Annotated in this window: 56 protein-coding genes, 3 tRNA genes and 1 other RNA gene (2 of these 60 running past the window's edge); 33 read left to right on the top strand and 27 right to left on the bottom strand. The window is 60.4% G+C overall.

Annotated features, from left to right (window positions below):
* The 4 genes from tgt to GbCGDNIH8_RS01465 all read right to left on the bottom strand — a co-directional run.
* Positions 1-443, bottom strand: partial view of a tRNA guanosine(34) transglycosylase Tgt gene (tgt, locus tag GbCGDNIH8_RS01480; protein WP_072571839.1) — the 5' portion only. Its footprint begins 685 nt before the window's first position; only the first 443 of its 1,128 coding nucleotides appear in the window; the start codon lies at positions 441-443; its stop codon lies beyond the left edge, outside the window.
* 66 nt (positions 444-509) lie between these two features.
* A complete protein-coding gene (gene queA / locus GbCGDNIH8_RS01475) occupies positions 510-1,565 on the bottom strand; it encodes a tRNA preQ1(34) S-adenosylmethionine ribosyltransferase-isomerase QueA (RefSeq protein ID WP_072571838.1) in 1,056 nt (351 codons plus the stop codon).
* A gap of 63 nt (positions 1,566-1,628) precedes the next feature.
* On the bottom strand, positions 1,629-2,030 hold the full coding sequence (locus tag GbCGDNIH8_RS01470; protein ID WP_072571837.1) for a VOC family protein: 402 nt from the start codon (positions 2,028-2,030) through the stop codon (positions 1,629-1,631).
* Positions 2,031-2,095: 65 nt separating this feature from the next.
* Positions 2,096-4,204 carry an NAD(+) synthase gene (locus GbCGDNIH8_RS01465; RefSeq protein WP_408874901.1) on the bottom strand — a complete coding sequence of 703 codons (2,109 nt, stop codon included), beginning with the start codon at positions 4,202-4,204 and terminating at the stop codon, positions 2,096-2,098.
* 154 nt (positions 4,205-4,358) lie between these two features.
* Between GbCGDNIH8_RS01465 and GbCGDNIH8_RS01460 the strand changes: the two genes are divergently transcribed.
* A complete protein-coding gene (locus GbCGDNIH8_RS01460; protein ID WP_072571835.1) occupies positions 4,359-4,601 on the top strand; it encodes a hypothetical protein in 243 nt (80 codons plus the stop codon).
* 54 nt (positions 4,602-4,655) lie between these two features.
* On the opposite strand, the gene GbCGDNIH8_RS13080 is transcribed toward GbCGDNIH8_RS01460, so the two are convergent.
* Complete coding sequence (locus tag GbCGDNIH8_RS13080; RefSeq protein ID WP_072571834.1) at positions 4,656-4,967, bottom strand: hypothetical protein; 312 nt, start codon at positions 4,965-4,967, stop codon at positions 4,656-4,658.
* Between the two features lie 194 nt (positions 4,968-5,161).
* Here GbCGDNIH8_RS13080 and GbCGDNIH8_RS01450 point away from each other — a divergent pair, with 194 nt between their 5' ends.
* Complete coding sequence (locus GbCGDNIH8_RS01450; protein WP_072571833.1) at positions 5,162-5,710, top strand: biliverdin-producing heme oxygenase; 549 nt, start codon at positions 5,162-5,164, stop codon at positions 5,708-5,710.
* Positions 5,711-5,780: 70 nt separating this feature from the next.
* Here the strand turns inward: GbCGDNIH8_RS01450 and GbCGDNIH8_RS01445 are convergent, their stop codons facing one another.
* The 3 genes from GbCGDNIH8_RS01445 to GbCGDNIH8_RS01435 form a co-directional block, all read right to left on the bottom strand.
* Entirely contained in the window at positions 5,781-6,779 is a 999-nt protein-coding gene (locus GbCGDNIH8_RS01445) for a c-type cytochrome (protein WP_095206398.1), read from the bottom strand.
* Positions 6,780-6,941: 162 nt separating this feature from the next.
* A tRNA-Lys gene (locus GbCGDNIH8_RS01440) sits at positions 6,942-7,017 on the bottom strand.
* A 153-nt stretch (positions 7,018-7,170) separates the two neighbouring features.
* The gene (locus tag GbCGDNIH8_RS01435; protein WP_253736071.1) at positions 7,171-9,891 is read right to left on the bottom strand and encodes an Rne/Rng family ribonuclease; all 2,721 of its coding nucleotides are present in this window, start codon (positions 9,889-9,891) and stop codon (positions 7,171-7,173) included.
* Between the two features lie 260 nt (positions 9,892-10,151).
* Between GbCGDNIH8_RS01435 and GbCGDNIH8_RS01430 the strand changes: the two genes are divergently transcribed.
* From GbCGDNIH8_RS01430 to GbCGDNIH8_RS01410, 5 genes are all read left to right on the top strand, one after another.
* Positions 10,152-10,379 (top strand): hypothetical protein, encoded by a 228-nt coding sequence (locus GbCGDNIH8_RS01430; RefSeq protein ID WP_072571830.1) that lies wholly within the window; start codon positions 10,152-10,154, stop codon positions 10,377-10,379.
* Between the two features lie 38 nt (positions 10,380-10,417).
* A complete protein-coding gene (locus GbCGDNIH8_RS01425) occupies positions 10,418-11,341 on the top strand; it encodes an N-acetylmuramoyl-L-alanine amidase family protein (RefSeq protein ID WP_072571829.1) in 924 nt (307 codons plus the stop codon).
* A 169-nt stretch (positions 11,342-11,510) separates the two neighbouring features.
* Positions 11,511-14,282, top strand: coding sequence for a penicillin-binding protein 1A (locus GbCGDNIH8_RS01420; RefSeq protein WP_081369026.1), 2,772 nt, complete (start codon positions 11,511-11,513; stop codon positions 14,280-14,282).
* Positions 14,283-14,326: 44 nt separating this feature from the next.
* Positions 14,327-15,458, top strand: a protein-coding gene (prfB, locus tag GbCGDNIH8_RS01415) for a peptide chain release factor 2 (protein WP_157692511.1) whose coding sequence is annotated in 2 segments (ribosomal slippage) — positions 14,327-14,395 and positions 14,397-15,458 — 1,131 coding nt in all. Because the reading frame shifts where the segments join, the coding sequence is not laid out codon by codon here.
* A gap of 66 nt (positions 15,459-15,524) precedes the next feature.
* Positions 15,525-17,018: an MFS transporter gene (locus GbCGDNIH8_RS01410; RefSeq protein ID WP_072571827.1), complete on the top strand. Its 1,494-nt coding sequence runs from the start codon at positions 15,525-15,527 to the stop codon at positions 17,016-17,018.
* 41 nt (positions 17,019-17,059) lie between these two features.
* Here GbCGDNIH8_RS01410 and GbCGDNIH8_RS01405 read toward each other — a convergent pair.
* Positions 17,060-17,135 (bottom strand) — tRNA-Ala (locus tag GbCGDNIH8_RS01405).
* 208 nt (positions 17,136-17,343) lie between these two features.
* Here GbCGDNIH8_RS01405 and GbCGDNIH8_RS01400 point away from each other — a divergent pair.
* From GbCGDNIH8_RS01400 to GbCGDNIH8_RS01390, 3 genes are read left to right on the top strand one after another with little or no spacing between them, the layout of a single operon-like run.
* Positions 17,344-17,664 (top strand): YggT family protein, encoded by a 321-nt coding sequence (locus GbCGDNIH8_RS01400; RefSeq protein ID WP_072571826.1) that lies wholly within the window; start codon positions 17,344-17,346, stop codon positions 17,662-17,664.
* Between the two features lie 22 nt (positions 17,665-17,686).
* Positions 17,687-18,010 carry a DUF167 family protein gene (locus GbCGDNIH8_RS01395; RefSeq protein WP_072571825.1) on the top strand — a complete coding sequence of 108 codons (324 nt, stop codon included), beginning with the start codon at positions 17,687-17,689 and terminating at the stop codon, positions 18,008-18,010.
* Positions 18,007-19,164, top strand: coding sequence for an MFS transporter (locus tag GbCGDNIH8_RS01390; RefSeq protein ID WP_072571824.1), 1,158 nt, complete (start codon positions 18,007-18,009; stop codon positions 19,162-19,164). The genes GbCGDNIH8_RS01395 and GbCGDNIH8_RS01390 overlap by 4 nt, the downstream gene beginning before the upstream one ends.
* 33 nt (positions 19,165-19,197) lie before the next feature.
* Here the strand turns inward: GbCGDNIH8_RS01390 and GbCGDNIH8_RS01385 are convergent, their stop codons facing one another.
* Genes GbCGDNIH8_RS01385 through GbCGDNIH8_RS01370 form a run of 4 tightly spaced genes read right to left on the bottom strand, consistent with a single transcriptional unit; the run spans position 19,198 to position 20,533 of the window.
* Positions 19,198-19,377 (bottom strand): DUF1674 domain-containing protein, encoded by a 180-nt coding sequence (locus GbCGDNIH8_RS01385; RefSeq protein WP_072571823.1) that lies wholly within the window; start codon positions 19,375-19,377, stop codon positions 19,198-19,200.
* Positions 19,378-19,420: 43 nt separating this feature from the next.
* A complete protein-coding gene (locus GbCGDNIH8_RS01380; RefSeq protein WP_072571822.1) occupies positions 19,421-19,777 on the bottom strand; it encodes a Rieske (2Fe-2S) protein in 357 nt (118 codons plus the stop codon).
* A gap of 4 nt (positions 19,778-19,781) precedes the next feature.
* On the bottom strand, positions 19,782-20,243 hold the full coding sequence (locus GbCGDNIH8_RS01375) for an EVE domain-containing protein (protein WP_072571821.1): 462 nt from the start codon (positions 20,241-20,243) through the stop codon (positions 19,782-19,784).
* The gene (locus tag GbCGDNIH8_RS01370; RefSeq protein WP_072571820.1) at positions 20,240-20,533 is read right to left on the bottom strand and encodes a YciI family protein; all 294 of its coding nucleotides are present in this window, start codon (positions 20,531-20,533) and stop codon (positions 20,240-20,242) included. Before GbCGDNIH8_RS01370 ends, GbCGDNIH8_RS01375 begins: the two co-directional genes overlap by 4 nt.
* Positions 20,534-20,716: 183 nt before the next feature.
* Between GbCGDNIH8_RS01370 and GbCGDNIH8_RS01365 the strand changes: the two genes are divergently transcribed.
* The 8 genes from GbCGDNIH8_RS01365 (at position 20,717) to acs (ending at position 28,093) form a co-directional block, all read left to right on the top strand.
* Complete coding sequence (locus GbCGDNIH8_RS01365; protein WP_072573506.1) at positions 20,717-21,496, top strand: heme ABC transporter permease; 780 nt, start codon at positions 20,717-20,719, stop codon at positions 21,494-21,496.
* Positions 21,493-21,654, top strand: coding sequence for a hypothetical protein (locus GbCGDNIH8_RS12775; RefSeq protein ID WP_157692510.1), 162 nt, complete (start codon positions 21,493-21,495; stop codon positions 21,652-21,654). The genes GbCGDNIH8_RS01365 and GbCGDNIH8_RS12775 overlap by 4 nt, the downstream gene beginning before the upstream one ends.
* 81 nt (positions 21,655-21,735) lie before the next feature.
* On the top strand, positions 21,736-22,263 hold the full coding sequence (gene ccmE / locus GbCGDNIH8_RS01360; protein ID WP_072573505.1) for a cytochrome c maturation protein CcmE: 528 nt from the start codon (positions 21,736-21,738) through the stop codon (positions 22,261-22,263).
* 3 nt (positions 22,264-22,266) lie between these two features.
* The gene (locus GbCGDNIH8_RS01355; protein ID WP_072571819.1) at positions 22,267-24,219 is read left to right on the top strand and encodes a heme lyase CcmF/NrfE family subunit; all 1,953 of its coding nucleotides are present in this window, start codon (positions 22,267-22,269) and stop codon (positions 24,217-24,219) included.
* Positions 24,220-24,242: 23 nt separating this feature from the next.
* A complete protein-coding gene (locus GbCGDNIH8_RS01350; RefSeq protein ID WP_072571818.1) occupies positions 24,243-24,827 on the top strand; it encodes a DsbE family thiol:disulfide interchange protein in 585 nt (194 codons plus the stop codon).
* Positions 24,824-25,297 carry a cytochrome c-type biogenesis protein gene (locus GbCGDNIH8_RS01345; protein WP_408874680.1) on the top strand — a complete coding sequence of 158 codons (474 nt, stop codon included), beginning with the start codon at positions 24,824-24,826 and terminating at the stop codon, positions 25,295-25,297. Before GbCGDNIH8_RS01350 ends, GbCGDNIH8_RS01345 begins: the two co-directional genes overlap by 4 nt.
* Complete coding sequence (gene ccmI, locus GbCGDNIH8_RS01340; RefSeq protein ID WP_072571816.1) at positions 25,294-26,010, top strand: c-type cytochrome biogenesis protein CcmI; 717 nt, start codon at positions 25,294-25,296, stop codon at positions 26,008-26,010. Before GbCGDNIH8_RS01345 ends, ccmI begins: the two co-directional genes overlap by 4 nt.
* A gap of 148 nt (positions 26,011-26,158) precedes the next feature.
* Positions 26,159-28,093 carry an acetate--CoA ligase gene (gene acs / locus GbCGDNIH8_RS01335; RefSeq protein WP_072571815.1) on the top strand — a complete coding sequence of 645 codons (1,935 nt, stop codon included), beginning with the start codon at positions 26,159-26,161 and terminating at the stop codon, positions 28,091-28,093.
* A gap of 55 nt (positions 28,094-28,148) precedes the next feature.
* Here acs and GbCGDNIH8_RS01330 read toward each other — a convergent pair whose 3' ends face one another.
* From GbCGDNIH8_RS01330 to GbCGDNIH8_RS01320, 3 genes are all read right to left on the bottom strand, one after another.
* Positions 28,149-28,826 carry a MarC family protein gene (locus GbCGDNIH8_RS01330; protein ID WP_072571814.1) on the bottom strand — a complete coding sequence of 226 codons (678 nt, stop codon included), beginning with the start codon at positions 28,824-28,826 and terminating at the stop codon, positions 28,149-28,151.
* 36 nt (positions 28,827-28,862) lie between these two features.
* Complete coding sequence (locus GbCGDNIH8_RS01325; RefSeq protein WP_072573504.1) at positions 28,863-30,092, bottom strand: argininosuccinate synthase; 1,230 nt, start codon at positions 30,090-30,092, stop codon at positions 28,863-28,865.
* 96 nt (positions 30,093-30,188) lie between these two features.
* Entirely contained in the window at positions 30,189-30,473 is a 285-nt protein-coding gene (locus GbCGDNIH8_RS01320) for a hypothetical protein (protein WP_157692509.1), read from the bottom strand.
* Between the two features lie 172 nt (positions 30,474-30,645).
* On the opposite strand from GbCGDNIH8_RS01320, the gene ffs reads away from it, so the two are divergent.
* The 5 genes from ffs to GbCGDNIH8_RS01295 all read left to right on the top strand — a co-directional run bounded on the left by ffs (position 30,646) and on the right by GbCGDNIH8_RS01295 (position 34,265).
* An RNA gene (gene ffs / locus GbCGDNIH8_RS01315) (signal recognition particle sRNA small type) lies at positions 30,646-30,743 on the top strand.
* Between the two features lie 51 nt (positions 30,744-30,794).
* Positions 30,795-32,855, top strand: a complete 2,061-nt coding sequence (locus GbCGDNIH8_RS01310) for a DNA polymerase III subunit gamma/tau (RefSeq protein ID WP_072571812.1) — start codon at positions 30,795-30,797, stop codon at positions 32,853-32,855.
* Positions 32,856-32,875: 20 nt separating this feature from the next.
* Positions 32,876-33,199, top strand: a complete 324-nt coding sequence (locus GbCGDNIH8_RS01305) for a YbaB/EbfC family nucleoid-associated protein (RefSeq protein WP_072562584.1) — start codon at positions 32,876-32,878, stop codon at positions 33,197-33,199.
* 71 nt (positions 33,200-33,270) lie between these two features.
* Positions 33,271-33,879, top strand: coding sequence for a recombination mediator RecR (gene recR, locus GbCGDNIH8_RS01300; protein WP_072571811.1), 609 nt, complete (start codon positions 33,271-33,273; stop codon positions 33,877-33,879).
* 41 nt (positions 33,880-33,920) lie between these two features.
* On the top strand, positions 33,921-34,265 hold the full coding sequence (locus GbCGDNIH8_RS01295) for a hypothetical protein (RefSeq protein WP_072571810.1): 345 nt from the start codon (positions 33,921-33,923) through the stop codon (positions 34,263-34,265).
* 6 nt (positions 34,266-34,271) lie between these two features.
* Here the strand turns inward: GbCGDNIH8_RS01295 and GbCGDNIH8_RS01290 are convergent, their stop codons facing one another.
* Positions 34,272-35,270, bottom strand: a complete 999-nt coding sequence (locus GbCGDNIH8_RS01290) for a sulfonate ABC transporter substrate-binding protein (RefSeq protein ID WP_072571809.1) — start codon at positions 35,268-35,270, stop codon at positions 34,272-34,274.
* A 135-nt stretch (positions 35,271-35,405) separates the two neighbouring features.
* On the opposite strand from GbCGDNIH8_RS01290, the gene ssuD reads away from it, so the two are divergent.
* On the top strand, positions 35,406-36,590 hold the full coding sequence (gene ssuD, locus GbCGDNIH8_RS01285) for an FMNH2-dependent alkanesulfonate monooxygenase (protein WP_072571808.1): 1,185 nt from the start codon (positions 35,406-35,408) through the stop codon (positions 36,588-36,590).
* 196 nt (positions 36,591-36,786) lie between these two features.
* On the opposite strand, the gene GbCGDNIH8_RS13025 is transcribed toward ssuD, so the two are convergent.
* Positions 36,787-36,933 (bottom strand): hypothetical protein, encoded by a 147-nt coding sequence (locus tag GbCGDNIH8_RS13025; protein WP_172822875.1) that lies wholly within the window; start codon positions 36,931-36,933, stop codon positions 36,787-36,789.
* Positions 36,934-36,986: 53 nt separating this feature from the next.
* Between GbCGDNIH8_RS13025 and GbCGDNIH8_RS01280 the strand changes: the two genes are divergently transcribed.
* Positions 36,987-39,143, top strand: a complete 2,157-nt coding sequence (locus GbCGDNIH8_RS01280) for a PAS domain-containing sensor histidine kinase (protein WP_172822874.1) — start codon at positions 36,987-36,989, stop codon at positions 39,141-39,143.
* Positions 39,144-39,147: 4 nt separating this feature from the next.
* Here the strand turns inward: GbCGDNIH8_RS01280 and GbCGDNIH8_RS01275 are convergent, their stop codons facing one another.
* From GbCGDNIH8_RS01275 to GbCGDNIH8_RS01260, 4 genes are all read right to left on the bottom strand, one after another.
* Complete coding sequence (locus tag GbCGDNIH8_RS01275) at positions 39,148-40,029, bottom strand: aldo/keto reductase (RefSeq protein WP_072571806.1); 882 nt, start codon at positions 40,027-40,029, stop codon at positions 39,148-39,150.
* 86 nt (positions 40,030-40,115) lie between these two features.
* Positions 40,116-40,505: a gamma-butyrobetaine hydroxylase family protein gene (locus GbCGDNIH8_RS01270; protein WP_081368774.1), complete on the bottom strand. Its 390-nt coding sequence runs from the start codon at positions 40,503-40,505 to the stop codon at positions 40,116-40,118.
* On the bottom strand, positions 40,502-40,741 hold the full coding sequence (locus GbCGDNIH8_RS01265) for a Trm112 family protein (protein ID WP_072571805.1): 240 nt from the start codon (positions 40,739-40,741) through the stop codon (positions 40,502-40,504). Before GbCGDNIH8_RS01265 ends, GbCGDNIH8_RS01270 begins: the two co-directional genes overlap by 4 nt.
* Positions 40,742-40,772: 31 nt before the next feature.
* Positions 40,773-41,804, bottom strand: coding sequence for a tetratricopeptide repeat protein (locus GbCGDNIH8_RS01260; protein ID WP_172822873.1), 1,032 nt, complete (start codon positions 41,802-41,804; stop codon positions 40,773-40,775).
* Between the two features lie 178 nt (positions 41,805-41,982).
* On the opposite strand from GbCGDNIH8_RS01260, the gene GbCGDNIH8_RS01255 reads away from it, so the two are divergent.
* Positions 41,983-42,057: transfer RNA gene (locus GbCGDNIH8_RS01255), tRNA-Gly, on the top strand.
* 96 nt (positions 42,058-42,153) lie between these two features.
* Here the strand turns inward: GbCGDNIH8_RS01255 and lptG are convergent.
* Entirely contained in the window at positions 42,154-43,221 is a 1,068-nt protein-coding gene (lptG, locus tag GbCGDNIH8_RS01250; protein WP_072571804.1) for an LPS export ABC transporter permease LptG, read from the bottom strand.
* Positions 43,218-44,405, bottom strand: a complete 1,188-nt coding sequence (gene lptF, locus GbCGDNIH8_RS01245) for an LPS export ABC transporter permease LptF (protein WP_253736070.1) — start codon at positions 44,403-44,405, stop codon at positions 43,218-43,220. The genes lptG and lptF overlap by 4 nt, the downstream gene beginning before the upstream one ends.
* A 71-nt stretch (positions 44,406-44,476) precedes the next feature.
* Here lptF and GbCGDNIH8_RS01240 point away from each other — a divergent pair, with 71 nt between their 5' ends.
* Positions 44,477-45,811 (top strand): glycosyltransferase family 4 protein, encoded by a 1,335-nt coding sequence (locus tag GbCGDNIH8_RS01240; RefSeq protein WP_253736069.1) that lies wholly within the window; start codon positions 44,477-44,479, stop codon positions 45,809-45,811.
* The gene (locus GbCGDNIH8_RS01235; RefSeq protein WP_072571803.1) at positions 45,804-47,243 is read left to right on the top strand and encodes an oligosaccharide flippase family protein; all 1,440 of its coding nucleotides are present in this window, start codon (positions 45,804-45,806) and stop codon (positions 47,241-47,243) included. Before GbCGDNIH8_RS01240 ends, GbCGDNIH8_RS01235 begins: the two co-directional genes overlap by 8 nt.
* 2 nt (positions 47,244-47,245) lie before the next feature.
* On the opposite strand, the gene GbCGDNIH8_RS01230 is transcribed toward GbCGDNIH8_RS01235, so the two are convergent.
* The 3 genes from GbCGDNIH8_RS01230 to GbCGDNIH8_RS01220 are packed head-to-tail and all read right to left on the bottom strand — an operon-like array spanning position 47,246 to position 50,217.
* Positions 47,246-48,241 carry a radical SAM protein gene (locus GbCGDNIH8_RS01230; RefSeq protein WP_072571802.1) on the bottom strand — a complete coding sequence of 332 codons (996 nt, stop codon included), beginning with the start codon at positions 48,239-48,241 and terminating at the stop codon, positions 47,246-47,248.
* 16 nt (positions 48,242-48,257) lie between these two features.
* Positions 48,258-49,109: a hypothetical protein gene (locus tag GbCGDNIH8_RS01225; protein ID WP_157692508.1), complete on the bottom strand. Its 852-nt coding sequence runs from the start codon at positions 49,107-49,109 to the stop codon at positions 48,258-48,260.
* Positions 49,081-50,217 (bottom strand): glycosyltransferase, encoded by a 1,137-nt coding sequence (locus GbCGDNIH8_RS01220; protein ID WP_072571800.1) that lies wholly within the window; start codon positions 50,215-50,217, stop codon positions 49,081-49,083. The genes GbCGDNIH8_RS01225 and GbCGDNIH8_RS01220 overlap by 29 nt, the downstream gene beginning before the upstream one ends.
* 312 nt (positions 50,218-50,529) lie before the next feature.
* On the opposite strand from GbCGDNIH8_RS01220, the gene GbCGDNIH8_RS01215 reads away from it, so the two are divergent.
* The 5 genes from GbCGDNIH8_RS01215 to spt form a co-directional block, all read left to right on the top strand.
* Complete coding sequence (locus tag GbCGDNIH8_RS01215; RefSeq protein WP_172822872.1) at positions 50,530-50,889, top strand: DUF2141 domain-containing protein; 360 nt, start codon at positions 50,530-50,532, stop codon at positions 50,887-50,889.
* A 146-nt stretch (positions 50,890-51,035) separates the two neighbouring features.
* Positions 51,036-52,784 (top strand): fatty acyl-AMP ligase, encoded by a 1,749-nt coding sequence (locus GbCGDNIH8_RS01210; RefSeq protein ID WP_072571798.1) that lies wholly within the window; start codon positions 51,036-51,038, stop codon positions 52,782-52,784.
* Between the two features lie 12 nt (positions 52,785-52,796).
* The gene (locus tag GbCGDNIH8_RS01205) at positions 52,797-53,765 is read left to right on the top strand and encodes an NAD-dependent epimerase/dehydratase family protein (protein WP_072573499.1); all 969 of its coding nucleotides are present in this window, start codon (positions 52,797-52,799) and stop codon (positions 53,763-53,765) included.
* A gap of 54 nt (positions 53,766-53,819) precedes the next feature.
* Entirely contained in the window at positions 53,820-54,071 is a 252-nt protein-coding gene (locus GbCGDNIH8_RS01200; protein WP_072571797.1) for an acyl carrier protein, read from the top strand.
* Between the two features lie 43 nt (positions 54,072-54,114).
* Positions 54,115-55,039, top strand: partial view of a serine palmitoyltransferase gene (spt, locus tag GbCGDNIH8_RS01195; RefSeq protein WP_072571796.1) — the 5' portion only. The gene runs 275 nt beyond the window's last position; the window shows 925 of its 1,200 coding nt (coding positions 1-925); it begins with the start codon at positions 54,115-54,117; its stop codon lies beyond the right edge, outside the window.

The following is a 55,039-nucleotide window of genomic DNA, read 5'->3' as shown; positions in this document are numbered from 1 at the left end:
GTGCATTCATCGAATGCCATGGTGATCGTCGCATCCAGCTTGTGCTGGATTTCGATCGCGCTTTCCGGCGTCAGACGATGGCGGGAGCCATCAATATGGGACTGGAACGTCACGCCATCCTTGTCCAGCTTGCGCAGGGAGGACAGGGACATGACCTGAAACCCGCCACTATCGGTCAGAATGGGACCGGGCCAGTCCATGAAACGGTGCAGGCCGCCCAGCGCCGCCACCCGGTCCGCTCCTGGGCGCAGCATCAGATGGTAGGTATTGCCAAGCACGATCCCGGCGCCGGTGGCGCGGACGGAATCCATCATCATGGCCTTGACGGTGGCCGCCGTGCCGACCGGCATGAAAGTCGGGGTCGGCACGTCACCATGCGCGGTATGCAGCGTGGCGGCTCGCGCCCGGCCATCCTCGGCCTGAAGAGACAGGGTAAGGGACATGAGCAACGCTGTGCCGCCTTAATGCCTGTCGCGCAAGTCCCGCCGATGTGGATCAGCCGCGCTTGTTCAGCCCCGCTCGATCAGACAGGCATCACCGTAGGAGTAGAAACGGTAAGCCTCAGCGATGGCATGTGCATAGGCCGCCCGCATCCGCGCTGTTCCGGCAAAGGCACAGACCAGCATGAACAGGGTCGAACGCGGCAGATGAAAATTCGTCAGCAACGCATGGGCGGTGCGGAACCGGTGACCTGGCTTGATGAAAATATCAGTCTCGGCATCAAAGGGACGTACGCCACCCGTCGCATCGGCCGCACTTTCCAGCAGGCGCAGGCTGGTTGTACCAACCGCGACAATCCGTTTGGCCGCATTGATCCGTGAGGCAGCCTCCGGCGTGATGACACCACGCTCTGCATGCAGACGATGGGCCTCGATCGTATCATCACGCATCGGCAGAAAAGTACCGGCGCCGACATGCAGGGTGATCGTGACACGCTCGATCCCCTTTGCCTCCAGCCTGTCCAGCAAGGCCGGGGTAAAATGCAGCCCCGCCGTCGGCGCAGCCACCGCACCACGATGACGGGCAAAGACAGTCTGATAGTCTCTCGCATCCTGATCGGTTGGGCCTTGCGGACGATCGATATAAGGCGGCAAGGCCAGCGCCCCGTACTGCGCCAGCGCCGCATCGAAATCCTCCGCGACAAAACGCAGGATGGCGCCCCCATCTTCGTCACGCGCCACCACCTCGGCCGCCAGCATGCCGGTGGGCTGCGTATCCTCCTCGGTAAAGCGCAGCCTGTCGCCGGCCCGCAGGCGACGCGCATTGCGGGCCAGCACATGCCAGCTTCCATCCGGCAGAGGCCGATTAAGCGTCAGGCCGATCCGCGCCTGTCCGCGCCATGCCGTGAGTTGCGCCGGGATCACCCGCGTATCATTGGCCACCAGCACATCGCCCGGGCTCAGCAGATCGGGCAGATCGCGGATATGATGATCATGGAATCCCTCCTCCCCTGCCGGGACATGCAGCAGACGGGCGGATTCGCGCGGACGCGCCGGTTCATGCGCGATTCGCTCCGGCGGCAGATCGAAAGTGAAATCGGCAATATCGAGAGGGGCTGTACTCATGGCCCTCTATCTGCCGGGCCTGCCTCCGCGCTTCAAGCTCTGCCTACGCACAGGCAGGGCAGATTATTCAGCGAGGTAGGAGGCGATCTCCACCAGATTACCATCAGGGTCCCGGCAGTAGATGGAATGAATCTGACCCAACGCACCATGTTTGCGCACCGGCCCTTCCTCGACCGTGACGCCGCAATCGTGCAGATGCTCGATCACCTGATCCGGCCCGACCGCCGTGATGAAGCACAGATCATCACTGCCGATCTGCGGATGAGCAGCAGTAGACCAGCTGCGGGTTTCGTTATCGAACGGGCGCAGATTGATTTTCTGGCCGCCAAAACGCAGCGCGGTACGACGCTCCGCCCCGAATTCTTCCCGTTCCATCCCCAGCACACGCTGGTACCAGGATGCGGATATTTCCACATCACGGACATTCATAACGAGGTGATCAAGGCGGTCGATGGTGAATCGCATCGTGACAGATGACGTGAAAACGGGCCGCTAATCAAGCTGAAGCTGTGCCGACAGAGCGCAGTTGGTCAGGAAAAATCATCCGGCACATGAGCAGCCAGCTCTTGCAGCCATATCTCTGCGCTGCCATCGGACGGCGCCCGCCAGTCACCGCGCGGGGACAATGCTCCCCCGGCAGAGACTTTCGGACCATTCGGCAGCGCGGATCGTTTGAACTGGCTGAAGCCGAAGAAACGCTTCAGGAACACCTGCATCCAGTGCCTGATATCGGCCAGACCGTAGGCGTGCCGCTGATCTGCCGGGTAGTTGGGTGGCCATACGCCCTGCTGGGCATCGTGCCAGGCGTGCCAGGCCAGAAAAGCAATCTTCGATGGACGGAACCCGTAGCGCAGGACATGGAACAGGGTAAAATCATGCAACGCATAGGGGCCGATGGTGCCTTCCGTGCTCTGCGGCTTCTCCCCTTCCGCAACCGGGATCAGCTCCGGCGAGATTTCGGTGTTCAGGATCGCCTCGAAAATCACACGTGCCTCATCGGAGAAATCGCCGCTGGCTCCGGCCCAGCGGATCAGATGCTGGATCAGGGTCTTGGGCACTCCGGCATTGACGTTGTAGTGCGACATCTGGTCACCGACGCCATAGGTGCACCAGCCCAGCGCCAGCTCCGACAGGTCACCGGTGCCGAGCACAATCCCGTTATGCTGATTGGCGAGCCGGAACAGGTAATCGGTGCGCAGCCCGGCCTGCACATTCTCGAAAGTAATGTCATAGACCTGTTCCCCTCCGGAAAAGGGGTGCTCCAGATCGGCCAGCATCTGCCGCGCGGCCGGCCGTATATCCAGCTCATGCGCGGACACGCCGAGCACCCGCATCAGCGCCAGCGCGTTGTTGCGTGTTTCATCCCCGGTCGCAAAACCGGGCATGGTGTAGGCCAGAATGTCGGAACGGGGCCGTGCCAGCACATCCATCGCCCGCGCTGCCACGATCAGGGCATGGGTTGAATCCAGCCCTCCCGACACCCCGATGACCAGCTTGCCGATTTTGGCGGCAGACAGGCGCTGCGCCAGACCACGCACCTGAATATTGTAGGCCTCATAGCAATCCTGAGCCAGACGGGCGGGATCGGCAGGCACGAAGGGAAAACGCTCTACCCGGCGACGCAGCCCCAGATCACGGGATGGCGGGTCCAGCCGGAAACCGATCCGGCGGATGTCTGCGCTCGCCATTTCCCGCCGGTTTTCCTCGAACCCATGCACCCGCATCCGCTCCTGCATCAGCAGGCCCGGATCAATATCGGCCACTGCCATCGTGGCTTCCTGCGCGAAACGGGGCGTTTCAGCCAGCAGGGTTCCGTTTTCATAAATCGTGGCCTGCCCGTCCCAGGCGAGATCGGTCGTGCTCTCCCCCCAACCCGCCGCCGCATAGATCGTGGCTGCGACACAGCGCATGGAGGCAGAGCGGCTCAGCAATGCACGGCTGTCAGCACGCCCGATGGTGATCGGACTGCCGGAAAGATTGGCCAGCACCGTCGCCCCGTTCAACGCCCCCAGAGTGGCCGGAGACACCGGCATCCACATGTCTTCACAGATCTCGACATGCAGGGTCAGTCCCTCCACATCCTCAGCGGTAAACAGAAGATCTGTGCCGAAAGGTGCGTCCTCATCACCGATGCGGATGCTCTGCCCCTGCACCGAAAGCCCGGGCGTGAAATGACGGCACTCGTAAAATTCCCGATAATTCGGCAGGTAGGATTTCGGCACCACACCCAGCACGCGCCCGCGATGCAGCACGATGGCAGCATTGAACAGACACCCGCCCTGCCGTACCGGAGCACCGATGACGATCACACTCATCCAGCCCGCGCTGCGGCGTAGCAACGCCCCCACTGCAGCATCCACCGCATCCAGCAGCACATCCTGCTGCACCAGATCGTCAATGGCATATCCGCTCAGGCAGAGTTCAGGGAATACCGCGACCGCCACCCCCTCCGCATTGGCCCGTGCTGCCAGAGCAGCAATCTCGTCCGCATTCCGGGCCGGATGGGCAATGTGAACAGATGGCACACATGCCGCCACCCTTACCAGACCATGGCTGTAAAGGGAGGGAAAAGGGGAGAACGGACGCTGCTCGACATGGGACATGCCATCATTATCGCATGAAGTAGCGACCATCTCCATGGTCAGCTATGTTTCCCACAGCACCCGCTCTCAGAGCATACACCGGAAAGTTGAAAAATACGGAGAACAGTTCTCCGTATCTCCCGAAGATCATTCAGGTTTATGAAAACAGTCTTGTTCCTGAACAGACCATGACAATCATACCGGGGGTGCCATGCCATTCAGCCATCAGACGCCTGACGCACGCATTCTGGCCCTGAGCAATGAGCTGAATGCGGCCACGGACATGCTGCGGGAACTGGTGATCCTGCTCGACCGACATCTGGCTGATGACGGACGTAACACCCTGCACGAGCGTCTGCTGACGCTGCGGCGCAATGATCGCGTGAACGGGGCCAGAAACGGCCCCCTGTCCCATCTGGCTGAAACCTTGCTGACATCCCTGCCACACGCCTGAAACCTGCGGCGCGTGGCGGATGCCGGCCAGTGCATATGAACAGTGCATATGAACTCAGTGCGTATTCGCGATCGAGGCGAAATGATCGATCAGTCGGCTCGCCTCATCGACACATGTTTTCGTATTCTCTCCTTCCGCACATTTGACGACGACACTCAGGTCGCCACGGTGCAGCCTGAAAAATGCGGCCTTTGACGGCGGCGGCGGAGGCGGCGGCCCGAACGGATGATGGTGATCCGGCGGCAGCATAGGGGCAGTATCCCCATGCCCTGGACCCTCCGGAATCGGAGGTGCTTCCTGAGCATAGACAGCACCAGCCACACCAAAAGCCAGCAAGCCCACACCTGTTAGAATGATCCTGCGCATTGTGAATTATCCTCCTGAATTCTGGCCATCACCACCTGACAGGCGGCAACAGCCGAAGGAAACCCCGATTGCGTAACAGATCGGCGTCATAAACGTGACGAATTGCAACAGGCATGCAGGGCAACGCTGTCAGAAACCATGTTGTTGGTGGATCGTTATCTATAAAAATATTTCCTTACAGTTTCTCGTAATGCATGACAGCTTTATCAATCACACTGAAACAACAGACATATTCCGATCATGACAGGCTGGACCAGGCTGTCAGAAAACTTCTGATTACGCTTGATGGATACAGGCATTTTCTGACAGCACAGTATTGTTTTCACAGGGATATCGTTCCGCTTTATCAGAAGAAGGTACTGCTTCAACTGATCCCTGACCTTGCTGAGCGCAACCGTCTGCCAGCCATTGAAGCCGATGCCGCTGTCCTTGGGCTGACACTGCCATCCATGCAGTCAGCCATTCCAACCGGTGCAAAAGACACATCCGCCGCTCTTGGCTGGCTGTATGTCGCAGAAGGATCAAAGCTTGGCGCTGTCCATATTGCGAGACAGCTTCAAAGGCATGGGCTGCATGACACTTATGGTCTGCGGCATCTTCATCTGGGGCACGATGGCGTATCGGTGGGATGGCTGCGTTTCAGATCTATGCTGGATCATACTGCTGTGGAAGCGGAACAGTGCATCCGTCATGCGCAACAGGCCTTTATGCGGATCACGCGCTATCTTGAGTTGCCCGCCTGACAAAAAAGATTCCATTCCGGAATCTCATTATCATGGTGATGCAGCCACACATCATCCCTCAGCGTCACACTTATCTGTCTGCATTGCGCAGATATTTGAGAGCGTCGCGAACAGGCTGAAACGGCCCGAGGACATGCTGCTTCCGGCTGAACCCATCCGCATAAGGGCCATAGGGTGTATCAACGGGTTTTTCAATTCTGTTCGGATAATCCCGCTGGAGATCTGCTTTGACAGGTCTGGGCTGTGTATTGACAAAAGCCGCCACATCCCACGAATCCTCAATGGAGAGCACCGGCTGTGTCCAGTTCGTACCGTCCGGCATGTTATGGCGGATAAAATTCGCTGTATTGATCAGACGATCCATCCCGGCACCCCTATTGAAGCTGTCAGTCCCCCATAACGGTGGTACCGCGTATCCCTGTGCATCACCCACTCTGCCGACACGCTGTCCCTGCCCATCCTGACCATGGCATGCGGCACAAACCTGACTGTACACGGCCTGACCACGCACGGGGTCAGCAGCCCGCATCAACTCTGGCATGCTCCCGGCCCCTCGTCCCAACGTAGGCGCGCCAACAGGACGACCAGTAGACAGAAATTGCAGGTAGGAGACGATCGCCTTCATCTCCTTTCCATCCAGAGGCAGAGGCTTACCGTTCATGCTACGTTGCATGCATCCCTGCACACGATCCTCAATTGTCCCGACAGTGCCGGAACGGGCGCGATAATTCGGAAAATCTGCGAATACCCCAATCAGGGGCAGGCCAAATTTTTTGGTTCCGCCCTGCAGATGACAGCTCTGGCAATTCAGATTGTTGCCGGCAAAACGCCGTGCCGGATCAGCAACTTCCGGACCGATCAGGGACGCGGTCCTGACAATCAAATCGCGGCCATATCTGACCGTACGGCCCCATTCATCCTGCGGCAGGGTATTGATATCGGGAACAGACCAGCCCCCCTGCACCATAACAGAAGGATCAGAAGCGGCTTTATCAGCCATGGCGGCAGTGTTCGATGCACCTGACAATACCACAACCATAACCAGAAAAACCGGTATCGCTGCCTTCATGCAAATTTTTTCCGTTTTGACGGCCAAAAAATGCCTGACTGTATTGACGGATGAAGGATGTCCACATCACTGAACGGCGGCAGTGATCACATCGCATGCAAGGAGTATATCGCCAGAATATTTGGACGTATACGACAGAAGCGAAGGGATTTTTCGACAAGTTGGTGGGCGCACAAGGACTCGAACCTTGGACCCGCTGATTAAGAGTCAGCTGCTCTACCAACTGAGCTATGCGCCCAACCTGCCGAGGCGCGCGTAATACCGTTCCGGGGCTGACCTGTAAACCCCATCGACATGATTTTTATCATGCGCAGACAAAAGAGGCCGGGCGTGCGTTCTGAGACGCGCGACCCGGCCTTTTTTCATTCAGCCTTCAGCAACAGACGCTGCCTCAGCGTTTCCACCAGCCGCGTCTGGCCCGTGGAGCGGCATCCTCAATCACCACTGGCTGGATGGGAGGCGCAATATAGGGCTCTGCCTGTTCCTCAGACACGACAACCGGCTCAGGCACCGGATCAGGATGGTGTTCGGACCAGGAGCCCTGATCCACTTTCCCGTCACGGATCATCGGTTGCTCAATAACGTCGATCACGTCGAATACATCCAGCGGTTGCTGACCGAATGGATCAGCCGGGGTAGGACCGGTATAGACAACTGGTCCGGCATCATGACCATTCGCCTGAGCAGACTGACGGCGCCCACGCCCGCCACGGCGGCCACGACGGCGCGGACGGGAATCCTCCGCAAACTCATCACCAAATTCACCGGAGACAGCCTGCGTGCCATCAACGGCATCACCCTGTGTTTCCACGGTGGTTTCTTCGGCAGCAATCCCGGCCACTGGCAGCTCTGTAGTTTCCAGGGGCAATGCAGGGGTATTGGCAGCCCCGTGACTGACAGGTTCCTCCTCCTCGGTCGGATTGCCGTTATCATCCTGCTCGGACCTGGCATCCAACCCATTCTCGGCCCCGTCATCACGGCGATTGCCACGACGGCGACGGCGACGGCGGCGACGGCGGCGATCTCCATCATCCTGTCCGATGTCAGACTCTTCTTCTGCGGAAGACAGCCTGCCACCCTTGCTGCTTCCTTCCGCGGTACCAATCGGTTCTGCCTGCACGGTCACGTCCAATACCGCCCCAGGGGCCGCCTCGAACGTCGCAAAACCGTCAGAGGCATCAGCGAAATCATACAGATCACCCGCAATGTTCGGCTGCGGATCAGCAACCCCGATCAGCGAAGTCTGGACCACTTCTTCCATCGCACGGGCGCGGATTTTCTCAATCCGCAACTGGGAACCACTGAACTGCGCATCAGCGGAGAACAGCACCTTCATGCCGAAGCGGGATTCCAGCGTGGCCAGAAAATCCCGGCGATTGTTGAGAATATAGAACGCTACATCGGCAGCGGCATGCACCATGATCTCGGCATAGCGACGGCGTGCGCCCTCTTCCTCGATCGCCCGCAGCACATGGACGGAAGCACCCTCAGTGGTGCGGACCAGACCAAGTCCATTGCAATGCGGGCAGGTAATCATGCTGGTTTCGGTCAGGGACGGGCGCAGACGCTGGCGGCTCATTTCCAGCAGGCCAAAGCTGCTGATCTGGCCGACCTGAATGCGGGCACGGTCGTTTTTCAACGCTTCCTTCAGGCGCCGCTCGACCATGCCGTTATGCTTGCGGCTTTCCATGTCGATGAAATCGATCACGATCAGACCGGCAAGGTCACGCAGACGCAACTGACGGGCGACCTCATCGGCCGCTTCCAGATTGGTGCGGAGGGCCGTTTCCTCAATGCCCCGCTCCTTCGTGGAACGACCGGAATTGACGTCGATCGCCACCAGAGCCTCGGCCTGGTTGATCACCAGATAGCCGCCGGATTTCAGCGAAACATTCGGCGCCAGAATGGCATCGAGCTGCGATTCAACCTGATAATGCGCGAACAGAGGCTGTCCGGCACGTTCCTTGTTGGCGTTCCAGCAGATCACCTTGCGGGCATGGGAGGGCATCAGCATGCGCATGATATCGCGCGCAGCCCGCCAACCTTCTTCACCATCGACCAGCACTTCCTCGATCGTACTGGTATAGACATCACGGATCGCCCGCTTGATCAGGCTGGCTTCCTCGTGAATCAGCGCAGGTGCGGACGAACGCAGGGTGATGTCGCGGATATCATCCCACAGGCGCAGCAGGTATTCGCAGTCGCGCATGATCTCCGCCTTCGGGCGGTTCCCGCCAGCGGTCCGGACGATCATGCCCATGCCGCGCGGGATCTCCAGCGCGCTGATAATGTCTTTCAGGCGGCGGCGATCAGTGGCGGAGGTAATCTTGCGTGACACGCCACCACCACGCGGCGAGTTCGGCATCAGCACGCAATAGCGGCCAGCGAGGGAAATATAGGTGCTCAGCGCGGCCCCTTTATTACCCCGCTCTTCCTTCACCACCTGAATCAGCAGGATCTGGCGGCGCTTGATGACTTCCTGAATTTTATAATTGCGCAGGAAACGGGGGGAGCGGCGCTCACGATCCTCTTTCTGGCGGGCCGGGCGCGAGGTCTGACGGCTTTCCTCCTGATCATCGCCTTCCTCGGCGGAAGCATGGAGGTTCCCCTCATCCCCTGCCTCGACAGAAGAACCGGCAGTGGATTCATCCTGCTCTCCGCCATCCTCTCCACCATCGGGGTCATCCTCTTGCGGACCGGAGGCTTCGGCTTGCTCCGGATCCGTGTGGATGACCTCCTGAGCGGTGTTCAGGGGGCGGCCTGCGGCACGACGCGCCTCAGCGGCGGAAAATTCGGCTTCCTCAGCCTCCTCCTCCTCACGTGCTTCCTCTTCCTGCATGGCGAGCAGGCGCTGACGGTCGGCAACAGGGATCTGGTAGTAGTCGGGATGGATTTCACTGAAAGCCAGAAAGCCATGCCGGTTGCCGCCATATTCGACGAAAGCGGCCTGAAGACTCGGCTCTACCCGGACGACTTTGGCGAGATAAATATTCCCTTTGATCTGTTTACGGGACGCTGCCTCGACGTCGAAATCTTCAAGCCGGTTTCCATCCATCACCACCACGCGGGTTTCTTCCGCATGGCTGGCGTCGATGAGCATTTTTTTGGTCATTGAGTAATGAGCTCCGGTACACGCCCGGGATATGCGCGAGCGGCGCGCTCCACCGGGCATGACGTTGTGTCGGTGTATCGTCGCGAAGGGCACGCACAGCCGCAAACATATCCGGACCAGCGCCTGAGGCGCATGGTATGACAATCTCAGTCAGTTCCGAATATAGCCACACAGTCTGGCGTCTCGATCCTTCGGTCTAAAAAACTGGGTGCGGCAGCCGTTACAGGCGCCAGACCCGGCGGTTTTCCCAACGCCACATAATGGGTGGCCGCGGCGCGGGTGCGCTCGCTGTCCAGTATGAAACCAGCCCGGCGGTTGGCTCCATGCATCCGGCTCACGATCTGAACGATCTGTCGGCGGGCATGGTCACGCCGCTGGCAATCTCTCTGGCGAAACCAGCATGGAGCAAATACCCGCCCACTGCAAGACGCGATCATGTGATCCAAAGGAGACAGTTCGCCCAAAATGCGCCATATTTCAAAGCCTAATAGTCAAGACCGACCGTACGGTGTTAAAAACACGCACTATGGCTGATCTTCTGTCACTGCACCGCCGCAGCTTCCTTGGCGCGATGACCTCCGGGCAGCTCCTTGCCAGGGCGGGCCTGCTCGCCAGCTGGATGTTGCCTCCCGCATTGCTGGACAGCATAGCAGAGGCCGAGGCTGCGGGGCCGCAGAAACATGGCCATCCGCATGCCATAAAAACATTGCATGCTCCGCGCGCCGGCCAATCCGCCGCCCGGAAAAACAATGCGGCCCGTCTCATCATGCTCGATCCCGGCCATGGAGGGAAAGATCCGGGCGCCATCGGCGTCACCGGCACCTATGAAAAACATGTCGCCCTTGCTGCCGCAAAGGAACTGAAACGCCAGCTGGAACGGACCGGGCGCTACCGGGTGGAACTGACCCGCAGCAACGACACCTTCATTCCCCTTGATGGAAGGGTGGATCGCGCCCAGAGCAAGGGTGCTTCCCTGTTCATCTCCATGCACGCGGATGCGCTGCATAATGCCGGGGTGCGCGGGGCCAGCGTCTATACACTGGCAACGTCAGCCTCTGACGCGCAGACAGCGTCTCTGGCGAAACGGGAAAACAGCGTGGACCGGTTTGGCGGCCCGGCTTTTAGCAACCAGCCACCCGATATCGCCCGTATTCTCACCAGTCTGGTGCGGCGGGAGACCCGAATCGGATCAGCCCGACTGTCACACAGCATGGTCAGCAGCCTCGACAGCACCGTGCCAATGCTGACCCATCCTGCCCGCCATGCCGGCTTTGTCGTTCTGAAAGCCGCCGATATTCCCAGTGTGCTGGTCGAGATGGGCTTCATGTCCAATCATCAGGACGAGGCCCTGTTACGTCGCCCTGATCATCGCATGCGGATCGCCGCCGCCATGACCCGTGCCGTAGAAGCCTATTTCGCCACCAGCACCGGCTATGCCATGCGGGGATGACCCGGCACGCTGCGCCTATCAGGCAATGGTGTACCTGATCATGGATTGACGGGGATACACGCCCTGCCTTGACTGCCTTTCCACCCTCTTCCAGCCCTCGGCACCCTCGCATGGCGGATCAGTCACCTTCCCCATGCACCGGATCACGAAATCTGATACAGAGCCGCGCATGACGTCCTCCGATCTGCCGCCCCCTGACCGTTCCATTGCCGTTCCCCCGCGCCCGGTGCTGACTGCGCGGGAACGGCTGGCACCCCCTTCCCCGGAACCAGGGCAGGAACCTCCCCGCAAACAGCGCAGGGATAATCAATCCTCGCGGCGTCCGGCACGTGAAGCCGGGAAAAGACGGGCAGGCGGCCGTTTCCGCTGGATCGGCCGCCTGATCGGCGCGCTGGCCGGGCTGATCGTGCTGGGTGGTCTGACTGGGATAGTCGCGATCTATGCCGCCTATCGCCATTATGCATCCGACCTGCCTGATCTGGAGGGCCTGCGCGTCTATCAGCCCCGTGTCATGAGCCGCGTCTATGCTTCTGACGGGCAGATTGTCAGTGAACTGGCCACCGAACGGCGCGTATTCGTGCCCTTTTCAGCCATTCCCGACATTGTGAAAAAGGCTTTCGTCTCTGCCGAGGACCAGCATTTCTGGACCCATCCCGGAGTCGACCCCGTTGCGATGTTCCGGGCTGCCATCACCGATCTCAATCATTTGCATGACGGGAAGCGGCCCATCGGTGCGTCAACGATCACCCAGCAGGTCGCCAAGAACATGGTGCTGACCAATGAGGTTTCGATCGCACGCAAGATCAAGGAGGCCATTCTGGCCCTGCGGATCGAGGAAAGCCTCAGCAAGCAGCGCATTCTGGAGCTGTATCTGAACGAGATTTATCTCGGGCAGGGCGCCTACGGCGTTGCTGCCGCGGCACAGGCCTATTTCAACAAGCCGCTGGACGAAATCACGATACCGGAAGCCGCTTTTCTGGCTGCCCTGCCCAAGGCACCGAACAATTATAACCCGTTCCGCTACCCCGATGTCGCACGGGGCAGACGGGACTGGGTGCTGGATCGCATGGCGGAGGACCATGCCATCACCCGTGAGCAGGCCGCCGAAGCGAAACAGCAGCCCGTGCTGCCCACCGCGTTCCATCGGCCCGAAGGCATTCCGGGTGCCGGTTACTTCGCGGAGGAAGTACGGCGCAAACTGGTCGAGCGCTTCGGGGCCGACACCACGACGCAGGGCGGGCTGTCGGTGCGCACCAGCCTTGATCCAGCCTTGCAGACTGCCGCCGATCAGGCGCTGCATCGGGGGCTGATGGCCTATGATCAGTCCCATGGCGGCTGGCGCGGCCCGGTGGCCCATCTGGAAGAAAACAGCCTTTCCAGCCGGCAATGGGAGTCCGAACTGGCGAAGCTGCCACGTCCGGCCGGTATGCTGCGCAACTGGCGACTGGCTGTGGTGATGAAAACTCAGGCCGCCGATGCCTCCCTGGTCTGGACCGATCCGCCCGCCAGCCCGCTGCCTACCGCAACCCCCGCCCCGGTGCATCACGGCATAATGCAACTGGCGGACACAAAATGGGCACGTCCCGTGAAAGACGGGAAGCTGGGTGGCGTCCCCCGCCGGATGAATGATGTCGTCTCCGTCGGCGATGTCGTGATGGTCGAGGTTGATGAAGCAACACCTGCCAGCCCGGTTGTTCAACCAGCCGCGTCATCAACCCGCAAAACACCGGCCACCCAGATCAGGGAAGTCCCTGGCCCGGCCCTGCATGTCCGACTGCGCCAGATTCCCGCTGTGCAGGGGGCCCTCGTTTCTCTCGATCCCCGCTCGGGCCGTATTCTGGCGATGAGCGGCGGCTGGAGCTTCGAAACCAGCCAGTTCAATCGGGCGACACAGGCCAACCGCCAGCCCGGAAGCTCCTTCAAGCCATTCGTCTATCTGACGGCGCTGGAACAGGGCATTGCGCCGGGCCAGACCTTTCTGGATGCGCCCTTCGTGATGAATATGGGGGCAGCAGGGATCTGGCGGCCCAATAACTATGAGATGACCTTCTCCGGTCCGGTACCACTGAGCGTCGCGCTGCAAAAATCGCTCAATCTGGTGACGCTGCGGGTCGCGCAGAAAGTCGGTATGGAGGCGGTGGCCAAGACCGCGATGGATTTCCATCTGGTCGATTCCATGCCGAAAGTCCTGCCCGCCGCCCTCGGTGCGGTGGATACCACCGTGCTGCGTGAGGCCGGAGCCTATGCGTCTCTGGCGCAGGGCGGCAGGCTGGTCACGCCGCATCTGATCGATAGCGTGCAGGACCGTGACGGGCATGTCATCTGGAAGCCGGAAGACATCACCTGCGAGAACTGCACAACACCTGCAACCCCGCCCGCAACGGCCCCTTCTTCTGCTCCCCCGGCCATATCCACTGATGCCGGTCCGGTGCTGGATGACAAACGCAATCCGGTGGCGGATGCGATGAGCACCTTCCAGATCGTCACCATGATGGAAAATGTGGTGGCACGCGGCACCGGTTATCAGGCCTCGATCGGCATGGGCGGACGCCCCATTGCAGGCAAAACCGGCACGACTCAGGATTTCGTTGATGCCTGGTTTGGCGGCTTTACACCAACGCTCGTCACCATCGTCTGGATCGGTTTCGACAACCCCACCTCTCTGGGCGAACACGAAACCGGCGGAGCGCTGGCAGCCCCTGTCTGGCGCGAATATATGAGTGTCGCACTGAAAGATCATCCAGCGCTGCAATTCCCGATGCCGGAAGGCATGACACTGGTGAAAAGCCCCGCCGGCTGGGATGCCCTGAAGCCCGGCCAGCCCGATGGCGGTGCCATGATCGATGGCGGCAGCGCATCCGGGACGGCTCAGCCCGGCGATTCCTCCGGCAGTGGAGGAGGCAGCGGCGGTCTCGACACCGGAATGGGCGGGCTGTATTGAGCGCCTCTCGTTTTCTTTGACTTCAGTATGACCGGAACAGGACCATGTCCGCCGAAATCGACGCCCTCAACCAGCAGATCAAGCAGTCCGTTGCACTGCTGAGGAGGCATCTTTGACTGGGATGCCGCTCAACACCGTCTTGCGGAGCTGAATGCCCGCGCCGAAGACCCTGATCTATGGAACGACTCCGCCGCCGCTCAGGCGGTGATGCGTGAACGCACCCGTCTGGCCAGCCAGGTAGAAGGCGTGCTGCGTATGGAATCAGACGTCAGCGACGCCACCGAGCTAGCCGAAATGGCCGAAGCCGATGGCGACGAAGCCATGGCCACCGATGCCCGCCGCATGCTGGAAACCATTGCCGCCGAAGCCAAGCGGCTGGAAATCGAAAGCCTGCTGTCCGGCGAGGCTGACGGCAACGACGCCTATCTGGAAATCAATTCCGGGGCAGGTGGAACAGAGGCTCAGGACTGGGCCGAAATGCTGTTGCGCATGTACACGCGCTGGGCCGAAGCGCATGGCTACAAGGTCACGCTGATCGAACAGAGCGATGGCGAGCAGGCCGGTATCAAATCCGCGACCCTTCAGGTTGCTGGCCCCTCCGCCTATGGTTGGCTGAAGACCGAAGCCGGGGTGCATCGTCTGGTCCGCATCAGCCCGTTTGACAGCGCGGCAAGGCGGCAGACCAGCTTCGCCAGCGTCTGGGTCTATCCGGTGGTCGATGACAATATCGAGGTCGAGATCAACGAAGCTGATCTGAAGGTCGATACGTTCCGTGCCTCAGGTGCGGGCGGTCAGCACGTGAACAAGACAGAGAGTGCGATCCGTATCACGCACGTGCCATCCGGTATCATCGTCGCCTGTCAGACCGACCGTTCCCAGCATCGCAACCGCGCCACGGCGATGAACATGCTGAAAGCCCGCCTGTACGAAGCCGAGCTGCAAAAGCGTGAAGCAGCAGCGCAGGAGCAGGAAAACGCCAAAAGCGAAATCGGTTGGGGCCATCAGATCCGCAGCTATGTTCTGGCGCCTTATCAGTTGGTGAAAGATCTGCGCACCAACGTTGAAAAAGGCAATCCGGGTGCTGTGCTGGACGGCGATCTGGACGAGTTCATGGCCGCCGCCCTGGCGGCCCGCGTCGGCGCACATCGCAGCGAGGCGAGCGCCAGCGCACAATAAGCCCTGACCATTCCGGCCGGACAGAAGGCATGCAACCTGCCTCCCTGCCCGGCCGTTTTGCGTCTCATGGAAGCGCGCCAGACTGATTGTCCACATTCCAGGGAGCGATCCTCCCCTTCACCACCTTCAGTCACAAGCAATATTCCGGCTCGTCTGGATCGACTGCCATGGAGCCGGTTTCATACGCTGGTGATCATAGCACTCGGGATTACCTGGATTCTGGACGGGCTGGAGGTTACTCTCGCCGGGTCTCTCGCGGGCGCAATCGCCAGCAGCCCAGCCCTGAAACTTAGCGGCGGACAGGCCGGTCTCACAGCCAGCGCCTATCTTGCCGGCGCCGTTGGAGGCGCTTTGTTTTTCGGCTGGCTGACCGATCGGCTCGGCCGGAAGAAACTGTTTACCCTGACCGTGCTGCTCTATCTGGCCGCTACGATTTTGTCGGGATTATCGTGGAGTTTCTGGTCCTTCACGCTGTTCCGGTTTCTGACCGGCGCAGGCATTGGCGGTGAATATGCGGCCGTCAACGCTACAATTCAGGAACTGATCCCGGCGCGCAGCCGCGGCTTTGTCGATCTGGCGATCAATGGTTCGTTCTGGCTCGGCGCAGCGCTCGGGGCACTGGGGTCAGTGGTGGCACTGGGCCATCCCGCGTGGATTGATCAGGAAACAGGCTGGCGGGCAAGCTTTGTGATCGGCGGCCTGATCGGCTTTGTCGTGCTGCTGTTACGGCGCTGGATTCCGGAAAGTCCGCGCTGGCTGATGACCCATGGCAGACCCGGCGAGGCTGATGAAGCGATGCGCCAGATCGAAACGATGGTCGCCAAAGACAGACCCAATAATGTGCTTCCGCCCATTCCCCCCACCCGGCTGCGTCTGCGCACCGATGTCAAAAGCTGGTTTCTCCCCAGCCTGCATATTCTGTTCACGCAGTATCGGGACAGAACCATTCTCGCAGCCATGCTGATGGGAGCACAGGCGTTTTGTTATAATGCGCTGCTGTTCACCTATGCGCTGGTGCTGAACAAATTCGAAGGCATCGGCAATGCACAGGTTGGATTTTATATCTTTCCTTTTGCACTCGGGAATTTTCTCGGCCCGCTGCTGCTGGGGCGATGGTTCGATACGCTCGGGCGTAAAACCATGATCACCGCAACCTATCTTCTCTCCGGCCTGTTGATGACCATGGTTGGTCTGTTGTTCGGCGCGGAGCTGTTGGATGCAACAGGACAGACAGTGGCCTGGACCATCGTGTTTTTCTTCGCCTCTGCCGCCGCCAGTTCAGCCTATCTGACCGTCGGCGAGAATTTTCCGCTGGAAGTCCGTGCCGTTGCGATTGCGATTTTCTATGCGCTGGGCACCGGGATTGGCGGCATTGCAGGACCAGTGCTGTTCGGCCACCTGATTGATGCGGGACGGGAAGCTGTGATGTGGGGCTACGCTGCCGGAGGCGCGCTGATGATGGCCGCCGGGCTGGTGGAATTGAGGCTGGGTGTGAACGCCGAAAATAAATCCCTTGAAGAGATCGCCCCACCCCTGAGCAGCCTGCCGCTTCAGGAATAGTTTGAAACAAGGAAGCGTATTTCACGACGACCAGCGAAGCGTGGTGGAGCTGAGGGGAATCGAACCCCTGACCTCCTCATTGCGAACGAGGCGCTCTCCCAACTGAGCTACAGCCCCGCTCCGCGTCGTCTCCTGCACTGCGTTGCAGCGCAGGCGGCGCGTAATGCCGCGCCCACGCGCCGAAGTCAAGCTGATAGTGGGGAGGAATCTGCATCGCACCCTTCCTCCCGACTTGCAGGATGGCAAGCTTGCGGTTCACGACCCGGCACGGCTAGACCAAGCGACCAGACCCACTGTCACCTGATGTTTGACGGAGACGCTTCGCGTGCTCACGATCGCTTTCAATCTGCTGGATACGTTGATCCAGCTTTATATCTATGCGCTGATCCTGTCGGCGATCATCTCGACTCTGATGTCCTTCGGCGTGCTGGACAGCCGCAACCGGCTGGTCTGGTCGATCGCCGATTTCCTGTATCGCGTAACCGAACCGGTTCTGCGCCCCGTGCGCAATATCCTGCCCAATATGGGGGCGATCGATCTCAGCCCGCTGATCGTGCTGCTGGTGCTGCAACTGCTGGTCCGGCCCATGCTGGGCAAGCTGTATATTGCTATCGCATTCGGCCAGTGGAACGCATTGCTGCAATAATTCCATCCACAGGCATCTGGCGATGAGCATCTGGCGGAGTGTCGAAAATGGCATCACGCTTGCCCTGCGTGTCGTACCGAAAGCCCGCAAAATCGGGCTGGGAGGCACTGTTCCCGGGGCTGATGGCAAACCGCGGCTGAAAATCTCCGTCAGTGCCCCCGCCGATAAAGGGCAGGCAAATGAAGCGGTGCGGGACATGCTGGCCAAAGCGCTGCGCGTGCCAGCTTCCCGCATTACCTTGCTGCAGGGTTTGACCGCACGCGACAAGCTGGTGCGGATTGAGGGAGACCCCGAAACGCTGGGCGCCACGGTCGCAACGCTGGCAACAGGGGGAACAGACTCCTGACAGGATCACTCCATCGGGCACGGATCGGCCCAACCCTGCTTTTCGTCGGATGCGGTGCTGGAATCGGTACATGGGCCGCCAGTGTCGCCCATGTACAGCGTGATGCCGGTCTCAGTGACAGAGCGCTGGGCTTTGCCCTGCTGGCCATGGCCGTTGGCGCACTGGTCTCTATGCCGCTGGCGGGGCGTTTCGTCGCCCGTTACGGGACCGCACGCCTGTCCGGCTGGAGCGGACCCGCTTTTGCCCTCTCCGTGCTTTTGCCGCCGTTCTCCCGCCTGTGCGGAGACTGGGCCATGCCCGCCCTTGCCGGAGCGCTGTTTCTGATCGGCGGCACGCATGGAGCCACCGATATCGCCATGAATGGTGAAGCGGCCCGGCTGGAGCGACAAAACGGCCGAACCATGATGTCCTCCTTTCATGCCGGATGGAGTCTCGGGGGGGTGGCCGGTTCCACCTTTACCAGCCTTCTGTTTGCATGGGGATGGAATGCAGAATTGGCCATGGGGCTGTCCGCAGCCATGCTGATGCTGGTGTTTCTGGCCGCATTGCTGATCAACCGCACGGTGGAAGGTACTCCTCCGCATCCCAGTGAAGCGCCAGCCGAAAAAGGATGGACCCCACCGCTGATCTATCTGGGAAGCCTCTGCTTTCTGGCCTTTATGGTAGAGGGCGGCATGATGGACTGGTCAGCCGTTTATATGAGCACCCTGTCGAAAGAAGGCATGGCCCTGAGCGGCGGAGGATTTGCCTCCTTCTCGTTGATGATGGCGGGGATGCGGCTGGCCGGAGACCGGGTCGTCACCCGGCTCGGCCCGGTACGGAGCTGTGCGCTGTCCACACTTATCGCCGCCATCGGGCTGGGGACCGCGCTTGTCACCAGCCACCCACTGGTTTCCATGGCCGGATTCGCATTGCTGGGGATAGGGATGGCCAATGTGGTGCCGATCCTGTTCGCGGCATCGGGACGGCGGGGCGGCAATGCCGGTGTCACCACCGTGGCAACACTCGGTTATGCGGGCGGGCTGTGCGGGCCGCCGATCATCGGTTTCATGGCCGGGCACTGGGGACTGCGCCTTGCGCTGACCTCACTGCTGGCGGCGATCGCTATTATCGGTCTGAATGCACGCAGCGCGGAAAATCGGCCTGAAAACTAAACTTTCCGCCGCACCGCCCATCAGAAATCCCCGTCAGAAATCAATGCAGCGCCCGTTACGCTCCCAGTCCCCGAAACGGGTTGGTTCCGGTCCTTTCGGACCGCCATGCTCCACCGGCTGAACCGTATCGGCAACAGTTACCTGATCGGTGGGAGTCACCGTTCCCTTGTAACCGTCCCTGTCCGGTGCGGGTTTCTGGTCGGTTTCTGCCATAACGTGCCCCTCTGTTTTACTTCATTATTATAGCAGCCAGGCCCTACAACCCGGCATCCTCAGCCACATAGACCGCGCCATTCTCGATCATGACTGGCACCATCGTCAGATAATCGCCCTGACACGGGCCAGCCTGACACGCTCCGCTCAGCAGATCGAACAGAGCGCCATGCGTGCCGCAGACGATATGCTGCCCGTCCGAAGACAGGAAGCGATCAGGCCCCCATTCCAGCGGGACACCGATATGCGGGCAGGCATTGACGTAAACCCGGACATCATCTCCCCGCCGAATGGCGAACAGGCCAAAAAATCCGCCCGGCGCAGGGGGAAACCCTTTAGCGCCGGGATCGGACAGATCCTGCACATGGCACAGCAAACGAAGCGCGCCACTGGCTGTCATCTCGTCAGCCTTCCGTGCCTTTCCAGTCCCCCATCCGGCCCCCCATCCGGCACAGCAACGCCCAATGTTCTGGCGAAACAGGCGATACCGACAGGCGGGATTGCCGCACCAGCGCCAGATCGGCCAGACCCGGTTCCGCCTTGATCATGGCGAGCGTTACCGGAGAAGGCATCTTTCCGACGGCACGCATATCGACACAGAGCCAGGGATTGCTGCCATCCCGGCTCAGCTCATCCGCCCCGACAGTCGGATCGGGATAGGCTTCCCGGACCACCTCCACCACGCCCACGATCTCCCGACCGATATTGGAATGGTAGAAAAACGCCAGATCGCCCAGGCGCATCGTCGCCAGATTGCGCTTGGCGGCATGATTGCGCACCCCGGTCCATGGCTCCACGCCATGCGCCACCTGCTGATCCCAGCTGAAGGCGTCCGGCTCCGACTTCACCAGCCAGTATGCGGTCATCCGACGAACTGACCGTCCTTGAACACCTGACGATAGGCGCGGACTGTAACAGTGGCGAACAACCCGGCCTGCGCATACGGATCACCCGCCGCAAAAGCCTGTGCTTCCTCCAGACTGGTGGCATCGATGATCAACAGGCTGCCTTCCGGCTCCCCTGCCGCATTCAGAACCGGGCCGACCTGCACCAGACGCGATTCGTGATCCCGCAGATATTCCAGATGGGCCGGGCGGGTCTGCTTGCGAAGCTCCAGACCGCCTTCACGATCCGTGCAGATGACTGCGAACAACATGCCTTCCTACTTTCGTTTTCAGAGCCATCAGGCGCTTAAAATTAAGGTAACAAGCAGGCGCTTCAAACGGAGCGCACGGCAGGGTATGATGGAGCCGTGGAAACGTCAGCTTTATCAGATCAGGATACTCACCGGAACGCGCTGCCGGAAGGCGCGGTGGGGAAAAATCCTTCAGGCCGCGCCATGCCCGGACCGGGTAGGGAGATGCGTGCGAAACCCAACCTGCATCGCTTTGCCAATCCGGGCCGGTTCCTGCGCATCGCCGGAAAAATCGTCCCGCCAGTGGCCGTGGCAGGAATTCTCATCACTGCCTTCGCGCTGGTCTGGGGACTGTTCTATGCCCCCGCCGACTGGCAGCAGGGCGATACCGTGCGCATCATGTATATCCATGTGCCTGCCGCCTGGCTCGGTTCCATGGGATATGCATCGCTGGCCGCCGCCTCCGCCGCCTCTCTGGTCTGGCGGCATCCTCTGGCTGATCTTGCCGCGGCGGAGATCAGCCCGGTAGGAGCCATGTTCACCGCTATCTGCCTTGCCACCGGCAGTTTGTGGGGCAAACCGATGTGGGGAGCCTGGTGGGTGTGGGATGCACGCCTGACGTCGGTTCTGGTGCTGTTTTTCCTCTATCTGGGCCATATTGCGCTGGTGCGCGCTTTTGACGATCCGCAACGCGGCTACCGCGCCGGAGCCATTCTGGCGCTGGTCGGGGTGGTCAACCTGCCAATCATCAAATTCAGCGTTGATTGGTGGAACACCCTCCATCAAACCGCCAGCATCAGCCTGACCGGTGCGCCCACCATGTCCACCGAGATGTTGTGGCCGCTGCTCTGGTCCGCCATCGGCTTTACCCTGATCTTCATTGCTCTGGTGCTGACCCGTATCAGGGCGGCGGTCATGGAACGGCGCATCCGCGCCCTGCTGCTGGCCAATGCCGCCCGGGCCGAGCAAGGGGGCGTGCCATGACGCATCTGCCTTTCATCATCGCGGCCTATACCATTGCGCTGGGCCTGCCGCTGATCATGGGATTGATGACGGTGACGCGGCTTGCCTCTGCCCGGAACAAGCTGGCAGCGCTCGAAACCCGCCCGCGTGCAACCCGGCGCAGCGGCCAGAATACGTAGTGGCCCGCCTTTAGTGATACGCATCCCTCTCCCGCATGAGCATCTGCCTGCATGTGGGACAGGCTTCAGGAATTTTCGATCATGACCCGCAAACGCCGCCGTCTGTATATCCTGCTGGCCTGCGGCATCGGCCTCGGCTCCGCCACCGCGCTGACCCTGTTCGCATTCAGCGATAATCTGGTGTTCTTCATGGCCCCGTCTGATTTCGCGAACAGCCATGTCGCGGCGGGACGCACCATTCGCCTCGGCGGTCTGGTGCAGGCAGGCAGCGTGCATCGTGAGGTCGAAAACGGACAGCCCGCCGCCAAATTCGTAGTGACGGATGGCAAGGCCTCGGTTCCGGTCACCTTTACCGGAATTCTCCCCGACCTGTTCCGCGAAGGACAGGGTGTGGTCGCGCTGGGAACGGTCGAGCCGGATGGCAGCTTCCGCGCCTCCGAAGTGCTGGCCAAGCACGACGAAACCTATATGCCGAAAGACGTGGCCGAGGCGCTGAAAAAAAGCGGACGCTGGAATCCTGCTTCCGGCCCGCCGCCTGCCGCCAGCACATGGTACAGGATGAAGCCGGCCTCGACCGCCGATCTGCAGAAAAACAGGACAGGCGGCTGATCCATGATTCCTGAACTGGGCCATTTCGCGCTGGCACTGGCCTGCGCCTTTGCCGCCGCGCAAGCCATTCTCGCGCTCTGGGGTGCACAACGCCGCGATGCAAGGCTGATGGCGGCGGCTCCGGCGCTCGCGCTCGGGCAGATGCTGGCCCTGATCACCTCGTTCGGGGCTCTGATGTGGGCCAGCGTGGTCAATGACTTCACCGTGCTGAACGTGGCCCAGAACAGCCAGTCCGCCAAGCCGCTGCTCTACCGGATCAGCGGCACATGGGGAAATCATGAAGGTTCCATTCTGCTGTGGTGCCTGATCCTCGCGCTCTGCGGCGGTGCGGTGGCGACGTTCGGGCGCAACCTGCCCTCCGCCCTGCGGGCACGGGTTATCGGTGTGCTGGGGGCGTCCTCGGTCGGGTTTCTGCTGTTCAGCCTGATCGAAAGCAATCCGTTTGTACGGATATGGCCTGCACCGATGGAGGGCAGCGGCATGAATCCGCTGCTGGAAGATCCCGGCCTCGCGATTCATCCGCCTATTCTCTACACCGGCTATGTCGGCTTCGCGATCCCGTTCGCTTTCGCGGTCGCGGCCCTGCTGGAAGGACGGATCGATGCCTCCTGGGGACGCTGGGTGCGTCCATGGGCGCTGGTTTCATGGGCGTTCCTGACCTGCGGTATCGCACTGGGATCATGGTGGGCGTATTATGAACTCGGCTGGGGCGGTTTCTGGTTCTGGGACCCGGTCGAGAACGCCTCCCTGCTGCCATGGCTGACCGGAACCGCGCTGGTGCATTCCGCCATCGTCGTCGAAAAGCGCGAGGCGCTGAAAATCTGGACCGTCCTGCTGGCCATCGCGACGTTTTCACTCTCCCTGTCCGGCACATTCCTCGTGCGGTCGGGTATCCTGAATTCCGTCCATTCCTTCGCCAATGATCCGGCCCGCGGCGTGTTCATTCTGGGCCTGCTGGCACTGGTGATCGGCTCTGCGCTGGTACTGTTCGTGTTCCGCGCCCCGGTCCTGTCCGTGTCCGGCGTCTTTGCCCCGATTTCCCGTGAAGGCTCTCTGGTGCTGAACAATGTGCTGCTCTGCTCCATTGCAGCCGTCGTGTTCACCGGCACGACCTATCCGCTGTTCGCGCAGTTGCTGTTCGGAGCGCAGATCAGTGTGGGCGCGCCCTTCTTCAACGCCACCGTGATGCCGCTGGCCATTCCCGTTTTCATCGCCATGGCGGTCGGGCCAATGCTGCCATGGAAACGCGCCCGGCTCTGGCCTGCCCTGTCCCGGCTGTGGTGGGCGGCGCTGGTTGCCCTCGCTGCCGGTCTGTGGGGGGCCATGGGACGCCAGTTCCTGCCAGCACTGGCTTTTGGCTGTGCGGGCTGGCTGATCACTGGCTCCTTCGCCGACATCATCGAGCGGATCAAACTGTTTCGTGTGCCGCTCCGCACCAGCCTTGCCCGTCTCGGCGGCGTGCCACGATCCGCATGGGGAGCAGCCATCGCCCATGCCGGGCTGGGGGTCACCATCTGCGGCATTGCCGCAATGTCGATGGCCCAGCAGACCATTGTCGCGGTCAAGCCGGGGCAATCCACCGAACTCGGCGGCTATCGCTGGACGCTGGACAGCATCACCGATGCGCCCGGCCCGAATTACGTCGCCCGGGTGGCCACCATCACCGTGACCAGTCAGGGGCACCTCGTCACCGTGCTGACCCCATCCCGCCGCGCCTATCCGGTGCAGCGACAGAATACCACCGATACCTCCATCCAGACCAACGGCCTGCGTGACCTGTATGCCGTGCTGGGTGAGGAACGGGATGGCACTGCCGTCCTGCGCCTGCATGTCAATCCGCTGGCTCCTTGGATATGGCTGGGCGCGCTGGTCATGGCGATTGGTGGATGCCTGTCCCTGACCGACCGCCGGTTACGTGTGGGGGCCCCTGCCCGCAGCCGAGCCGTTCACGCCTGATAGCGTCAGAAGAGTAACATTCCATGACCACCCCACCACCACCTTCACGGCCTGTCTGGACACGCCGGTTGCTGCTCTCCGCGCCGCTGGTACTGGCCGTTGCTGCCGGTGCCGCGTTTCTCGGCATGCTGCATGGTATGGAGGACGGGCATTTCGATCCGCGCGGCGTCCCCAGCCCGCTGATCGGCAAACCCGTTCCGGTCTTTGATCTGCCAGCGCAGACTCCCTCTCCGGAAGGGTTTACCTCGGCCGCCCTCTCGCAGCAGGGGCATCCGGTGCTGGTGAATTTTTTCGCGTCCTGGTGCGTTCCCTGCAAAATCGAGCAGCCTGCGCTGATGACTCTGAAACAGCGCGGCATCGCGTTATGGGGCATCGCCTACAAGGATAAGCCGGAAGCCGCGGCCGCCATGCTGAAGACAGATGGCAATCCCTACCAACGGATTGCCAGGGATGCAGCGGGGGGCACCGCCATCGACTGGGGTGTCTATGGCGTGCCTGAAACCTATTTCGTCGATCCTAAAGGGATCGTGCGCTGGAAATGGGCCGGCCCCCTGACAGAGCAGGTTATCAAGGACCAGATTGAGCCTTTGCTGAAAGCCTATCCATGAGTCGGTCTCTTACCATGCGCTGGCTGGCTCTGAGCGCCATGCTGTTTCTGCTTCTGCCCGTTCAGCATGGGCTGGCGGTCAGCAGCCCATCGGAGATGCTGCCCGATCCGGCACAGGAACACCGCGCCGAAGCGATCGGTTCCCAACTGCGCTGTCTGGTCTGCCAGAATCAATCCATCGAGGATTCGGAAGCTGATCTGGCCCGCGATCTGCGCGCCAAGGTCCGGCAGCGGGTAGCCGCCGGGGACAGTGATGCCCAGGTCATTGCCTGGATGGAGGCGCGTTACGGCGAATTCGTGCGGCTGCGCCCACCGTTTTCCCCGCTGACATGGCTGTTATGGCTGTCGCCCGTTTTTGCGCTGGGAATCGGGGCCGTCATCGTGCTGGCAGCCCGCAGAAAGCGCAGCACGACCATCCCCCCGCTGAGTGATGATGAAAAAGACCGGCTGAACAGGTTGCTCCGTCCATGATCTGGCTTTTTATCGCCGCTCTGGCGTTGGTGTGTGTGGCGCCACTTGGCTGGTCACTGCGGAAAAATACCGTGATGCTGCGCGGCCAGCGGGAAGCAGCCATGGCCCTGCACCGCGCCCAGTTGCTGGAACTGGACCGCGACCTGGCCGAGGGGCGCATTGCCGCACCGGAACACGCCACCGCCATTGTGGAAGTGCAGCGCCGTTTACTGGCCAGCGACGCCAGTATCGATATCGCGCCACGTTCTGCCGCACGCCTGCCGGTACTGGGCTGCATGATCCTGATCCCGTTGGCGGCGCTGGCGCTCTACTGGCCATCCGGGCAGCCACGTGTTCCCTCTGCCCCCTATGCACAGCGCATGGCAGAAGCCCAGAGACAGGCCCGGAATATCGATGATCTGGTGGCAAAGCTGCGGGCACGGATCGAGTCGCTCGACCCGCATAGCGAGGAAGCGCGTCAGGGCTTGCTGCTGCTCGGCACAGTGGAAGGTCGGATGGGCCACATGCAGCAAGCCGTCGCTGCATGGCGCAAGGCGCTGGCTGTCCGATACGAACCGGGCCTCGCTGCCCGGATCGCCGAGGCAGATTCTGAGATTGCCGGAAAGGTCACACCCGAAGCCCGCACCATGTTCGAGCGCGCCCTCAAAGAGGCACCTGCCAATGCGCCATGGATTTCCCTGGTCAAAAAACGGCTTGAATCCGGCATGGAATAAAGGCGGCGCAACACATTCGACAGGGAAAGGAATATTTATTTTCGTCTGTTGCGCGAAGGCGCGCAAAAACCACTCGAAAGTTTCCTATCACTCGATATATTCAAACAATCGAGCGCGTGGATAACGCGAGCCGCCCCGGAGGAAATGAATGTCCGAGCCGCCCCTGATTCATGTGAAGCCGTCTCTTGCGGATTCGGCACATGTGAATGCCCGCCGTCACAGTCTGATGACCCATCAGGCGGGGACAGATCCCGATGCCTTCTGGGCCGAAGAAGCCAGGCGCATTCCGTGGTTCCGGGAACCAACCCTGATCAAAAGCACGTCCTTCGAGGGTGATGTCTCGATCCGCTGGTTCGAGGATGGCCGTCTGAACGCCTCTGTCGCCTGTCTGGATCAACATCTGGAAACGCGCGGCGATCAGATCGCCATTCTATGGGAAGGCGATGAACCTGGAACACAGGACAGCCTGACCTATCGCCAGCTTCATGACCGCGTCTGCCGTCTGGCGAATGTCATGAAATCAATGGGCATCGGCCGCGGGGATCGCGTTACGATCTACCTGCCGATGGTGATGGAAGCCGCCATTGCGATGCTGGCCTGTGCCCGTATCGGCGCGGTGCATGCGGTGGTGTTCGGCGGCTTCTCCCCCGACAGCCTTGCCGACCGTATCCGTGACAGCGAATCCAGCCTGCTCATTACCGCCGATGAAGGCCGCCGGGGCGGACGAAAAGTGCCACTGAAGCGCAATGCCGATGAGGCCCTGTCCAGGGTTGACTGCATCAGGAACGTGATTGTCGTCACTGTCACCGGCGGCGAAATCAATATGCAGGAAGGGCGCGATCAGCGATACGAAACCCTGATCGAGGCAGCCTCCTCCGACTGTCCGCCAGAGGAAATGAACGCCGAAGATCCTCTGTTCATTCTCTATACCTCCGGCAGCACCGGCAAGCCGAAGGGCGTTTTGCACACCACCGGCGGCTATATGGTCTGGGCCAGCTTCACGCATGAACTGGTGTTCGACTACCACGCTCCCGAAGTATACTGGTGCACGGCGGATGTGGGCTGGATCACCGGCCATACCTATATCGTGTACGGACCGCTGGCGAACGGCGCGACCACGCTGATGTTCGAAGGGGTGCCGAGCTACCCGGACAGCAGCCGTCTCTGGCAAGTTGTCGACAAATACAACGTTTCGATCTTCTACACCGCGCCGACCGCCATCCGTGCGCTGATGCGGGAAGGCGATGCGCCGGTCAAAAAGACCTCCCGCAAATCCCTGCGCATTCTCGGCACGGTGGGCGAGCCGATCAATCCGGAAGCATGGCGCTGGTATTACGAGGTCGTCGGCGAAGAACGCTGCCCGGTCATCGACACATGGTGGCAGACGGAAACCGGCGGTCATCTGATCACGCCGCTGCCCGGCGCGATCGCCCAGAAACCCGGCAGCGCCACCCTGCCACTCCCTGGCGTCAAGGCGGTTCTGGTCGATAACGAGGGCAATGTGTTGGAGGGCGAAGCCGAAGGCAGTCTTTGCATCGCCGATAGCTGGCCGGGCCAGATGAGGACGCTGTATGGCGATCATGAGCGGTTCGTACAGACCTATTTCTCCACCTACAAAGGTCTGTATTTCACCGGTGACGGAGCCCGTCGCGATGCAGATGGCTATTTCTGGATCACCGGGCGTATCGACGATGTGCTGAATGTCTCCGGCCACCGCCTCGGCACGGCAGAGGTGGAAAGCGCGCTGGTTGCGCATGGCGATGTTGCCGAAGCCGCCGTGGTCGGTGTTCCGCACGACATCAAGGGTCAGGGAATCTACGCATTCGTCACCCTGAAGGACGGGTACGAAGCCAGCGACAAACTGCGCAGCGAGCTGATCAACTGGGTCAGGCGGCAGATCGGGCCGATTGCCACGCCGGATGTGATCCAGTGGGCACCCGGACTGCCGAAAACCCGCAGCGGCAAGATCATGCGCCGGATTCTGCGCAAGATCGCGTGCAATGAAACCGATAGTCTGGGGGATATCTCAACCCTGGCCGATCCCTCCGTGGTGGAGGATCTGATTGCCAATCGCCCGGCCTGACGATCCGGCGACGCATGGGAAGGAAGAAAGCGGGTGTCGCGGCACCCGCTTTTTTTTAACCGGGAAACACGATCCGCAACGTATCTACAACCCCGGCAATAATGATCTGCGTGCCGATGCAAAGCAGCAGGAAAGCAGCGATCCGTGCTACGATCCGCGCACCGGACGTGCCGAGCAGGCGCACGAAGCGCTCGGAGGAACGATAGCAAAGCCAGATCAGGATCGCCATGACGGCTCCCGCCAGACTGCTGCCGATCATGAACGCAAACTGATCCCGTGCTCCCGGCGGATGGGCAGCGGTCAGCGCCACCGCTACCGAAATCGTACCCGGCCCAACGGTAAAAGGCATGGTCAGTGGGAAAAACGCGACCCCGGCATCACGCGGACGGGCCGATTGGGGGGAGGCAGGCGCCGCCTGTTCCTGCTTTCTTTCCTCATGGGCCTCGGGGGCGGAGAGCATTTCCCATGCCCGCACCGCCACCACCAGACCGCCTGCAATCCGCAGGGCTGCCAGCGACACGCCAAAAAAGGCCAGCACATAGGAGCCAAGCCACAGCGAAACCAGCAGCATGATCAGGGAATAAAGCCCGATCCGCCCGGCCAGCCATCTCCGTTCCGCTGCTGAGCGGTCCGCCGTGACCTCCTGGTAGATCAGGGCCGATCCCAGCGGATTGATGATGGAGAACAACGCCGGGAAAGCGAGCAGAAAACCGGCGATAATCTGGTTGATCATAACCGCTTTCCGCCCGTTTTCCCGGGAATGTTGTTTTTACAGACTGCCGCCGCGACGGCCCGCCATAGCCGCCAACCGCAGACGCAGCGATTGCAGTTTGATGAAGCCCTGCGCATCGACCTGATCATAGGCACCCTGATCGTCCTCAAACGTGACATGCTTCAGGGAATATAGGCTGTTGGGGCTTTCACGGCCGATCACAATGGTGTTGCCCTTGTAGAGCTTCAACCGCACGCGACCGGTCACGCTCTTCTGGCTTTCATCGATCGCGGCCTGAAGCATCCGGCGCTCCGGGCTGAACCAGAAGCCGTTATAGATCAGCTCCGCATAGCGCGGCATCAGGCTGTCCTTGAGATGGGCCGCTTCACGGTCGAGCGTGATACTCTCGATCCCGCGATGCGCCACCAGCAGGATGGTGCCGCCCGGCGTTTCATAGACGCCACGGGATTTCATGCCGACAAAACGGTTTTCCACCAGATCGAGACGGCCAATGCCGTTGGCCTTGCCCAGCTCGTTCAGCTTCGCCAGCAGAGTGGCGGGGGACAGGCGAATGCCGTCGATCGCCACCGGATCACCATGCTCGAAATCGATGGTGATGATGGTAGCCTTGTCGGGGGCCGCTTCCGGGCTGATCGTGCGCTGATAGACGATCTCGTCCGGCTCCTCCGCCGGGTCTTCCAGCAGTTTGCCCTCGGATGAGGAGTGCAACAGGTTGGCATCGACGCTGAACGGGGCCTCGCCACGCTTGTCCTTGGCAATGGGAATCTGGTTCGCCTCGGCGAATTCGAGCAGCTTGGTGCGGCTGGTCAGATCCCATTCACGCCAGGGGGCGATCACCTTCACATCGGGCTTCAGCGCGTAATAGCTGAGTTCGAAACGCACCTGATCATTACCCTTGCCGGTCGCACCATGCGCCACCGCATCGGCACCGGTCAGTTCGGCAATCTCGATCTGGCGCTGGGCGATCAGAGGACGGGCGATGGAGGTGCCGAGCAGGTACTGCCCCTCATAAACCGCATTGGCGCGGAACATCGGGAACACGAAATCCTTCACGAAGGTCTCGCGCAGATCGTCGACGAAGATTTCCTTCACGCCGAACATCTCGGCCTTGCGGCGGGCCGGCTCCAGCTCCTCTCCCTGACCGAGATCAGCGGTAAAGGTCACAACCTCGCAGTTATACGTCGTTTGCAGCCAGCGCAGGATCACGCTGGTATCCAACCCGCCGGAATAGGCGAGAACGACCTTCTTCACATCCTTGACAGCCATGGTCTGAATATCCCTGGTCACCGGTTATCCGGGGTTAGCTTCTCATTGCCCCCGGAGGCAAGGGGGGTGCGCTCATGCATATGCCTGCATCATGCATCAGTGATGCACCGGCAGCAGCACCAGCGCCACCCGCAACGCAAAGAGAGCAGCCGCTACCACAAGCAGAACCCGCGCCGCGCCACGCCGCAGATGCAGCGAAGCCGCCAGCAGCAACCCGGCGATCAGAACCAGCGCCAGCAGACGCAGTTCCGTCCCAAGCCCCAGCGTCCGCATGCCGTTTTCCAGCCAACCAACCAGCGCCCCTGTCACCTGCATGGCGAAACCGATCAATTGCCGCAGCAAATGCAGCACAACATCGGCCATAGCCTGCAATTGCGACATGAACTCTGTCCCCCTCCGTCAGCGTTGCAGCCTCTGCCTGCCTTAGTAAAGGCGGCATAGCATGGATGCAGACCAGGAAAACAATGGTTCGGAACCGTATCGTCAAGACCATTCCCGGCGCCGGCATCGTCATCTCTGGCCATCCGGCACGGATCAGGGTAAGAAGGGGATGGGAGATCGGCGGCGGACGGGCGCCTCGCCAACCCGGTCAGGGCCGGAAGGCAGCAGCCGCAACGAGTTTCCGCCCGGGTCGTTTGTCCGGTCTCCCACCCCGGATAACGTTACGCCAGAGGATGGCGGCCCGCTTCCCTGGATCTCCGTGTGAACCCTGTCGATCCATCATCACCCGATACCGATCCCTACCGGGATACGCTGCCTGAACCGGAACAGCCCTCCGGCCCAGGCCTGTTCGGCGATGCCTCTGCCGCGGTTGCCTCTCCTGCACAGAACGCCCCTGCGCAGCCTTATCGCGTGCTGGCACGTCAGTACCGCCCCCGCCATTTTGATGACCTGATCGGTCAGGATGCGCTGGTCCGGACCCTGCGCAATGCTTTTGCGCTGAACCGCGTCGCCCATGCCTTCATGCTGACCGGCGTGCGCGGAGTCGGCAAGACCACCACCGCCCGCATCATCGCCCGCGCCCTGAACTGCACCGGGGTCGATGGTCAGGGTGGTCCCACCGCCGATCCTTGCGGCGTATGCCCCAATTGCACCGCCATTCTGGCTGACCGCCATCCTGATGTCGTGGAGATGGACGCCGCCAGCCGTACCGGTGTGGATGACGTGCGCGAGATCATCGAGGCCACCCGGTTCCGGCCATTGCAGGCTCGCACCAAGGTTTTCATTATCGATGAAGTGCATATGCTGTCACGCAATGCCTTCAACGCGCTGCTCAAGACTCTCGAAGAACCACCGCCGCACGTCACCTTCATCTTCGCCACCACGGAGCTGAGGAAAGTCCCGGTCACGGTACTGTCCCGCTGCCAGCGTTTCGACCTGCGGCGCATTGATGCGGCGGTGCTCAGCGCGCATTTCAGCCGGATTCTGGAACAGGAAGGCGTCAGCGCCAGCCCGCAGGCCCTTGCCCTGATCGCCCGTGCCGCCGATGGATCAGTGCGGGATGGACTGTCCCTGCTTGATCAGGCCATCGCCCAGAACGATCCCGGCATCCCCATCAGCGAGGCACAGGTCGCAGACATGCTGGGTCTGGCGGATCGCGGCATGGTGCTCGATCTGCTGGAAGCACTGATGGCAGGCAACACCGCCAGTGCTCTGGCGGTCACCGACACCGCTCATGCACGGGGGGCCGATCTGGGCATGGTGCTTCAGGATCTGCTGGAGCTGATCCATACGCTGACCCGCCTGAAAACCATTCCTGAGCTGCGCAACGCACCGGGTATGGCGGAAGCAGAACGACTGCGGGGCAGTGCTCTGGCAGATCGACTTAGCATGCCGGTGCTTGGCCGCGCCTGGCAGATGCTGCTGAAAGGCATTGCGGAGGTCGAGGCCGCTCCGGACCGGCGTGCTGCCGCGGAAATGGTGCTGATCCGCCTGTGTTATGTTGCCGATCTGCCGCCCCCCGCAGAGCTGGTACGACGCCTGACCGGCGGAGCGGGTAGCCAACACCCGGCTCATCAAGGGGGGGGCGCCGCGCCGCCCACACCGTCATCACCCTCACCCACCTCACAAGCAGGCTTTCGTGCCATTGCCGGAGGCGGTATGTCCGGGGGGAGCAGCGCCGCCACAGCGCGCCAGCCGCAAGCCATGGCTGACTCCGTACCCGATGTTCCCGTCCCGGTCTTTCACAGTTTCCGGGATGTCGCGCAGTTCGTAGAGTCACGCCGCGAAGCAATGCTGCACGCCCATCTGCTGCATAATGTTCATCTGGTCCGTTTTGCGCCGCCGGTGATCGAATTGCGGCTTGAGAGTAATGTGCCGCGTGATCTTCCTGCCCAGCTTGCAGCACTGCTGGGTGAAGCAAATGGTCAGCGCTGGACCATTGCCCTGTCCTCTGCCCCCGGAGAACCCACTCTGGCAGAACAGGGCCGGGCCGCAGGCGAATCCCGGCTGGCACAGGCCGGCAACCATCCTGTTGTCCGTGCCATTCTGAACGCTTTTCCCGGTGCGCGGCTGGGAACGGTGATCGACAGCACCGTTGATGTCTACGGGCTGACACGGGAAACCCATGCCGATCCGGGCATGATGCCCCCCTCCCCCATGCTGGGTGGCGGACATGGCGACCGGTTCGATTCTCTGGATGAAATACCAGGCGACCCCGATGACGGACCCGGCTTTGCACCGCTGGATGCAGAACTGGCCGATGATCCTTCCGGAGACGCCTTTCCGGGGATCAATCGGTCGACACAATCAGAACAGTCTTAACCACTTCTGGAGCAACAAGAATGAAAAATCTGGCAGGCCTGATGAAACAGGCATCACAGATGCAGGCGAAAATGGGGGAAATGCAGGCCAAACTGGAAACCGTCGAGGCGGAAGGTTCAGCCGGCGCAGGCATGGTCACCGTGACCCTGAATGGCAAGGGCGAAATGCGCCGCCTGCATATCGACCCGAAACTGGCCGATCCGGCGGAAACCGAGATGCTGGAAGACCTGATCGTCGCTGCGCATAACGATGCCAAGAAAAAAATTGAGACGATGGCCGCCGAAGAAATGCAGAAAGTCACAGGAGGGCTGAATCTTCCCGCCGGTTTGAAGCTGCCGTTCTGAAACGGTCCTTCGTGCTGAACCGTTATTATCCGAATGAGATTGTCATCCGGCAGCACCGGTAAGGGAGTTGCATGGGCGGACCGGAACTGGAGCAACTGATCGCCTTACTGGCCCGACTGCCCGGACTTGGTCCGCGCAGCGCCCGCCGGGCCGCCCTGCGCCTGTTGCAGCAGCCGGAGACCCGGTTGCTGCCCCTTGCATCCGCCATGCAGAACGCTGCCCGCGCCGTCAAAACCTGCCGGGTCTGCGGCAATCTGGACAGTGCTGATCCATGCTCTGTCTGCACTGACCCAACCCGGGAAAATGGACTGATCTGCGTCGTCGAAAGCGTCGGCGATCTGTGGGCCATGGACCGGGCGGGCATCTATCGCGGGCTTTACCATGTGCTGGGCGGGGTGCTGTCTGCTCTGGCCGGGACCGGTCCGGATGCCCTCAACTGGCCCGCGCTCATGCGGCGTATCGAGTCTTCCCGTACATCCTCAACCCCGGTCACCGAAGTCATTCTTGCGTTGGGCGCCACTGTTGATGGCGCCACCACTGCACATTGGCTGGCCGAGCAACTGCGACCAATGGGGGTCTCCGTCACGCGGCTGGCACAGGGGATTCCCATTGGCGGGGCGCTGGATGTTCTGGATGACGGTACCCTTGCCGCCGCCATGCGGGCGAGGCGGTCTGCATGATACCCCTCTTTTTACCCACACTCAGTTAAGGCTCATGCACCATGGCTGACAGGCCGATCAAATCCGTGTCGACACCATGGCATGATGTTCTGCTGATCTGTGCCAAGTGCAATAAAAAGCTCAGAAAACGCGGTTTCGGGAAAAATGCGCGTGACAGCCTGCAAACCGCCCTGAAAACCGGTTTACGACAGCTGGGCCTACGCCGCACCATCCACGTGGCTGAAACAGGCTGTTTCGGCGTCTGCCCGAAAAAAGCGGTCTGCGCCCTGCGGACCGGTATGGCGGAGACGATACTGGTGATCCCCGCCAAAACCGAAACCGGCGCTATTCTGGGCCGGATGGAGTTGATGCCCGTTCCGTATGTTCTGCCGGACCAACAGGACTGACAAGGCTCAGCCAGACTGGCCTTCATGCCAGACCGCATCGGCAACCCGGATCCGGCCCGGCAGAAGATGCTGATCCGCAAAAGCATCAGCAATGGCCTGCTGTGAGGCGACGACATCCGGCGTGATCGGGGACACCCCGAACGGCAGGAGCTTCACCGCACGTTGCACAACAGGCAACGGCAGACGGGTGCCTGCTGAAAGCGTCAGGGCGACCTCTTCCTTATGCGTCTCTGCCCAGTGATCCAAGAGGGCGAGTTGATCAAGTACCGCACGCACCAGGCCGGGCGCTTTGCGTGCAAAAGAGCGACCAGCCAGAAAAAACTCCCGATTCTCCACCAGTCCGGCTCCATCGACCAGCACACGTGCATCCGTACGTTCCTGCGCAGACGAGAGATACGGATCCCAGATCGCCCATGCATCCAGCCGACCACTGTCAAACGCCGCTGCACCATCCGCCGGGGCAAGATAGGAGACGTGAATGTCCTTCATCATCAGCCCTGCATTCTGCAATGCCTTCAGCAGCAGCCAGTGCACATTGGCGCCTTTGTTCAGACCCACTGTACGGCCTCGTAAATCCGCGACTGTCTTGATCGGGCTGTTACCGGGAACAAGAATAGCCTCGCCATGCGGCGCGGGAGGCTCCACCCCGACATACAGGATGCTGTCATTGGCAGCCTGCGCAAAAACAGGCGGGGTCTCACCCGTGCTGCCAAAGTCGATCGCTCCCGCGGCCATGGCTTCCAGCAGCTGTGGACCTGCCGGGAATTCGCTCCACACCACCTGATGGCCGGAACTTTCGAGCGCTTTCTCCAGCCATCCTTTTTGACGCAACAGAACCAGCGTACCGTATTTCTGAAAACCAATCCTGATAGTGGTGGGCCCATCCGCCGCAGAGGCCGATACGATCCCCGTCAGACTACCCATCGCGGATACTGCCAGAGCAGAGGCGATAAAACCACGCCTTCCTAATGTTAATTTTTGTGGAATAGTCCGGCCATCCGACATATATAATCTCTCAGCATTGTAATTTTTAGCGCAACCGCTTGATTGCACGTTATATATGTGAATATAAATCATCAACACGTTTTATAACGTTTTTCTTGATCAGAAATACGATTTCTGAATGGAGTTTCCCGACCGATGTCCCACTCCAGCCACGCTGCCGAGGCTGCGGATGTTCTGTGGTTCCTGCCCACACATGGTGATGGGCGGTATCTGGCTTCCCAGGTCGGTGCACGTCACGTCACTCTGAATTATCTCAGCCAGATTGCCCGTGCGGCTGATGAACTCGGCTATTACGGATTGCTGCTGCCGACCGGGAAATCCTGTGAGGATTCCTGGATCATCGCCTCTGCCATGGTTCCCCTGACACAGCGGACACGGTTTCTGGTGGCCGTTCGGCCCGGATTGTCCGAACCCTCCATGACGGCACGCATGGCAGCAACGCTTGACCGTCTGTCCGGCGGTCGTCTGCTGATCAACGTCGTCGCCGGCGGTGATCCAAAGGAATTGCAGGGTGACGGGGTCTTCCTCGATCACAGCGAACGTTACGAAGCAACCGCCGAGTATCTTCAGGTCTGGCGTGCCCTGCTACAGGGGGAGACGGTGGATTTCGAAGGCAAACATGTACGTTCCAAACAGGGGAAATTGCTGTACCCTCCGGTCCAGACGCCTTATCCGCCGCTTTATTTTGGCGGATCTTCCGAAGCCGGCCAGGAGGTCGCCGCCGAGCAGTGCGATGTCTATCTGACCTGGGGTGAACCGCCCGAGGATGTCGCTGAAAAAATCGCCGATATGCGGGCACGGGCTGCAAAACGGGGTCGCAAGCTGAGCTTTGGTATCCGCCTGCATGTCATCGTGCGTGAAACCGCCGAGGAAGCCTGGGCAGCAGCCGATAATCTGATTCAGCATGTCACCGACGAAGCCATCGAGACGGCCCAAAAAGCCTTCGCGCATTTCGACAGCGTCGGGCAGCAGCGTATGGCCCGACTTCATAGCGGCCGCCGGGAGAAACTGGAAATCAGCCCTAACCTCTGGGCTGGCGTGGGACTGGTTCGCGGCGGTGCAGGCACGGCGCTGGTCGGCAGTCCGCAACAGGTGGCAGACCGGATGAAGGAATATATGGCACTGGGCATCGACCGCTTCATCCTCTCCGGCTACCCGCATCTGGAAGAGTGCTATCGCTTTGCCGAGCTGGTTTTCCCCCTGCTGCCGCTGCGGGAAACAACGGGTAACCATACCCTCGGGACAGCACGCAATGCCGGCCCCTTCGGCGAGGTCATCGCCAATGTCACGGCCCCAACCCATCGTATCTCCGCCAGCTGAAACAATTTTCAACGGCCCGTATCTTCAAAAGGGAAAAGCCAAACTAGCTTTTCCCTTTTTTAGCGATACTCTAAAATAGAAACTTGTCTTTAAAAGCCATCCCAGCAAAATAGTGGCATGGCCATTCATAAAAACAGTACGCTTTATGATGATTACGCTCAGCTTGTCGCTGAAACATGTGGACTGGCTGCTGTTTTTATCGTTCTACAGGAAAATGATCATTTTTCTTTACTTGGTCATGCATGTCCTGTGGATGAAAAAATGGTCTTTTTTCCATCCCGGCCACCAGCCAGCCACCCGATTTTGACACGGCTGATTTCACTGGCAGGATCAGAGCCTTCATGGCACCGGCTTGATCAGGAAAACATCTTTCACAGCCAGGCCGGCAAGCCTTTCATGGCTCGTTTCAGCATGTGCTGCGTCATGGCACTGGGCGGTTCAGAAGGCGCACCCACAGGGGCGATCATCGGGTTCAGCAGCACTCTTCGTCCCGATACACTCTCCCTGACCGAGCAGAATGTTCTGCACCTGACCACCCGGTTGCTGCGCCATGCATTGACTGCACAGTCCGTGCCCCCGCAGGAACAATTCGCTGTCAATCAGAATACAGCGGATCATAATCCGTCAGACATATGGCTTGCTTTTACAAACAATCCATCCGGTCTCGTGATTCTTGAAACAGGATCAGGCCGGTTGCTGAGAGCCAACCAGGCAGCGGACAAGCTTTTCGAATTGGGTGACAGACATTGTCTGCCAGATGCACCAACCGTATTCAACAGTCTTGTTCAGAGAGCCATTTCACATGGCGTGGGATGCACACGACAGTGGGTGGAGCATCAATCACATTCGGGAAATCCGATTGCTTTTTTTGTACTGATTAAAATCCTGCATAATGAAAACAATACTCCCAGCCGTGTCTTACTGGTTATCGAAAAAGAATTTTCACCGGAGATTTTCCCACAACAGGATTATTATAAATCCCTTCTGCAACAACATATGATGGAAATCACGACCCAGCCGATCTGGATCAGTGATGGCAGCAGGCGCATCATATATCTGAACAGATTCTGGCAGGATTTTACCGGTATCTCCGTCACTTCCAGTCATGATGAGAAGGATATTGATCTCCGACCATTATGGGAAATGGCTTTTCACCCCGATTACGTGACGAAAGTCGTTCATCACCGGGAAACTACTTTCAATGATGGCATGCATTATGACATCGAAGTACCGATGCGTCGGGTTGACGGGGAATATCGCTGGTTTTTAATTCGCAGCATTTCCCTGAGTTCCGAACGAACACCCAAATTATGGATTGGCATCGGGACAGACATTCATGACCGCATAAAAGCCGATCATGAGCTGCGCACGATCATGGACACAATGCCCCAGATGATCTGGTCGGCGCGGGCTGACGGGTACCATGATTTTTTCAATCAAAGATGGGTCCAATTTTCTGGTCTGCCGACCAACGAACTGATCGGGCATGGCTGGACCACATTGCTGCATCCCGATGATCGGGATGCCACGCTTGCTCACATGAATCATAGCATTGCAAGCAGTCAGTCATATGAAATCGAACACCGCATGCAACGTGCAGATGGGCAATGGCGGTGGATTTTAACGCAGGCCCATGCAATCAGCAACGAAGAGACCGGCGCCGTCACACGCTGGTATGGAAGCTGCACAGACATCGAACACTCTGTGCAGGCAAGAGAGATTTTAAAGCGGGATGCATCAGCCCTTGAAACTCTGGTACAGCAACGGACACTGGCCTTACAGAAAGCACTGCGTGAAAATACCGAGACGCAGGAACAACTACGTCAAGCCCAGAAAATGGAAGCTGTGGGGCAACTGACAGGCGGGATTGCTCACGACTTCAATAATATCCTGGCCTGCATTATCGGCAATCTGGAGCTGTTGCAGATCAAAACAGAGAAAACCGACAATGAAGAAACCGGGAAATACATCCAGTCTGCCCTGAACGCTGCTGACAAGGCATCTTCCCTGATTGATCGTTTGCTCTCTTTTTCCCGCCGTCAGCCTCTCAATTCTTCTTCCGTCAACATCAACAGCCTGATCGTCGAGCTGGATGATCTTCTCAGTCGTACACTTGGCGCCTCGATTCACGTGATTACCGAATTGCAGTCTGATTTATGGCTGACATTATGCGACCCTCATCAGCTGGACAATGCCGTGCTGAATCTGGCGATCAATGCACGGGATGCCATGCCAGACGGAGGATCTTTACAGATCACAACATGCAATTTCCGAAATGATCCGGATCAGTCCGATAATTATATGTCAATCCTGCCAATCGGCGATTATATCTGCGTGACTGTCAAGGATAGCGGAACAGGCATGACTCCGGATGTCATGGAGCGTGCCTTCGAGCCGTTTTTTACCACCAAACGGCTGGTTGGTACCGGGCTGGGCCTGTCTATGGTCTATGGCTTCGTCAAGCAGACAGGCGGCCATATCAGCATCGACAGCAGGCCCGGGGCAGGCACAATGATTTCCATCTACCTCCCCCGCCTGCTTGATCAAAACTGATTGCTTATCGGGTAGCCGCCCAGGCGGCTTTCCCTTGTTCATCCAGAGCCCTGAAGTCGCTTTCATCCAGATGAATGTCGGCAGCCATGACATTATCATCCAGATGGGACGGGCTGCCGGTTCCTGGAATGGGCAGCATGACAGGCGACCGCTGCAACAGCCATGCCAGCGCAATCTGCCCGGAGGTCTTACCCATTCCATGCGCCAGCCGATCCAGCAAAGAACCGCTCTGCGCCAGACTTCCCGCAGAAAGCGGTGCCCAGGGAATGAAACCGATGCCATGAGCCTCGCAATGGCGCAGCACATCCTCACTGGTGCGGTCCACCAGATTGTACCGGTTCTGCACCGTCGCCACGGGGAAGTAATTCTGTGCCGCCTGAATATCCTCCACTGAGACCTCACTGAGGCCCACATGCCTGATCAGGCCCTCCCTGACGAAACCGGCAATGGCTTCAAACTGCTCTGCCCGATCAACTTTGGGATCAATCCTGTGCAGCTGCCACAGATCAATCTGTTCTATCCGCAGGCGGCGTAAACTCATCAACACGCATTGACGCAGATACTCGGGCCGTCCCACGGGACGCCAGATATCCGGTCCATGGCGCGTCAGGCCGCCCTTGGTCGCGATCACCAGGCCGGTATAGGGATGCAAAACCTCCGCAATCAGGTCTTCGCTGACAAAAGGTCCGTAACTATCAGCCGTGTCGATCAGGTCGACACCAACATCACGCAGGCGGCGCAGCGTTGCACGTGCAGTATCGGGATTGGCAGGCTCACCCCAGATTCCCTTTCCGGTGATACGCATCGCACCGAAACCCAGTCGATGAACTGGCAGATCCCCGCCAATCCTGAAAATCCCGGATCCGGCAGCACTGGGCTGGCTCATGGCTTGCTCCCCTCAGCGATGATAGGTAGGCGGGCAAAACCCGCCTTGCCCCATATGGGTGGCCCTGGATGCGTTGCAACCGACGGTCAGCGCGTCAGCTTCTTGTCCGCGAGCCGATGCAGATACGCCGCCCAGCGCTCCGTCTGCTCCCGACCGAGTCGGCGCAGATAGTCCCATGTGTAAATACCGGTATCATGCCCGTCATCGAAGATGATCCGGACGGCGTAATGCCCCACCGGCTCCAACCCCCGCATCCCGACATGACGCTTGCCGGAGACAGTACGGCGCTCTGCCGGAGTATGGCCCTGCACCTCAGCACTGGGGCTTTCGACACGGAGATATTCGGCAGGCAGACTGTAGGCAGTGCCATCCTCGAATGTGACGTGCAGCAATGCCTCACCACGATCCAGCCTGATTTCGGTCGGCGTCACAGCCGCCCCATCAGATGTCTGCCCCAAAGGCGGCATGCCGGTCATTCCGGCAACCGCCTTGCCTCTTCCGGCAGCATGATCGGGATACCATCCCTGATCGGGTAGGCCAGACCGGCCTTCCGGCTGATCAGTTCTCCGGCGGCGGCATCATAGATCAGCGTATCCCTCGTCAACGGGCAGACCAGAATTTCCAGCAGTCGTGGATCAACAGTTTCCGCGACAGACCCGCGCTCCGGAGTCACCGCAGGATCAGACAGCGAAGGAAGAGTATTGTCAGTCATGGCAATCGCTCCAGTCAGGGGGACAGCCGGATCAGCTGAACAGCAATGCGGAGAGTTTGCGCCTCGCTGCCAGGGTGGCCGGATCGCCCTGCCCCCATGCATCGAAAAAGCGTAACAATTGCAGACGCGCTGCATCATCGTTCCAGGCGCGATCATGCCGGATGATGTCCAGCAGCAGAGCGGCCGCCTGCTCCCGTTCTCCAGCCGCCGATAACGCCGCAGAGAGATCATAGGCGGCCTGCCGATCATCGGGGTTGGCCTCATGGGCGGCCTGCAACTCGGCCAGTCTGGCGCGGGCCTGACGGCCTTCCTCAGCTACCGCAACCGCGGAGCGCGCGCCTTCAATCTCTGCATGCGCCGCAATCGCGGGCGGAGCCTGATCCAGCACGGCGACGGCCTCCTCCGGCTGATCCAGCGCCAGCAGGCTGCGGGCCAGACCGGCCCAGCCTTCCGGCTTTTCCGCATCCTGCTGGATCAGGGCGGAATAGAACTGGGCCGCCATCTCATGCTCGCCTGCCTCGGTCGCGCGTTTGGCTTCGGCCAGAAGATCCGCACCGGGCAGCTCTCCACCCGTCATCTTGAGCAAAGCTTCAACGAAGCGTTTGATTTCCGATTCCGGCACCGCCCCCTGAAACAGATCGGCAATCTGCCCCTGCCAGAATGCGGCCACGGTCGGCACCGACTGCACCGGCAGACCAAGCTGGGCCAGTTGCTGCACCAGAGAGCGGTTCTGATCGATATCGATCTTCACCAGCTTGATACGCCCCTGTGCCGCACGAACGGCCTTTTCCAGAACCGGGGTCAATTGCTTGCAGGGACCGCACCATGTCGCCCAGAAATCCACCACAACAGGGGTGGTGCGTGATGCCTCAATCACGTCCTCCATGAACGTGTCCTGAGAGCCATCGATGATCATCTCCTGCGCGGAGAGAGTCGCGGCATTCTGGCTGGAGACGCCCTGACCGGATGCGCCGACCAGACCGCTCCCCTGAGCGGAAGGGCCTCGTCGGGATGCGCCTGCCCCTCCGGCAGAATTTCCTCCAGCGCCAATGATCAGGCTCATGATTCGCATCCCTCAGCAGCACGACAAGACCGGATTGATAGATGTTTGCGACCGGTTAGGAAACAACCCGGAGCAGGCTGTTTTTCGCGATTGTCAAAATCATGACAAAAAGGGGCTTGCCAAGCTTTTCATCCCCCTATAGAAGCCCGCCCACCGCTGCTTCGGCACGGTCACGGATGCGGGCGTAGCTCAGGGGTAGAGCACAACCTTGCCAAGGTTGGGGTCGAGGGTTCGAATCCCTTCGCCCGCTCCAGTTTTTCAAAAATAATGTCTTGCTGTTTGAACGGTGACCAGCGGGGTCGCCGTTTTGTTTTATGGGCCTTACAACATGAACCGCTGGCTCAGGTTCCTATCTTTGCCGCCGGTAGAACAGGTCAATTCCCAGCCACATCAATAACACCGGCGGCGTCAATGCCGTCACTGCGGGATTGAGGTTCAGCAAAACATCCAGATGACCTGAAATCTGCTGAACAAGCGTGAACACGACGCCAATCGCAGCCCCCAGCGCAATGAAGGCCCCTGTATTCTGCACACGGCCACCGCCAAAAACAAAAGGTGTCGCCGCAATCACCATCGCCATCATCGTCAACGGAATACTGATTTTGGCCCACAATTCCTGCTCATAACGTATAGCCTGCAAGCCCCGCTGCTTCAGACTGCTTACATAGCGCCATAATGCCAGCGGCGGCATTGCATCCGGCCGCAAGCGCAAAAACTGAGTCTGCTGCGGAGTCAGAAACGGGGTCCAGTCCAGACGATCCAGATGATCCTTGCGGAGTTGCCCATCCACAAGAGTTCTGCTCAGTACATCATGCAGAACCCAGCGATCATTCGGCATAATATCGGCGCTTTGCGCATGCAGATAACGATGCAGTTCTCCATCCACCGCAAAGGAGAAGATGTCGATATTATAAGGTTCATCATTATGTTCGAAATGCTGAACGTTGAGAAAATGCCTGTCCCCGTAAGCCCAGAAACTGTCCTGGCTGCGAAGGGCCGTAGTATCCGGCAACGCGTTGCTGCGCCATGTCTGGGCTTCTCTCTGCGCTGGCGGAATCACAAACTGGGCCATCAGAAAGAGAATAACCATCAGCGGTATGGAAAAAGCGATCACCGACAGGATGATCCGTCGCTCTGACATGCCGAGGCCGCGCAGCGCGGTCAGCTCTCCATTGCGGGCAAGGCCGCCCAGCCCCAGCAGAGTGCCGATCAGCATGGAGACAGGCACAACCTGCAACAATCGATAAGGCGCTGTCAGGGCAACGTAAATCGTGGCATCGAGCATACCGTAACGCCCTTGCCCCACGGAGGCCAGTTGCTGCACAAATTCCAGCAGGCTGAACAGTGCTGTCAATGCGGCAGCAGAGAGACCAACTGCTTTCAGCGCCGCCATGGCTGCGTAGCGCTCTTTCCTCATCTTGACACCCGGACGCTGCGGCGACGGATGGCCAGGCGCCAGCGAGGCGCATACAGCAGGCCCAGCAGTACAACACCCAGCAGCGCTGGTACCCACCAGATGCCGGGAATAGGGGGCACAACCCCGTGCTGAACCCATGTCCGCGCCGAAGTAGACAGTAAATAATACCCGAAATAAGCCAGAATCGCCGCCCCAAAACGCGCATAGCGGCTTTGGCGAGGCTTCGAACGGCTCATCGGAACTCCCAGCAACCCCAGCAGCAAGGTGGAAACAGACGTCGAAAAACGCCACTGAAGCTCGGCAATATCCGCCGGACTGGATGATCCAAGCAAAGTGGAAGTCGCAGTCGCAACAGCACTGTAAGCCGCGGCCTCAGCCTTGTTCGGCTGGATATCGAGGACGGTCTCAGCCGCATCCAGCATCTCGTCATTGCCCTCACCGGAGCGGTTGAAACGATAAATATGAGCATCACTCAACAGGATTTGTGATTTTATATCCGGCGAACCCGGCCGCAGGGTCATAGCCTGCCGTGCGGAGATGATCTCCATCCGATCAGGCGACCAGAGCTGCACAAAAACACCGCTGGCCGGTTCCTCAGGCCCTGCGCGATGGGTGAAGAAAATCACCCGATTGCCTTTGGGACCGATATAAAAAGTCCCCGCCTCCATCGCATCAGTATTGAGCGACACATGCGCCTGATCCGACAGGGCATGCAGCCGCGCATAAGCCCATGGTCTGGTAAAAAGGGACAAGGCCCCCACCACCACCGCCATAGCCAGACACAGGCTCAGCACAATACGCCATATGCGCTCCGGCTGGACGCGCAGCGCAGCCATGGCGATTATTTCCTGATCACTGTTCAACCGCCCGAACGCCAGAAGCACGGACAGATAGAGCGAAATGGGGATCAGCACTTCCAGCGCAATCAAAACTTTCAGGCTGACCATCTGGATGATCGAGCCAGCCGGCAGCAGACCGTTCACCGCATCGGACAGGAAACCAGCCGCGCTGAAACTGCCGAACAAGCCTGCCAGCACAACCAGCACCGGCACGAAAGGACGCATGATCTCACGGATCAGGTAGGTCTGGATGATCAACGGTACAAAAGCCTGATCCAGAAGGCGGCCAAAAGGACGAAAACAGCGGGCCATCGTTACACCGGTCATCGTTGATCGACCGGCCATGATCGCGCCAGCTATAATCCGAAACATCTGCTGCGCAAACGCCGCATTGCAGGGCAGGCCGCCCGGCGGCTATGCCGCTGGATCGTCATCACACGGCCAGCAATCGACCCGTGGTCAGGATGAAAGCGCCGGAGCCGATGAAAATCCTTTTTGCGTTCGAAAATCCCCTGCCCAGCCGGGAAGCCGATGCCGAAGTCTTTACCACCACCGCCCGTTATCTGTCCCGGCACCTCGACAGATGCTGGCTGCATGTTCCTGTCGCCACACCGGAGGGTTTAAAGGCCAGCGAAACACTCGCAGGCATGGACATCATCCGCGCATGGGCACCGCATGGACCAGGACTGTTCCGGCATCTGGCCTGTGGTCTGACCATCGTGCTGCGCCGGGCTTTCCGGGAAGCCGATATGGTCTATTCGCGCAACCTGTTCGTCACCTGGATGGCCGTGCTGCGCGGAAAGCGCGTTGCCTTCGATCATTACCGCCCGTGGCCAGACCAGATTCCCCCTTTGCAGCGATGGCTGTTTCGCCTGTTCTCCCACCGCAATGTCCTGATCCATATCTGTCATTCCGAATACACACGGCAAAAATATCTGGCGCTGGGAATCCCACCGGAAAAACTGCTCTGCGTGCATAACGGGTTCGAGCCGGACCGACTGCGCGACCCCATGCCGGTTGAAGATGCGAAACGCGCCCTCGGCCTCGATCCGACGCAGATCACCGCAATCTATACCGGCCGCATCAATCACAAGAAGGGATTGCCGCTGCTGATCGAGGCCGCACGCCGGCTGCCACAGATCCAGTTTCTGCTGGTCGGCTCCACGGGGCATGGCCCGATCGAGACCATGGCGGCTGGTCTTGCCAATGTGGCATTCATCCCCTGGCAGACCGAGGCCACCCTCTCCCTCTATCTGTTTGCCGCGGATGTACTGGTGATTCCTCCCTCCTCCAGCCCGCTGATGCAGTTTGGCTCCACGGTACTGCCGCTGAAGCTGTTTCTGTATCTGGCCTCCGGGCGGCCTATTCTGGCGGGTGATACTCCGGATGTCCGGGAGTTACTGGAACATGACCGTAATGCATGGCTCTGCCGGGCGGACGATATCGAGGCGCTGGCAGAGGGCCTCACGACCCTGACCACTGATCAGGCACGGGCGCACAGGCTGGCGCAGACCGCTCAGGCCGACAGCCAGAGCCTGACCTGGGAGGCCCGCGCCAGCCGCATCGCCACCATCCTGCAAACCAGGATGCAGGCTCCTCCTCCACGCTCATCCCGCTGGACAGCCCGGCACTGGCGTCAATGGCTTGGTCAGTCCCGACAGTGGTTTGCACACCTGCTCAGAACCCGTTCATGGGTGCTGCCGCCACGCCCACCTGTACTGCCCGCCCCGGAAACCCCACCGCATGGATAACCACCGGCAGCATCTGGCCCGTGGCTTCAACTGGCTGGGCGGAGCCGCCATCGCCGCCAGAGTCATGGACATTGCCAGCACGGTGATCGCCCTGATGTTTCTGACCAAGGAGCAGGTCGGCATCGCCGCCATGGTGATCGCCACCGGTATGGTGATCGAGGCGCTGGACGGAATCGGCGCTGCCGAAGCGCTGGTACAGGCCCCCCGTATCAGCCGCACCCAGTATGACAGCCTGTTCTGGTTCGTCATGACCGCCGCTGCCGTGATCGGCCTGCTGACATGGTTGCTGGCCAAAGAGAGCGGATCGCTGTTCGGCATTGGCGGCATAGCCGGATATTTCGCGGCGGTGGCGCTGAAACAGCCTCTGGTGGCCGGAGCGGTCATTCCACTGGCACAGATGAACCGTGCCTTGCAGTATGAACGCATTGCCGCCGTCGGACTGGCAGGCACATTCGGCGGTGCCCTCACCCGCGCCGGGCTGGCGGTCTGCGGGGCCGGAAGCTGGGCACTGGTAGCAGCCTATACGATCAGTGGCGCATGCATTCTGACGGCATCCCTCATGGCGCATCCCTTCCGGCCGCGTCTGCGCTTCCGGTTCATCACCATCCGTTTTCTCCTGCGTTTCGGTATCCGCTCGGCCTCGGCCAGCCTGCTCGATCAGGTGTTCCGCAATATCGATTTCCTGCTGGTGGGCGGATTATATGGTCCGGCATCGCTGGCCCTCTACCGGGTCGCCTTCGATGTGGCGATGGAACCGGCCATGGCCGTCAGCCAGTTGATCAAGCGTGCGACGCTACCGGTTTTTTCCCGCATGGCGCACACGCCACCCGCGCTTCAGGAAGGGGTTACCTGGGCGCTGCGCCGCCTGCTGATGCTGGTCACGCCGGTCACGATTGGACTGATCCTCGCCGCGCATCCGCTGCTGGCGCTTCTGAAAGACGGTCATGGCGGAAGCTATGCCGCCGCCGCTCTGCCCCTTCAGCTTCTGGCCGGGGCCGCCCTGTTGCGTGTGATGCTGGAACTGATGTTTCCGCTGATGCTGGCCACCGGGCAGCCCGGTATGGCGGCAAAACTTTCAGCGACGACCCTGACGCTGCTCAGCCTCGGTATTCTGGGGTCCGGGCTGGTCCTGCCGCCGGAACAGGGTGTGATCGCCGCCGCCGCATCATGGCTTGCGATCTATCCCTGCGCCCTGCTCTGGGCGTCCCGCTATGTGCACCGACGCTGGGGCTGGTCACCGTGGATATGGCTGCACACCATACGGGGGTCTGTGGAGCGGGCGACCGTTCTGGTGCTGGTCGTGATCGGTCTGGAAACACTGGCAGGAACGGCGCCTCCCATGCTTCGGCTGGTGATGATTGCCGCCATCATCACGATCGGCTCCCTGCTGCCGCTCTCTCAGCGGAAAAAAGGGCCTTCCTCCACCGGATAAACCTATTCAGCCGCCACAGGAGCAGGCTCCGGCAAGGTCTGCGCCCCACGGAAGCCATCGAACATGCTCATCTGATGAACGCAGGATAAAGTGCAGGTCGGCGCACAGGATTTGGGCGTATGATATTCGCGCCGCAGATCCTCCCGCGTGTATTCCAGCAACGGAATGGCCGGATAGCCCCGCTGCTGTGAACACCAGTGTACCCGCCCGTCCTCGGTCACATACAGGTACCGCGCGCCGGCACGGCATTTCCATTGATTGGGCTGCCCCTGCATCAGGTTCCGCTGAAACAGGCGGTAATTGAGACCATGCACCAGAGACGGCGAGATTTTCGTGACCGTCGCATAGGCCGCCATCTGGAGCGCGCTCAGCGGCTTCAGCGTTCCGGTATGGTCATGCAGCACGCCGACAGAATGCTGGAGCCCATATTTGGCAGCGGTGCGCGCAACCTCGATCACATCCGGTGTGCGTTCATCACTGATCCCAAGCACCGAATTGACGTTGACCTTGAACTGCGCATGCTCCGCCAGCAATCCGAGTTTCTTTTCCACCGAATGCAGGCTTTTCATCGACACCTCATCCGGTTCCAGATTGTCGATGCTGATCTGCATACCCTGTAATCCGGCCGCATTCAGACGGTCGATCCAGGCTTTGGTCAGACGGAACCCGTTGGTGATCATGGTCACGATCATGCCATGACGCCGCGCCGCCCGGATGGCCTCATCCAGTTGCGGATGAAGCAGCGGCTCGCCTCCGGTAAAAGTGATGGAGGCTGTGCGGAGTTTCGCCAGATGATCAATCCGCGCCAGCAGTTCCGGCAACGGCACGGGGGGAGAAAACGTATCGTATTCGTTACAGTATCCGCAGGCCAGGTTGCAGCGCCGCGTTACCACCACCTGCGCCAGCAGAGGATTATAACGGGAACCGGCGACAAGACCGAGAAAGCGCAGGCCCGACCGGAGGCCCTTGAGTTTCTTCGACAGAGGAAGCTTCGCCATGGAATTCCCGGACTGGTTATGCCTGCCCCGCCACCGGCGGGCGAAACAGGGACGATAAAGGCGGCTGAGCCGGCAGAACACGAAGAGCACGGCGCCAGGGCGGTGGCCACAGGCGTAATCCCGCGACATCCAGCAATGCCTCGCCCGCCAGTGTCGAGTGACACCCTTCCGGCGGAACCGAAAACAACGTCTCCCGCTCCGGCCAGACATGCCAGCGTGTCCAGGTCCAGGCTCCGTAGCGGCGATAAACCCGCATCAGCCCCCGCGCAACCCCCGGCGCCGTGGGGACAGTCCTTCGCTGTGCATAACAGGGAGATGCGCCAATCCGGGCCGCAAGGGTCAGGCTGCGCGCATCCACGTAATTGCTGTACCAAACCGTAAAGCCCAGCTCCGCCTGCAACTGCATCACGGCACGATGAACCTGAAAATGCTCGGCATGACCATACTCACCCCATGGATTATGGGTGCAGACATGCAGCGCGCCGGTCAGATGCGGCCTCAACCCGGCAAGCACGCGGTCAAAATTGGCCTCGTAGCGCGCCCGCGCCGCTGGTTCGTTGATCGTAATACCGAACCGGGTCAGCACGGTGTCGAGATGCTCATCCGCCCAGTCAACCTTGAATCCTGCCCCGCTTTCGGGGATCGCCAGATTCACCAGCCCCGGCAGATGCAAGGCCGCCACCGCCCGCCGCCGGGCGGCCGCACGCTGCGGACGTGTAAAGGAATCGCCGAATACGAACACCACATGACGGGCCGTCGGCAGTACGGAACTCAGCCAGAGACATTCATCATCCGGGTGTGCGACGACGATCGTTGCTCCCTCTGGAACCACATCCGCTTCAGCCTGCATGGTCGAGCACCGAATCATACAGGGTTTCCAGACGGGTCGTCTGACGCTGGCGGTCGAATTCCTGCTCGGCCATGCGCCGGGCAGCATGGCCCATGCGCCGGCGAAGCGTGTCGTCATCCAGCAGATCATTCATCCGGCGGGCCAGCGCCTCCACATCCCGCTCCGGCGTCAGGAAACCGGTTTCACCATCCCGGACGGCTTCCGGTATACCTCCACTGAGCGAGCCGATCGCAGGCACGCCACTTGCCGCGGCTTCCAGCAGCACCATGCCCAACCCTTCCTCCCGCCCGCTATGGGTCCGCACGCTCGGCTGCACCAGCATCGCCGCCTGCCGAATGTGGTGCAGAACAGCCTCATGCGGCCATGCACCCAGAAACCGCACCCGCGCTTCAACTCCAAGCGCGCGCGCCAGATCACGCAACCCCGACAGCAACGGCCCCTGCCCGATAATGTCCAGCCTGACATCCTTATGCCGGCCATTCAGCCGGGCAAAAGCTCGGATCAAAGAAGCTGTGCCCTTGACGTCCACCAGCCGGGCGACATGCAGGATGGTTCTGGTCTCCTCCTCCGGCACACGAGGCATGATTCCGGCACAATCAACACCGATATAGTGAACCCGCGTGCGCTCAGAGGGGAAACCCAGTGCCAGCACTTTCCGGCGAATAAACGCGGAGGCACAGAGGAACAACGCGCCCTCCCGCGCCAGTCTGCGCCGCATCAGCGCGTACCAGGCCCAGGGAGGAGATGTCATCAGCCCGGCCAGAGACAGGGTCGCATCGAATCCATGAAATGTCGTGATCAGCTTCACACCGAGCCGCCTGGCCAGCGGCAGGGCATAGCTGCCATCAACCCCGAAATGGGCATGAATCAGCGATGGCCTGCGCTCACCCAGCCGCCGCAGATAGGGGCCGGGATCGCGGGACAGCATCTGCCAGCCTACCGCGGCAGAAGGACGCGTACCGGAACAACGCCCCAGCACAATGGACTCCGCCCCCGACGGTGCCTCCCCATAGCGCAACCAGCCCATGTAAAGCGGGCGATAGCGCGTCAGTGCTTCAGCCGGTTCGGTGACGAACGGCTCCGAAACACGGAACAGGTTATGGCGGAAAATCAGGATCTGACGCATTTCATGCCGGAGGACGTTTCCCTTCCTCCTCGACTCTCTCCTGCGGTCGGCTGGACTTGACCGCTCCATGCCCGTACAGCCTGCTCATGCAGAAATACCCGGCATGATAGGCGGTGGCGACCCGTCAGACCTAACCGGAAGTCGCACTTCATCACAAGACTGGCAGGAAGCAGCGTCATGGATCGGAACAGACCAGCCATATTGAAACGGCTTTTTAGTATTTTGGTCCTTCTGAGTCTGGCAATCTGGCCCCACCATAGTCACGCAGGGACCGATCAGTGTCAGCCGGATGATCCGCACCAGACACGCCTTGTGATCTCTGTCCATGGCATGAATTCGGCAGAAGGCGTGATCACCATCACTGTCTATCCGGATGAGGCCACGCATTTTCTGGATGGAAAATACAAACTTGCCCGTGTCAACCTGCCGGTTTCCCTTCCTGTGACGCATGCCTGCATCGCATTGCCCGCAACCGGATTCTACGCCGTCGCCATGTTTCACGACGCCAACCGGAACGGTCATTTCGACACGACCATGCTGGGCCTGCCTGCCGAAGGGTTCGGTTTCTCCCGCAACCCGGTTCTTCTGCTGGGGCCGCCTGACCTGTCAGCTGTCAGATTTGCAACCCACCCCGGCGATAACGTGGTCGATATCAGAATGAAATACTACTAAACCGCCCTTCGGACTTGACGGATCGCCTTCAAACGCCCTGATTGTCCCGCCTTTCAGGGGGCTGATCCTGTCACCCCGCCGCCCGACCAACCTGCACCTACCGCCACCGGGAGTGGCGCGTCAGCACTCAAGGATGTGGACCACCCGTGCATCATTCCGTCATCCCCACACCGTCAGACCCTGGCACTCCCCGTCGGCTTGCTGATTTTTCCACCCTGCCCGATGCGCTGGATTATGCCGCCACCGGAGAAGCCGGGCTGAACTTCTACTCCGGACGCGGTGTGTTACAGGAAGCGTTGCCCTATCGGGCATTGCGTCGTCAGGCCCAGGATGATGCCCGCCGCCTGCTGGCCCTCGGTCTGAATCCGGGTGAGCGCATCGCGCTGATTGCCGAAAATGACGGTGATTTCGTCCGCATCTTCTGGGCCTGCCAGTATGCCGGGCTGGTGCCCGCCCCCCTGCCGCTGCCCGCCGCCTTTGCCGGACGGGAAGGATATATCGCCAATCTCCGCCGCATGATCGAAAGCGCACAGGCCAGCGCCGCTTTTGCGCCCGATCTGCTGCACGAATGGTTGCAGGAAGCGACCGAGGGTCTGAACCTCGTCTTCACCGGCACCGCCACCATGCTGCACACCATGCCGGTCCCAGGCATGGACCTGCCGGTGATTGATCCGGATGCGCTGTCCTATCTACAGTTTTCCTCCGGCAGCACCCGGTTTCCGCTCGGCGTGGCCGTCACACAGCGCGCCGCCATGGCCAACGCCGCCGCTATCAGCCAGCACGGGCTGGCGTTCAGGGATGGGGATCGGGGCGTTTCCTGGTTGCCGCTGTATCACGATATGGGGCTGGTCGGCTTTTTGCTGACCCCGCTGACCTGCCAGATTTCAGTCGATTTTCTGCCAACGCGGGAATTCGCACGCCGTCCGCTGGTCTGGCTGGATCTGATCAGCCGCAATCGTGGCACGCTCTCCTACAGCCCTTCCTTCGGCTATGAGCTGTGCGCCCGCCGGGCTGAAAGCGCACCGGAAACATTGGATCTGTCCAGCTGGCGCATCGCCGGGATCGGCGGCGACATGATCCGCCCGCAGGTTCTGCGCGACTTCGCAGCAAGCTTCGCAACACGGGGTTTCAGTGATCGGACTTTTGTCCCCAGCTATGGCATGGCCGAGGTCACACTGGCCCTCAGCTTCTCCCCACATGGTGAGGGGCTGCATACCGATGTCGTGGCGCGCGGACCGCTGGAGCATCAGGGACTCGCCCTTGCCAGCGTACCAGAGGAGCACCCCGGTCAGGGCCGCGACTTTGTCCTGTGCGGCCCTGCTTTGCCCGGCTACGCCATCGAGGTACGTGGCGAGGATGGAACCGTCCTGCCGGAGCGGCGCGTGGGCGTGATCTATGCGCGGGGGCCGAGCATCATGACCGGCTACTTCGCCCAGCCCGAAGCAACCGCAGCGGTGCTCTCGGCTGATGGATGGCTCAATACCGGTGATCTCGGCTATCTGCTGAACGGGCAGATTGTCGTCACCGGACGCGCCAAGGATCTGATTATCGTCAATGGTCGCAATATCTGGCCGCAGGATCTGGAATGGTCGGCCGAGAGCCATATTCCTGCCCTGCGCAGCCGTGATGTCGTGGTATTCTCCATCGACAATGACGCGCAGGAAAAAGTTGTGGCGCTGCTGCAATGCAGGCTCAGCGATCCGGCGGCACGGGAGGCCCTTCAACAGGAAGCGGCTTCCCTGTTCCTGCGCCAGCATGGCGTAGAGGTATCCGTCATTCTGGTGCCGCCGCGCAGCCTGCCACAAACTTCCTCCGGCAAGCTCAGCCGCGCACGGGCCAGGCAGATGCTGCTGGCTGGCGCTTTCGAGAGCGATCCTGTCTCCTCCGTCGCCTGAACGGGCTGGATGATGGCCCGAAGACCCATCGCGGCGGTAACAGGGGCCACCGGGTTTTTGGGCTGCCATACCGTGGCTGCTCTGGCAGAGCGCGGATTTCACGTCCGCGCCCTGATCCGCAGGCCCGAACCGCATCCGCTGTGGAGGGACAGAGAGATCGAAACTGTTCCGGGCGATCTGTCGGATGAAACCGCGCTGCGACGTCTGCTGACGGGTGCTGATGTGGTCCTGCATCTGGCAGGGCTGGTGCGGGCACGTTCACGCAAAGCATTTCTGGCTGTCAACCGTGATGGCGCGGCCATGGTCGCCTCCATGCTGCAACGCTGCACACCGGCGGCACGGCTGATCGGCATCTCCTCCCTTGCCGCACGGACGCCGCATCTATCCGCCTATGCCGCCAGCAAATCCGCCGGAGAACAGGCTTTGCGTGACGGCTTCAACGGCGATGTGTGCATCGTGCGCCCACCGGTCATTTATGGCCCGTGGGATACCGCCACCCTGTCCATTTTCAGGAGCGCCGCGGCAGGGATCGTACCTGTCGCAGGCCATCCGCGTTCCAGAATCGCCATGATCCATGTTGCTGATGCCGCCGATGCGATCGCGGCTCTGGCCGTGCACACGGCACCGCCCTCTCTCTGCACGCTCGCTGATGGCAACCCGCAAGGTTATACACCGCAGGAGATCATGCAGACCGCCGCGCAGGCGCTCGGCAACCATCCCCGCTATGTCCGGCTGCCGGCGGCCTCCATATGGGGGGCCGGGCTGGCCGGCAGTCTTTACGGTCTGCTCTCCCGCCGACCCGCCATTTTCAATACGGGCAAGGCCCGGGAGATGCTGCATCCCGACTGGTCGGTCTCCCCGGCTGAATTACTGCCCGATACCATTGCCCGGCCCCGTATCTCCCTTGATCATGGATTTTCCGGCACGGTCGCATGGTATCGTGCCGCGGGTTGGCTGGCCCCGGCGCACGCTCCCCGCTAGAGACATGATCCAGATATCAACCCACCACACCGATCGTCCACGGAGCCACCTCTCATGAGCACCGATCTGTCCTCCATCAAAGCTCTGATCATTGATACGCTGGCTGCCCGCTCCAAAACGGCGAAGCCGGTGAACGGAGAAACGGTGATCGTCGATGATCTCGGGCTGGACTCCCTCGCTGTCATGAATTTCGTCATGGACATCGAAGATCGTCTTGATGTCTCCGTGCCGCTGGACCGACTGGCAGGAATCCGCACCATCAACGATCTGGCCGCCTGTCTGGCCGAGTTAACCGCCGCGCCTTGAAGACACCGCCCTCTTCCTTATCTCCAGCGTTCCCGGATTTCTTATGAGCCGTTCCATTCTCGCCAAATTCGCTCCCCTCGCCGAAGCGCGGCGCGCCCTGACCGCCGCCGGGCATGATCCGTTCAGCGTGGTGATCGAGCCAGGCCCCTCGGCCAGTGAAGGCATGATCAATGGACAGCCAACCCTGCTGTTCGGGACCAACAACTATCTTGGTCTCAATCTGGACCCGGCCGGAATAAACGCTTCCGCCGAGGCGGTGCGGGAGCATGGAACCGGCACCACCGGCTCCCGTATCGCCAATGGCACCACAGCACTGCACACCGCACTGGAACATGAGCTGGCTGCATTCTATGGCCGCAAACATGCCATGGTGTTCAGCACCGGTTATCAGGCCAATCTCGGCATTCTCTCTACGCTGGCAGGCAAGGATGACTATCTGCTGCTGGATGCTGACAGCCATGCCAGCATCTATGATGGCAGCCGCCTTGGTCAGGCGCAGGTGATCCGTTTCCGTCACAACGATCCGGAAGATCTGGCCCGCCGTCTGCGCCGTCTGGATGGCACACCGGGCGCAAAGCTGGTGGTGGTCGAAGGCATTTACTCCATGCTCGGCGACAGTTGTCCCCTTGCCGAGATTGCCGCTGTCAAACGCGAGGCCGGTGCATGGCTTCTGGTGGATGAGGCCCATTCGCTCGGTGTGCTTGGCGCCCGTGGGCGCGGGCTGGCGGAAGCACAGAAAGTGGAGGCTGATACCGATTTCATCGTCGGCACATTCTCGAAAAGTCTCGGCAGCGTCGGCGGTTTCTGCGTGACCGACATAGACGGCTTCGACATTCTGCGTGTTGCCTGCCGCCCTTATATGTTTACCGCTTCATTACCGGCCTCGGTGATTGCGTCCGTCCAGTCCGCCCTGCGGCAGATGCAGCAAAGGCCGGCGTTGCAGGCAACGCTGCGGCACAATGCCGAAA

Source organism: Granulibacter bethesdensis (assembly GCF_001889545.1).
Taxonomy (GTDB): Bacteria; Pseudomonadota; Alphaproteobacteria; order Acetobacterales; family Acetobacteraceae; genus Granulibacter; species Granulibacter bethesdensis_B.
This window is presented reverse-complemented; position numbering and strand designations above follow the sequence as displayed.

Coding starts and splice junctions, on each gene's coding strand:
- GbCGDNIH8_RS01320 (WP_157692509.1), bottom strand. CDS start 30,473: ATGTCGCAATTGCAGGCTATGGCCGATGTTGTGCTGCATTTGCTGCGG.
- lptF (WP_253736070.1), bottom strand. CDS start 44,405: ATGGCCGGTCGATCAACGATGACCGGTGTAACGATGGCCCGCTGTTTT.
- ssuD (WP_072571808.1), top strand. CDS start 35,406: ATGTCCCACTCCAGCCACGCTGCCGAGGCTGCGGATGTTCTGTGGTTC.
- GbCGDNIH8_RS01225 (WP_157692508.1), bottom strand. CDS start 49,109: ATGATTCGGTGCTCGACCATGCAGGCTGAAGCGGATGTGGTTCCAGAG.
- GbCGDNIH8_RS01365 (WP_072573506.1), top strand. CDS start 20,717: ATGCCCGGACCGGGTAGGGAGATGCGTGCGAAACCCAACCTGCATCGC.
- GbCGDNIH8_RS01465 (WP_408874901.1), bottom strand. CDS start 4,204: ATGGAGATGGTCGCTACTTCATGCGATAATGATGGCATGTCCCATGTC.
- GbCGDNIH8_RS01410 (WP_072571827.1), top strand. CDS start 15,525: ATGGAAGCGCGCCAGACTGATTGTCCACATTCCAGGGAGCGATCCTCC.
- GbCGDNIH8_RS01260 (WP_172822873.1), bottom strand. CDS start 41,804: ATGAGCCTGATCATTGGCGCTGGAGGAAATTCTGCCGGAGGGGCAGGC.
- GbCGDNIH8_RS01230 (WP_072571802.1), bottom strand. CDS start 48,241: ATGGCGAAGCTTCCTCTGTCGAAGAAACTCAAGGGCCTCCGGTCGGGC.
- GbCGDNIH8_RS01425 (WP_072571829.1), top strand. CDS start 10,418: ATGGCTGATCTTCTGTCACTGCACCGCCGCAGCTTCCTTGGCGCGATG.
- GbCGDNIH8_RS01270 (WP_081368774.1), bottom strand. CDS start 40,505: ATGACCGGCATGCCGCCTTTGGGGCAGACATCTGATGGGGCGGCTGTG.
- GbCGDNIH8_RS01345 (WP_408874680.1), top strand. CDS start 24,824: ATGAGTCGGTCTCTTACCATGCGCTGGCTGGCTCTGAGCGCCATGCTG.
- GbCGDNIH8_RS01445 (WP_095206398.1), bottom strand. CDS start 6,779: ATGAAGGCAGCGATACCGGTTTTTCTGGTTATGGTTGTGGTATTGTCA.
- GbCGDNIH8_RS01430 (WP_072571830.1), top strand. CDS start 10,152: ATGGGTGGCCGCGGCGCGGGTGCGCTCGCTGTCCAGTATGAAACCAGC.
- ccmE (WP_072573505.1), top strand. CDS start 21,736: ATGACCCGCAAACGCCGCCGTCTGTATATCCTGCTGGCCTGCGGCATC.
- GbCGDNIH8_RS01375 (WP_072571821.1), bottom strand. CDS start 20,243: ATGACCGCATACTGGCTGGTGAAGTCGGAGCCGGACGCCTTCAGCTGG.
- queA (WP_072571838.1), bottom strand. CDS start 1,565: ATGAGTACAGCCCCTCTCGATATTGCCGATTTCACTTTCGATCTGCCG.
- GbCGDNIH8_RS01275 (WP_072571806.1), bottom strand. CDS start 40,029: ATGAGCCAGCCCAGTGCTGCCGGATCCGGGATTTTCAGGATTGGCGGG.
- lptG (WP_072571804.1), bottom strand. CDS start 43,221: ATGAGGAAAGAGCGCTACGCAGCCATGGCGGCGCTGAAAGCAGTTGGT.
- GbCGDNIH8_RS13025 (WP_172822875.1), bottom strand. CDS start 36,933: ATGAAGGCTCTGATCCTGCCAGTGAAATCAGCCGTGTCAAAATCGGGT.
- GbCGDNIH8_RS01295 (WP_072571810.1), top strand. CDS start 33,921: ATGGCTGACAGGCCGATCAAATCCGTGTCGACACCATGGCATGATGTT.
- GbCGDNIH8_RS01290 (WP_072571809.1), bottom strand. CDS start 35,270: ATGTCGGATGGCCGGACTATTCCACAAAAATTAACATTAGGAAGGCGT.
- GbCGDNIH8_RS01385 (WP_072571823.1), bottom strand. CDS start 19,377: ATGGCAGAAACCGACCAGAAACCCGCACCGGACAGGGACGGTTACAAG.
- GbCGDNIH8_RS01235 (WP_072571803.1), top strand. CDS start 45,804: ATGGATAACCACCGGCAGCATCTGGCCCGTGGCTTCAACTGGCTGGGC.
- GbCGDNIH8_RS01355 (WP_072571819.1), top strand. CDS start 22,267: ATGATTCCTGAACTGGGCCATTTCGCGCTGGCACTGGCCTGCGCCTTT.
- GbCGDNIH8_RS01200 (WP_072571797.1), top strand. CDS start 53,820: ATGAGCACCGATCTGTCCTCCATCAAAGCTCTGATCATTGATACGCTG.
- GbCGDNIH8_RS01470 (WP_072571837.1), bottom strand. CDS start 2,030: ATGCGATTCACCATCGACCGCCTTGATCACCTCGTTATGAATGTCCGT.
- GbCGDNIH8_RS01370 (WP_072571820.1), bottom strand. CDS start 20,533: ATGTTGTTCGCAGTCATCTGCACGGATCGTGAAGGCGGTCTGGAGCTT.
- GbCGDNIH8_RS01280 (WP_172822874.1), top strand. CDS start 36,987: ATGGCTCGTTTCAGCATGTGCTGCGTCATGGCACTGGGCGGTTCAGAA.
- GbCGDNIH8_RS01220 (WP_072571800.1), bottom strand. CDS start 50,217: ATGCGTCAGATCCTGATTTTCCGCCATAACCTGTTCCGTGTTTCGGAG.
- GbCGDNIH8_RS01205 (WP_072573499.1), top strand. CDS start 52,797: ATGGCCCGAAGACCCATCGCGGCGGTAACAGGGGCCACCGGGTTTTTG.
- GbCGDNIH8_RS01350 (WP_072571818.1), top strand. CDS start 24,243: ATGACCACCCCACCACCACCTTCACGGCCTGTCTGGACACGCCGGTTG.
- GbCGDNIH8_RS13080 (WP_072571834.1), bottom strand. CDS start 4,967: ATGCGCAGGATCATTCTAACAGGTGTGGGCTTGCTGGCTTTTGGTGTG.
- recR (WP_072571811.1), top strand. CDS start 33,271: ATGGGCGGACCGGAACTGGAGCAACTGATCGCCTTACTGGCCCGACTG.
- GbCGDNIH8_RS01420 (WP_081369026.1), top strand. CDS start 11,511: ATGACGTCCTCCGATCTGCCGCCCCCTGACCGTTCCATTGCCGTTCCC.
- GbCGDNIH8_RS01395 (WP_072571825.1), top strand. CDS start 17,687: ATGAGCATCTGGCGGAGTGTCGAAAATGGCATCACGCTTGCCCTGCGT.
- GbCGDNIH8_RS01380 (WP_072571822.1), bottom strand. CDS start 19,777: ATGACAGCCAGTGGCGCGCTTCGTTTGCTGTGCCATGTGCAGGATCTG.
- ccmI (WP_072571816.1), top strand. CDS start 25,294: ATGATCTGGCTTTTTATCGCCGCTCTGGCGTTGGTGTGTGTGGCGCCA.
- GbCGDNIH8_RS01240 (WP_253736069.1), top strand. CDS start 44,477: ATGCCGCTGGATCGTCATCACACGGCCAGCAATCGACCCGTGGTCAGG.
- GbCGDNIH8_RS01265 (WP_072571805.1), bottom strand. CDS start 40,741: ATGACTGACAATACTCTTCCTTCGCTGTCTGATCCTGCGGTGACTCCG.
- GbCGDNIH8_RS01450 (WP_072571833.1), top strand. CDS start 5,162: ATGACAGCTTTATCAATCACACTGAAACAACAGACATATTCCGATCAT.
- GbCGDNIH8_RS01460 (WP_072571835.1), top strand. CDS start 4,359: ATGCCATTCAGCCATCAGACGCCTGACGCACGCATTCTGGCCCTGAGC.
- GbCGDNIH8_RS01435 (WP_253736071.1), bottom strand. CDS start 9,891: ATGACCAAAAAAATGCTCATCGACGCCAGCCATGCGGAAGAAACCCGC.
- GbCGDNIH8_RS01305 (WP_072562584.1), top strand. CDS start 32,876: ATGAAAAATCTGGCAGGCCTGATGAAACAGGCATCACAGATGCAGGCG.
- GbCGDNIH8_RS12775 (WP_157692510.1), top strand. CDS start 21,493: ATGACGCATCTGCCTTTCATCATCGCGGCCTATACCATTGCGCTGGGC.
- GbCGDNIH8_RS01330 (WP_072571814.1), bottom strand. CDS start 28,826: ATGATCAACCAGATTATCGCCGGTTTTCTGCTCGCTTTCCCGGCGTTG.
- GbCGDNIH8_RS01325 (WP_072573504.1), bottom strand. CDS start 30,092: ATGGCTGTCAAGGATGTGAAGAAGGTCGTTCTCGCCTATTCCGGCGGG.
- acs (WP_072571815.1), top strand. CDS start 26,159: ATGTCCGAGCCGCCCCTGATTCATGTGAAGCCGTCTCTTGCGGATTCG.